Annotated in this window: 41 protein-coding genes and 1 pseudogene; 12 read left to right on the forward strand and 30 right to left on the reverse strand. The window is 74.2% G+C overall.

All coding sequences use genetic code 11. The features are described 5' to 3' along the window. Positions 1 to 169 precede the first annotated feature (169 nt). A complete protein-coding gene (locus ABT006_RS32145; protein ID WP_350712239.1) occupies positions 170 to 1,243 on the forward strand; it encodes a sugar phosphate isomerase/epimerase family protein in 1,074 nt (357 codons plus the stop codon). A 108-nt stretch (positions 1,244 to 1,351) separates the two neighbouring features. Then, entirely contained in the window at positions 1,352 to 2,536 is a 1,185-nt protein-coding gene (locus ABT006_RS32150) for an ROK family transcriptional regulator (RefSeq protein ID WP_350712240.1), read from the forward strand. A gap of 212 nt (positions 2,537 to 2,748) precedes the next feature. Here ABT006_RS32150 and ABT006_RS32155 read toward each other — a convergent pair whose 3' ends face one another. From ABT006_RS32155 to ABT006_RS32245, 19 genes are all read right to left on the reverse strand, one after another. After that, positions 2,749 to 3,756 (reverse strand): sugar phosphate isomerase/epimerase family protein, encoded by a 1,008-nt coding sequence (locus ABT006_RS32155; protein ID WP_350712241.1) that lies wholly within the window; start codon positions 3,754 to 3,756, stop codon positions 2,749 to 2,751. A gap of 318 nt (positions 3,757 to 4,074) precedes the next feature. Next, the gene (locus ABT006_RS32160; RefSeq protein WP_350712242.1) at positions 4,075 to 6,183 is read right to left on the reverse strand and encodes a ThuA domain-containing protein; all 2,109 of its coding nucleotides are present in this window, start codon (positions 6,181 to 6,183) and stop codon (positions 4,075 to 4,077) included. 74 nt (positions 6,184 to 6,257) lie between these two features. Continuing rightward, on the reverse strand, positions 6,258 to 9,122 hold the full coding sequence (locus ABT006_RS32165; RefSeq protein ID WP_350712243.1) for a PQQ-dependent sugar dehydrogenase: 2,865 nt from the start codon (positions 9,120 to 9,122) through the stop codon (positions 6,258 to 6,260). Between the two features lie 307 nt (positions 9,123 to 9,429). Beyond that, the gene (locus ABT006_RS32170; RefSeq protein ID WP_350712244.1) at positions 9,430 to 10,497 is read right to left on the reverse strand and encodes a polyprenyl synthetase family protein; all 1,068 of its coding nucleotides are present in this window, start codon (positions 10,495 to 10,497) and stop codon (positions 9,430 to 9,432) included. Beyond that, entirely contained in the window at positions 10,494 to 11,930 is a 1,437-nt protein-coding gene (locus tag ABT006_RS32175; RefSeq protein WP_350712245.1) for an alkaline phosphatase family protein, read from the reverse strand. The genes ABT006_RS32170 and ABT006_RS32175 overlap by 4 nt, the downstream gene beginning before the upstream one ends. A 76-nt stretch (positions 11,931 to 12,006) precedes the next feature. Beyond that, entirely contained in the window at positions 12,007 to 13,209 is a 1,203-nt protein-coding gene (eboE, locus tag ABT006_RS32180) for a metabolite traffic protein EboE (RefSeq protein ID WP_350712246.1), read from the reverse strand. Beyond that, positions 13,209 to 14,075 carry a TatD family hydrolase gene (locus ABT006_RS32185; protein ID WP_350712247.1) on the reverse strand — a complete coding sequence of 289 codons (867 nt, stop codon included), beginning with the start codon at positions 14,073 to 14,075 and terminating at the stop codon, positions 13,209 to 13,211. The genes eboE and ABT006_RS32185 overlap by 1 nt, the downstream gene beginning before the upstream one ends. After that, complete coding sequence (locus tag ABT006_RS32190; protein ID WP_350712248.1) at positions 14,075 to 14,698, reverse strand: EboA domain-containing protein; 624 nt, start codon at positions 14,696 to 14,698, stop codon at positions 14,075 to 14,077. Before ABT006_RS32190 ends, ABT006_RS32185 begins: the two co-directional genes overlap by 1 nt. Positions 14,699 to 14,735: 37 nt before the next feature. Further along, positions 14,736 to 15,656 (reverse strand): sugar phosphate isomerase/epimerase family protein, encoded by a 921-nt coding sequence (locus ABT006_RS32195; protein ID WP_350712249.1) that lies wholly within the window; start codon positions 15,654 to 15,656, stop codon positions 14,736 to 14,738. Continuing rightward, on the reverse strand, positions 15,653 to 16,555 hold the full coding sequence (locus ABT006_RS32200; RefSeq protein ID WP_350712250.1) for an SCO3242 family prenyltransferase: 903 nt from the start codon (positions 16,553 to 16,555) through the stop codon (positions 15,653 to 15,655). The genes ABT006_RS32195 and ABT006_RS32200 overlap by 4 nt, the downstream gene beginning before the upstream one ends. Then, positions 16,539 to 17,699 (reverse strand): inositol-3-phosphate synthase, encoded by a 1,161-nt coding sequence (locus ABT006_RS32205; RefSeq protein WP_350712251.1) that lies wholly within the window; start codon positions 17,697 to 17,699, stop codon positions 16,539 to 16,541. The genes ABT006_RS32200 and ABT006_RS32205 overlap by 17 nt, the downstream gene beginning before the upstream one ends. A gap of 483 nt (positions 17,700 to 18,182) precedes the next feature. Then, positions 18,183 to 19,388, reverse strand: a complete 1,206-nt coding sequence (locus tag ABT006_RS32210; RefSeq protein ID WP_466024974.1) for a Gfo/Idh/MocA family protein — start codon at positions 19,386 to 19,388, stop codon at positions 18,183 to 18,185. A 53-nt stretch (positions 19,389 to 19,441) separates the two neighbouring features. Further along, the gene (locus tag ABT006_RS32215) at positions 19,442 to 20,497 is read right to left on the reverse strand and encodes a substrate-binding domain-containing protein (protein WP_350712253.1); all 1,056 of its coding nucleotides are present in this window, start codon (positions 20,495 to 20,497) and stop codon (positions 19,442 to 19,444) included. A 139-nt stretch (positions 20,498 to 20,636) separates the two neighbouring features. Next, positions 20,637 to 21,749: an ABC transporter permease gene (locus ABT006_RS32220; protein WP_350712254.1), complete on the reverse strand. Its 1,113-nt coding sequence runs from the start codon at positions 21,747 to 21,749 to the stop codon at positions 20,637 to 20,639. After that, positions 21,746 to 23,257, reverse strand: a complete 1,512-nt coding sequence (locus ABT006_RS32225; protein WP_350712276.1) for a sugar ABC transporter ATP-binding protein — start codon at positions 23,255 to 23,257, stop codon at positions 21,746 to 21,748. The genes ABT006_RS32220 and ABT006_RS32225 overlap by 4 nt, the downstream gene beginning before the upstream one ends. A gap of 119 nt (positions 23,258 to 23,376) precedes the next feature. Further along, positions 23,377 to 24,555 carry an ROK family protein gene (locus tag ABT006_RS32230; protein ID WP_350712255.1) on the reverse strand — a complete coding sequence of 393 codons (1,179 nt, stop codon included), beginning with the start codon at positions 24,553 to 24,555 and terminating at the stop codon, positions 23,377 to 23,379. A gap of 350 nt (positions 24,556 to 24,905) precedes the next feature. After that, complete coding sequence (locus tag ABT006_RS32235) at positions 24,906 to 26,021, reverse strand: YihY/virulence factor BrkB family protein (protein WP_350712256.1); 1,116 nt, start codon at positions 26,019 to 26,021, stop codon at positions 24,906 to 24,908. Between the two features lie 64 nt (positions 26,022 to 26,085). Continuing rightward, positions 26,086 to 26,895, reverse strand: a complete 810-nt coding sequence (locus ABT006_RS32240) for an ABC transporter permease (RefSeq protein ID WP_350712257.1) — start codon at positions 26,893 to 26,895, stop codon at positions 26,086 to 26,088. An 8-nt stretch (positions 26,896 to 26,903) separates the two neighbouring features. Continuing rightward, entirely contained in the window at positions 26,904 to 27,704 is an 801-nt protein-coding gene (locus tag ABT006_RS32245; RefSeq protein WP_350712277.1) for an ABC transporter permease, read from the reverse strand. 164 nt (positions 27,705 to 27,868) lie between these two features. Between ABT006_RS32245 and ABT006_RS32250 the strand changes: the two genes are divergently transcribed. Next, on the forward strand, positions 27,869 to 28,186 hold the full coding sequence (locus tag ABT006_RS32250; protein ID WP_350712258.1) for a PadR family transcriptional regulator: 318 nt from the start codon (positions 27,869 to 27,871) through the stop codon (positions 28,184 to 28,186). After that, the gene (locus tag ABT006_RS32255; RefSeq protein ID WP_350712259.1) at positions 28,183 to 28,521 is read left to right on the forward strand and encodes a hypothetical protein; all 339 of its coding nucleotides are present in this window, start codon (positions 28,183 to 28,185) and stop codon (positions 28,519 to 28,521) included. The genes ABT006_RS32250 and ABT006_RS32255 overlap by 4 nt, the downstream gene beginning before the upstream one ends. A 125-nt stretch (positions 28,522 to 28,646) precedes the next feature. On the opposite strand, the gene ABT006_RS32260 is transcribed toward ABT006_RS32255, so the two are convergent. Together ABT006_RS32260 and ABT006_RS32265 are read right to left on the reverse strand one after the other, a co-directional pair. Further along, complete coding sequence (locus tag ABT006_RS32260; RefSeq protein WP_350712260.1) at positions 28,647 to 28,835, reverse strand: DUF397 domain-containing protein; 189 nt, start codon at positions 28,833 to 28,835, stop codon at positions 28,647 to 28,649. Then, a complete protein-coding gene (locus ABT006_RS32265) occupies positions 28,826 to 29,629 on the reverse strand; it encodes a helix-turn-helix domain-containing protein (RefSeq protein ID WP_350712261.1) in 804 nt (267 codons plus the stop codon). Before ABT006_RS32265 ends, ABT006_RS32260 begins: the two co-directional genes overlap by 10 nt. 431 nt (positions 29,630 to 30,060) lie before the next feature. Between ABT006_RS32265 and ABT006_RS32270 the strand changes: the two genes are divergently transcribed. Beyond that, positions 30,061 to 30,306: a flavin reductase gene (locus tag ABT006_RS32270; protein WP_350712262.1), complete on the forward strand. Its 246-nt coding sequence runs from the start codon at positions 30,061 to 30,063 to the stop codon at positions 30,304 to 30,306. Positions 30,307 to 30,362: 56 nt separating this feature from the next. Here the strand turns inward: ABT006_RS32270 and ABT006_RS32275 are convergent, their stop codons facing one another. Both ABT006_RS32275 and ABT006_RS32280 read right to left on the reverse strand, forming a co-directional pair. Next, positions 30,363 to 30,902, reverse strand: a complete 540-nt coding sequence (locus tag ABT006_RS32275; RefSeq protein ID WP_350712263.1) for a hypothetical protein — start codon at positions 30,900 to 30,902, stop codon at positions 30,363 to 30,365. 110 nt (positions 30,903 to 31,012) lie between these two features. Continuing rightward, positions 31,013 to 31,946, reverse strand: a pseudogene (locus tag ABT006_RS32280) (ABC transporter ATP-binding protein). 566 nt (positions 31,947 to 32,512) lie between these two features. On the opposite strand from ABT006_RS32280, the gene ABT006_RS32285 reads away from it, so the two are divergent. The 5 genes from ABT006_RS32285 to ABT006_RS32305 all read left to right on the forward strand — a co-directional run bounded on the left by ABT006_RS32285 (position 32,513) and on the right by ABT006_RS32305 (position 39,498). After that, the gene (locus ABT006_RS32285; RefSeq protein WP_350712278.1) at positions 32,513 to 34,648 is read left to right on the forward strand and encodes a TRAP transporter permease; all 2,136 of its coding nucleotides are present in this window, start codon (positions 32,513 to 32,515) and stop codon (positions 34,646 to 34,648) included. Continuing rightward, positions 34,645 to 35,664 (forward strand): TAXI family TRAP transporter solute-binding subunit, encoded by a 1,020-nt coding sequence (locus ABT006_RS32290; RefSeq protein WP_350712264.1) that lies wholly within the window; start codon positions 34,645 to 34,647, stop codon positions 35,662 to 35,664. The genes ABT006_RS32285 and ABT006_RS32290 overlap by 4 nt, the downstream gene beginning before the upstream one ends. A 71-nt stretch (positions 35,665 to 35,735) precedes the next feature. Next, positions 35,736 to 38,144 (forward strand): sensor histidine kinase, encoded by a 2,409-nt coding sequence (locus tag ABT006_RS32295; protein WP_350712265.1) that lies wholly within the window; start codon positions 35,736 to 35,738, stop codon positions 38,142 to 38,144. Beyond that, positions 38,141 to 38,533: a roadblock/LC7 domain-containing protein gene (locus ABT006_RS32300; RefSeq protein ID WP_350712266.1), complete on the forward strand. Its 393-nt coding sequence runs from the start codon at positions 38,141 to 38,143 to the stop codon at positions 38,531 to 38,533. The genes ABT006_RS32295 and ABT006_RS32300 overlap by 4 nt, the downstream gene beginning before the upstream one ends. Continuing rightward, positions 38,530 to 39,498: a TAXI family TRAP transporter solute-binding subunit gene (locus ABT006_RS32305; RefSeq protein ID WP_350712267.1), complete on the forward strand. Its 969-nt coding sequence runs from the start codon at positions 38,530 to 38,532 to the stop codon at positions 39,496 to 39,498. The genes ABT006_RS32300 and ABT006_RS32305 overlap by 4 nt, the downstream gene beginning before the upstream one ends. Positions 39,499 to 39,507: 9 nt before the next feature. Here ABT006_RS32305 and ABT006_RS32310 read toward each other — a convergent pair whose 3' ends face one another. The 6 genes from ABT006_RS32310 to ABT006_RS32335 all read right to left on the reverse strand — a co-directional run bounded on the left by ABT006_RS32310 (position 39,508) and on the right by ABT006_RS32335 (position 46,315). Further along, positions 39,508 to 40,044 carry a hypothetical protein gene (locus ABT006_RS32310; RefSeq protein ID WP_350712268.1) on the reverse strand — a complete coding sequence of 179 codons (537 nt, stop codon included), beginning with the start codon at positions 40,042 to 40,044 and terminating at the stop codon, positions 39,508 to 39,510. Then, positions 40,045 to 41,937, reverse strand: coding sequence for a DNA primase (dnaG, locus tag ABT006_RS32315; RefSeq protein ID WP_350712269.1), 1,893 nt, complete (start codon positions 41,935 to 41,937; stop codon positions 40,045 to 40,047). Between the two features lie 114 nt (positions 41,938 to 42,051). Continuing rightward, positions 42,052 to 43,689: a BCCT family transporter gene (locus tag ABT006_RS32320; protein ID WP_350712270.1), complete on the reverse strand. Its 1,638-nt coding sequence runs from the start codon at positions 43,687 to 43,689 to the stop codon at positions 42,052 to 42,054. Between the two features lie 86 nt (positions 43,690 to 43,775). Next, positions 43,776 to 44,612 carry a siderophore-interacting protein gene (locus ABT006_RS32325; protein ID WP_350712271.1) on the reverse strand — a complete coding sequence of 279 codons (837 nt, stop codon included), beginning with the start codon at positions 44,610 to 44,612 and terminating at the stop codon, positions 43,776 to 43,778. A 10-nt stretch (positions 44,613 to 44,622) separates the two neighbouring features. Then, positions 44,623 to 45,972: a deoxyguanosinetriphosphate triphosphohydrolase gene (locus ABT006_RS32330; protein WP_350712272.1), complete on the reverse strand. Its 1,350-nt coding sequence runs from the start codon at positions 45,970 to 45,972 to the stop codon at positions 44,623 to 44,625. Next, complete coding sequence (locus ABT006_RS32335; protein ID WP_350712273.1) at positions 45,962 to 46,315, reverse strand: VOC family protein; 354 nt, start codon at positions 46,313 to 46,315, stop codon at positions 45,962 to 45,964. Before ABT006_RS32335 ends, ABT006_RS32330 begins: the two co-directional genes overlap by 11 nt. A 194-nt stretch (positions 46,316 to 46,509) precedes the next feature. On the opposite strand from ABT006_RS32335, the gene ABT006_RS32340 reads away from it, so the two are divergent. Then, the gene (locus ABT006_RS32340) at positions 46,510 to 46,995 is read left to right on the forward strand and encodes a roadblock/LC7 domain-containing protein (protein WP_350712274.1); all 486 of its coding nucleotides are present in this window, start codon (positions 46,510 to 46,512) and stop codon (positions 46,993 to 46,995) included. A gap of 99 nt (positions 46,996 to 47,094) precedes the next feature. Here the strand turns inward: ABT006_RS32340 and ppdK are convergent, their stop codons facing one another. Then, positions 47,095 to 49,803, reverse strand: coding sequence for a pyruvate, phosphate dikinase (ppdK, locus tag ABT006_RS32345; protein WP_350712275.1), 2,709 nt, complete (start codon positions 49,801 to 49,803; stop codon positions 47,095 to 47,097). Between the two features lie 359 nt (positions 49,804 to 50,162). Here ppdK and ABT006_RS32350 point away from each other — a divergent pair, with 359 nt between their 5' ends. Further along, complete coding sequence (locus ABT006_RS32350) at positions 50,163 to 51,845, forward strand: beta-N-acetylhexosaminidase (RefSeq protein WP_350712279.1); 1,683 nt, start codon at positions 50,163 to 50,165, stop codon at positions 51,843 to 51,845. The last annotated feature ends 559 nt before the right edge of the window (positions 51,846 to 52,404 follow it).

Below are 52,404 nucleotides of genomic sequence, written 5' to 3' on the forward strand. Positions count from 1 at the left end.
GTCGGCCTCGAACCGCGCCCGGCGCTCGCGGATCGGGTCTAGGAACCGGTTGAGCGCGACGGCGAGCTTCTCCTTGACCTCCACGTCGCCGACCCACCGACGTGCCCGGGTCACCGCTGGTGGCCCCGGCCCGGATCCACCCTCCCCGCACCGAGAAAGGCAGCAGCACATGAACGACAGTCAGCACGGGATGAGCCGTCGCCGCATGCTCGGCGCCCTCGCCGGCGTGGCCGGCGCGGCGGCCGTCGGCGCGACCGGACTCGCCTCCGCCGCCGGCGCCAACGGCAACGGCGTCCTCGTCCCGCCCGGCAAGCGGGGCATCATCCTCTACAGCGTCCGGGACCGCATCGGCGCCGCCCCGGACACCAGCGGAGTGCCGTACGGCTTCGAGCGGGTGCTCGCGCGGCTCGCCGAGATCGGCTACAAGGAGGTGGAGTTCGCCGGCTACAACCAGCACACCTCCATCCTCGGCCGGCAGATCACCGCCGCGGAGATCCGCACGATCCTGGACGACAACGGGCTGCGCGCCAACGGCTCGCACGCCTCGATCCCCGGCACGGTCACCCCGGACACCATCGCCGCGTTCGAGCGGACGCTGGACACCGCCGAGATCCTCGGCATGACCCACATCGGCACCGGCAGCGACCCGACCGGCAGCAACTACAAGGCCGACTGGGACGCCGCCGTCGACCGGTGGAACACCTTCGGCGAGATGGCCGCCGCCCGCGGGCTGAAGCTGTACACGCACAACCACGACGCGGCGTACAACTTCCTGCTCGACAGCGGCCCGCTGGACACCCTGGGCCGGCCGACCCGCTCCTCCGGCGTGCGGAAGCTGGAGTACTTCATCGCGCGCACCAACCCGGAGTGGGTCTGGTTCGAGATGGACATCTACTGGGCGCACGTGGCCCAGCACCGGTTCCGCAGCTACACCGACCCGGACGGGGTGGTGCAGACCAGCATCTTCGACCCGCTGGCGACCGTGGCGGCCCAGCCGATCCGGTTCCCGCTGTTCCACGCCAAGGACGGCGCGTTCAACCCGGCCAGCAGCGCCGGGTACGACATGGTGCCGCTCGGCCAGGGCGACATCGACTACGGCGGGTTCTTCGCCAACATGGGCGCCAAGGGCTACCACAACCCGATGTGGGAGCAGGACAACGCACCGGGCGGCGCCACCGATCCGGGCCGGTCGCTGCGCTACGCGGAGCTCAGTTTCCAGCACATGTCGGGTCTGCGGGGCTGACGGACCCGACACGCACGTGGGGCCGCGTCCGGGACGACCGGGCGCGGCCCCGCGCGCCACACGCCGGTAACAGCGCCGTGGAAGACTTCAGGCCGGGAGGTGATGGCGATGGTCCTCGTCCGGCCTGAGAACGCGTACCAGGCACGGCTGGTCCGGCTGCTGCGCGACGACGGTCCCCGCTCGCGGGTGGAGCTCGGCGACGCGGTGGGCCTGTCCCGGTCCAAGCTGGCCGCGGAGGTGGACCGGCTGGTCGAGCGGGGCCTGGTCGAGACCGCGGGGCCGGCGGCGTCGCGCGGCGGTCGCCGGTCCTCGATGCTGCGCGTCGCCGGCGGCGTGCGCTTCGCCGGCGTCGTCGTCGGCGCGGACCGGATCACCGTCACGGTGACCGACGGCGAGTTGACCGTGCTCGCCGGGATCGCCGAGCCGATCGACGTCCGGGTGGGGCCGGAGCCGGTGCTCGGCCGGGCCGTCGAACTGGTCGGAAAGGTGCGGGCCGAGCTGGGTCTGGCCCAGCTCACCGGGGTCGGCGTCGGCCTGCCGGGGCCGGTCGACTTCCCCGAGGGCACGCCGGCCTCACCGGCGGCCATGCCGGGCTGGCACCGGTTCCCGGTGCGCGAGGCGTTCGCCGCCGAGCTGGGCTGCCCGGCCCTGGTCGACAACGACGCGAACGTGATGGCGCTCGGCGAGAAGCACGCCGGGGTCGGGCGCACCTTCGACGACTTCCTCTACGTCAAGCTCGGCACCGCGATCGGCTGCGGGCTGGTGCTCGGCGGCACGCCCTACCGGGGCGCGACGAGCAGCGCCGGGGACATCGCCCACCTGCCGCTCACCGAGGACGGACCGAGCTGCGCCTGCGGCGAGACCGGCTGCCTGGAGGCGTACTGCGGCGACCGCGGGCTGGTCGGCGCGGCGCTCGCCGCGGCCCGCGCGGGCCGGTCCACGGCGCTGGCGGCCCGGCTGGCCGAGGCGGGCACCCTCTCCGTGGCCGACGTCGTCGCGGCGGCGGGCGCGGGCGACGCGGCCGTGCAGGCCCTGGCCCGGGACGCGGCCCGCCGCCTGGGTCAGGTGCTGGTCGGCCTCGTGAGCTTCTTCAACCCGGGCATCGTCATCATCGGGGGCGCGCCGGCCGGGCTGGGTCACACGCTGCTGGCCGAGATCCGTGGGGTGGTCTACCGCCGGTCCGCGCCGCTGGCCACCGGCACCATGCCGATCGTGCTCTCCGACCTCGACGACCGCGCCGGAGCGGTGGGCGCGGCGCGGCTGGTCAGCGACCACCTCTTCTCGACCGGCTGACGGGGGCCGACCGGCGGCCGGCCCCCGAGCGCGGGCCGAGTCCCCGCTGCCGCACACGGCCGTGACCGCTGCCGGGCCGAGTCCCGCTGCCGCACACGGCCGTGACCGCTGCCGGGCCCTCGGTCCGTGCCGCCGAACGCGGTGTCGACCGGCAGCCGGGGGACTCGGTCCGTGCCGCTGACGGGTGCTCCGTCCTTGTTGCCGACGGGTGCTCAGTCCTTGCTGCTGAACGCGGCGTCGAAGGCCGCGGCCGGGGCGTCGAAGGCGAGCCGCCGGACGAACTGCAGGGCTTCGGGAGCGCCGACGAGGCGGTCCATGCCGGCGTCCTCCCACTCGATCGAGATCGGGCCGGCGTAGCCGATCGCGTTCAGCGCCCGGAAGCAGTCCTCCCAGGGCACGTCGCCGTGACCGGTCGAGACGAAGTCCCAGCCGCGCCGCATGTCCGCCCACGGCAGGTGCGAGGCGAGCCGGCCCCGCCGCCCGTCCCCCGTACGCACCTTCGCGTCCTTGCAGTCGACGTGGTAGATCCGGTCGGCGAAGTCGAAGATGAAGTTGACCGGGTCCAGCTCCTGCCAGACGAAGTGCGACGGGTCCCAGTTCAGCCCGAACGCGGGCCGGTGCCCGACGGCCTCCAGTGCCCGTTTCGTCGTCCAGTAGTCGTACGCGATCTCGCTCGGGTGCACCTCGTGGGCGAAGCGGACCCCGACGGAGTCGAAGACGTCGAGGATGGGGTTCCAGCGGTCGGCGAAGTCCTGGTAGCCCCGCTCGATCATCTCCGGCGGCACCGGCGGGAACATCGCCAGGGTGTGCCAGATCGACGACCCGGTGAAGCCCACGACGGTGTCGACCCCGAGCCTCGCCGCCGCCCGGGCGGTGTCCTTGATCTCCTCGGCGGCCCGTCGGCGTACGCCCTCGGGCTCGCCGTCGCCCCAGATCCGGGCCGGCAGGATGCCCTGGTGCCGCTCGTCGATGGGGTGGTCGCAGACCGCCTGGCCGACCAGGTGGTTGGAGATCGCGTACACCTTCAGGTTGTGCTTCGCGAGGGTCTCCCGCTTCCGGTCGACGTACGAGTCGTCGGCGAGGGCCCTGTCGACCTCGAAGTGGTCGCCCCAGCAGGCGATCTCCAGCCCGTCGTAGCCCCACTCGGAGGCGAGCCGGCAGACCTCGTCGAACGGAAGGTCGGCCCACTGGCCGGTGAAGAGCGTGATGGGTCGCGCCATTGTCCTTCTCCCCTGTCGTGATGGGGGATTCCGTCCGGGCGGGCCGGGGCGAGGGTGACCGGCCGGTACCGGTGAACGGCGGGGCCGCGGGGCGTGCCGGTGGGTGCGGGACGCACCGAGGCCCGCCGGGTTGCGCCTCCCGCCGGGTCACCGGCCACCAGAACGGTCGCCGCCCCCACTCTAGGCACCCCGGCGGCCCGAGGAAACCCCCCGCGGCCTGCCCGCCCTCCCGCCCCGCGATCGTGCAGTCCCGGCCCGTGTTTCCCGGCGTCCGCCGGAGACGCCGGGGCACCACCTGCAAGATCGCGGGGACCCGGGTCAGGGCAGGGTCCACTTCTGGTTGGCGCCGGTGTGGCAGGTCCACAGGTGCACCGCCGTGCCGTCGGCGGGGTTGTTGCCGGAGACGTCCAGGCACTTGCCGGACTGCGGGTTACGCACCGTCCCGTCCGGCTGCGCCGACCAGTTCTGCGCGCCCGTGCCGTTGCACGTCCAGAGCTGGATCTTCGTGCCGTCCGCCGAACCGCCACCCGAGACGTCCAGACACTTGCCCAACGCCCGCACCGTCGAGTTCGGCGTCACCGTCCAGGTCTGCGCGGCGCTGCCGTTGCAGGTCCAGATCTGGATCTGGGTGCCGTCGGCCGTGGCGGCGTTGCGCACGTCCAGGCACTTGCCGGCCAGGCCCCGGATCGGGCCCACGCCGCCGCTGCCGCCGGGCCTGACCAGGGTGAAGTCGTCCACGTCGAAGAGCCCCGAGCCCGACCCGGTGAAGGTCAGGTAGAGGTTGTGGGTGCCGGACGGGACCCCGCCGAGGGTGGTGGTGACGTCGGCGAAGGTGGTCCAGCTTCCGGTGTTCGGCACCGCGACCGCGCCGAGCACGGTGCCGGTCGTGGATCCGGTGCGCACCTGGAGGGTGCCGCCGGGCCCGCCCGAGACGACCCGTGCCCGGAACGACGTGACGCCGGTCAGGTCCACCCCGTCGTACGCGGCCCAGTCGCCCGGGTCGATGTGGCCGAGCGTCTGGCCACCGTTCGCCCCGGCCTTGGTGAACGGGGCGACGCCGCCGGCCGAGCTGAACGCCTCCGCCTGGATGGTGGTGTCGCCGGTCGGCGGGGTGGTGCCCAACTCCTTGATCCGGATGTTGCGGAACGAGACGTCGTCGCCGGTGCCGTGGTTCTGGAGCCCGATGTGGCCGGCGAGCGACCGGGCGGGGTCGGTGTTGGTGAAGTCGTTGATCTTCACGCCGTTGAGGAGGACCTGGAGGCGCTCGCCCTCGACGAGCAGCTCGTACGTGTTCCACTCCCCCGGCGGGTTGAGCGCCGCGTCCCGGGCGCCGAGGTCGGCGGACTTGAAGGTGTAGACCGCGCCGGTGGTACGGTCGGCCGCGTCGGTGGCGTCGATCTGCACCTCGTAGCCGTTGTTCACCGCCGACCAGGGGTCGCTCGACGGCGGGAAGCCGATGAAGACGCCGGAGTTGTCGTCGCCGGCGAGCCGCCAGTCCAGCTTGAGCGAGTAGTTGGTGAACTGCTTCGCGCTGTACCAGTAGAGCCCCATCCCACCGACCGAGGTGAGGGTGGCGTCGGCGTTGCCGAAGCCGCCCGGCCCGGCCTGGGACCAGCCGGTGGTCGAGCCGTCGTAGAGCGTGGTGTAGCCGGTCTCGGGGCGGCAGTCGGCCCTGGTGCGGCCGGCCGCGTACCGGATGCCGCCGAGCAGGTGGGCCCGGAAGGCCGGCTCGGCGTACGACGCCTGGGTGTGCCCGCCGCCGGTGTAGAAGGCTCGGCCGCCGCTGTGGGTCTTGCACCAGGAGTGCGGGTGGTCGGCGCCCATCGAGCCGCCCGAGTAGGACGACTCGTCGAGGGTGGCCAGCACGCGGGCCGTGGAGCGGGCGTTGGTCCGGTAGTTGTACCACTCGTCGGTGCGGGTCCACGTCTGCGGCAGGTGCGCGGTGGCCGCGTGCGCCCGGTTCTCCGCCTTCACGTTCGCCTGCTGGATGTGCGGGTGCGAGGCGAAGTACGCGCCGACCAGGTTGCCGTAGAACGACCAGCCGTACTCGGTATCGGCTGCGGCGTGCACGCCGACGAAGCCGCCGCCGGAGCCGATGTACGCCTCGAAGGCACCCTGCTGGGCGGCGTCGAGCACGTCGCCGGTGGTGTTGAGGAAGACGACCGCCTCGTACCGGGCCAGGTTGGCGGTGGTGAACTGGGCGGCGTCCTCGGTGGCGGTGACGGTGAAGTTGTTGGCCGCGCCGAGGTCGCGGATGGCCTGGGTGCCGACCGCGATGGAGTCGTGCCGGAAGCCGGCTGTCTTCGAGAAGACCAGCACGTCGTACGGGGCGTCGGCGGCGCTGGCCGGGCCGGCCGGGGTGGTGCAGGCGAGGACGGCGAGGACGGCGGTGGCCGCGCCGAGGACGGTTCGCAGGAGTTTGCGCATGTCGCTCTCCCAACGGGTGTGCGGAAGGGCCCCTGCCTCTGCACCAGGCGGTGGTAGGAGCCCTTCCTCTCGGGTCAGGGCAGGGTCCACTTCTGGTTGGCGCCGGTGTGGCAGGTCCACAGGTGCACCGCCGTGCCGTCGGCGGGGTTGTTGCCCGAGACGTCCAGGCACTTGCCGGACTGCGGGTTACGCACCGTCCCGTCCGGCTGCGCCGACCAGTTCTGCGCGCCCGTGCCGTTGCACGTCCAGAGCTGGATCTTCGTGCCGTCCGCCGAACCGCCACCCGAGACGTCCAGACACTTGCCCAACGCCCGCACCATCGAGTTCGGCGTCACCGTCCAACTCTGCGCCGCCGTGCCGTTGCAGCCGTAGATCTGGACCTGGGTGCCGTCGGCCGTGGCCGCGTTGCGCACGTCCAGGCACTTGCCGCCGAGCCCGACGACCGGGCCGGTGCGGACCGTCGCGCCGGTGGTGAAGGTGAACGAGTCGACGTCGTAGAGCGCGCCGGTGCCCGCGCCGGCGAAGGTCAGGTAGAGCGTGGTGGTGCCGGCCGGCGCCCCCGACAGGCTGCCGCTGACCGTGGTGAACGTGTCCCAGGCGCCGGTGACGGGGACCGTCGCGGTGCCGAGCACGGCGCCGGTGGCCGAGCCGGCCCGCACCTGGAGGGTGCCGCCGGAGCCGGCCGAGGAGACCCGGGCGCTGAACGCGGTCGCGTCGTCGAGCTTGTACGGCTCGAACGCGATCCAGTCGCCGTTGTGGATGTCGCCGACGGTCTTGCCGCCCTCGGCCGTGGCCTTGTCGAAGGTGTTGACGCCGGAGGAGGTCCTGAAGTGCTCCGCCTGGCGCTTGCGGGGCTGGAGGGTGTGCTGCTTGTGCGTGGTCAGCCCGCCCGCGTCGGTGTACTCCGCGTCGAAGATGGCGAAGATGTTCGCCGCGTCGTCGTGCTCGCCGTCGACGGGGATGGTGATCGAGCCCGAGCAGCCGGTCCTGGAGGTGATCTGGTGGCCGTGGCTGTCGTGGCCGAGCACGTAGGTCATCCTGACCTTGGTGCAGTCGATCGCGCCGTCCTCCGGGTCGGTCACGGTGATGCTGAACGGCACGGTGTCGCCGTAGCTGAACAGTTGGCCGTTGGCCGGGCTGTTGATGGTGACCGTGGGCGCGGTGTTGCCGACCCCGATCTGCACGTTCGCCGTGCCGGTGGCGTCCTGCGGGTCGCGGACGGTCAGCGTGACCTGGTAGGTGCCGTTGGCGGTGTAGGTCTTGCTGGGGTTGGCCGTCGTCGACGTGGTGCCGTCGCCGAAGTTCCAGGAGTACGTCAGCGCGCCGCCCTCCGGGTCCGACGACCCGGCCGAGGAGAAGTTCACGGTCAACGGCGCCGTGCCGGAGGTCCTGTCGGCCGAGGCGACCGCGGTCGGCGCGCGGTTGCCGCCGGCGATGTGGTCGTAGCGGTACAGCGCCGAGTTGGCGTCGCCGTTGAAGTAGCCGGTGCCGTAGTCAAGCACGTAGAGCGCCCCCTCCGGCCCGAACGCCATGTCCATGACCTGCTTGCCGTTCCACGGGAACGTGTCGATGGTGCCCGGAGCGCCGCCGGCGTCGAGGTGGATCGGCTTGACCCAGCCCCGGCCGAGTTCCCCGGCGAGGAACTGCCCGTCGAAGGACGGCGGGAACTTGGTGGTGGAGTTCAGCGCGGCGTCGTACCGGTAGACCGGGCCGGCCATCGGCGACTCGGAGCCGCCGCCGAACTCCGGCGGACTGCCGGCGTCGCCGGCGTACCGGATCCAGGCGGGCTTCGCCCCGGGCAGGGTCGGCAGGCCGGTGTTGCGGAAGGAGTTGTTGGTCGGCCCGCCGGCGCAGTTGTACTTGGCCCCGGCGGTCCCGGTGGCGAAGTCCCACTCGGCGTACGTCTCGGCGGCGGTGTTGGTGCCCGTGCAGTACGGCCAGCCGTAGTTGCCGGGGCCGGTGACCCGGTCGAACTCGACCTGTCCGCTGGGGCCCCGGGCGCTGGTGGTGCCGGCGTCCGGCCCGTAGTCGCCGACATAAACGATGCCGGTGGCCCGGTCGACGCTCATCCGGAACGGGTTGCGGAAGCCCATCGCGTAGATCTCGGGGCGCGTCCTCGGGTCCGAGTCGACGAACATGTTCCCGGCCGGGATCGCGTACGTGCCGTCGGCGTTCACCCTGATCCGCAGGATCTTGCCGCGCAGGTCGTTGGTGTTGGCCGCGCTGCGCTGCGCGTCGTACGCGGGGTTGCGGTTGGTGCGCTCGTCGATCGGCGCGTACCCGGCCGAGTCGAACGGGTTGGTGTCGTCGCCGGTGGAGAGGTAGAGGTTGCCGGCGGCGTCGAAGTCGATGTCGCCGCCGACGTGGCAGCACATGCCCCGGTCGGCGGGCACGTCGAGGATGTCGACCCTGCTGCCGGTGTTGATGGTGAAGTCGGCGTTGAGGGTGAACCGGGAGAGCCGGTTGACGCCCTGCCAGGCGGAGAAGTCGGTGCCGGTCGCCGGCGCGTCGCCGGCGGGGGTGGACAGCGGCGGGGCGTAGTAGAGGTAGATGTGCCGGTTGCTGGCGAAGTTCGGGTCGGCCCCGATGCCCTGCAACCCCTCCTCGTCGTGGGTGTAGACCGGCAGCGTACCGATCACCGAGGTGGTGCCGGCGGAGTCCGTACGCCGGACGGTGCCGTTGCGGGCGGTGTGCAGGACCGACCGGTCCGGCAGCACCGCGATCGTCATGGGCTCGCCGACCTCGGCGACGCCCTTGGCGAGGGTGACCTGCTGGAAGTCGGTGCCGACGATGGGGTGGGCCTGGGCCGGAGTGGGGCCGCCCAACGCGGCGGGGCCGGCGCCGAGGGCGACCGTGGCGGCGGCGGCCAGCAGCAGCGCCGCGCCGGCGGCGGCGGACCGTCGACCGGTCCCGTGGGTGGAAGCGTCCTTCGTGGACATCGATGTGCCGTCCCTTCCTGACCAGTGACTGCCAGGGCGGGCGCGCGCCGTCGCGCCGGATGCCGTAGCGGGGATGGGTCGGCCGCCGGGTGGTGTCCCGGCCGGCCGTGGCCTGCGAGGGTGGGGTGTGCCACCGCTCGGAGGTCACCAGTCGATGGGTTCCCGCGCCGCCGGTTCACCTCGACGAAACATCTTCGCGATGGCCCGACCCTAAATGACACACGTCTATGTGTCCACATGTTCCGACCGATCGGTGCGAACTTTCGTCGATCCCGCGAAAAGTCCCCGAGGCGCCCGGCGGCGCCGATCAGAGCGGACGGTCGACGGCCTGGGCGGCGAGGGCGGCGAGGGCGGCACGGGCCTCGGGGGTCACGGGGGCCTCCGCCAGGGCCGCCAGGGCGGCATCGGCGCGCACCCGGATCATCCGCTCGATCCGCTCGCGCGCGCCGGTACGCTCGATGATGCCCCGCAGCTCGGCGGCCCCGTCGGCGTCCAGCGCCGGGTTGCCGAACAGCTCCCGCAGCCTGGCGGCCTGCGCCCGGTCGGCGGCGCCACGGGCCAGCGCCATCATCACCGTCGGCTTGCCCTCCCGCAGGTCGTCCAGGACCGACTTGCCCGTGACGGCCGGATCGCCGAAGACCCCCAGCACGTCGTCACGCAGCTGGAACGCGTCGCCCAGCGGGTCGCCGAACGCGGCCAGCTCGGCGACGGGCCCCGGGCCCGCCCCGGCCAGCGTCGCCCCGATCTGCAGCGGCCGGGTGACCGTGTAGCGGGCAGCCTTCATCCGGATCACGGTCAGCGCGCTGGCCACCGAGCCGTCGCCCACCCCGGAGACCAGGTCCAGGTACTCGCCCGCGATCACCTCGGTGCGCATCAGCGCGAATACCGCGCACCCCCGGTGCACCCGCGCGGCGTCCAGCCCGCACTCGTGGAACATCTGGTCGGACCAGGCGGCGCACAGGTCGCCGCAGAGCAGGGCCGTGTTGCGCCCGTACGCCTCGGGGTCGCCCCGCCAGGACGAGCGGGCGTGCAGGTCGGCGAAGAGCCGGTGCACCGACGGCTCGCCCCGGCGGCGGTCGCTGCCGTCGAGGATGTCGTCGTGGATCAGCGCGAACGCGTGGAACAGCTCCAGCGCGGCGGCGGCCACCACGATCGGGGCGCCGTCGGGGGCGCCGGCGCCCCGCCAGCCCCAGTAGCAGAAGAGCGGGCGCAGCCGCTTCCCGCCGGCCAGCACGAACCGGTGCAGCGCGGTGAAGACGCCCCGGGGCGCGCCGTCCGGCCAGTCCCGGCCCTGCCGGTCGAGGAACGCGGCCAGCTCGGCGTCGACACGGGCCCGCAGTTCGCCGGTGTCGGGGGGCGCGACGGTGACGGTCACGACGCTCCCCCCGGTCGTCCGGCCGCTCCGGGAGGCGGCGGCGCGGCCGGCGGGACCAGTCCCGCCAGCTCCAGCAGCAGGGCCTTCACCTCGGTCGCGGCGACCCGGTCCCGGGCGGCGGACGGGTCGGAGCAGAGCAGCACCGGCCCGTCGGCCGGGTCGGCGGGGAGCCGCCCGTGCGACCCGCGCACCGCCCGGGCGCCGGCGTCCATCCCGACCACGCTCATCAGGTAGCGCAGCCCGAGCTTCTTGCGCGCCAGCGCCACGGCGGCGCGGCGCTTGGCGGCACCGGGGGCGGCGGGGTCGAAGAACAGCTCCGCGGGGTCGTAGCCGGGTTTGCGGTGGATCTCCACGAGGCGGGCGAAGTCCGGCGCGCGGGTGTCGTCGAGCCAGTAGTAGTACGTGAACCAGGCGTCCGGCTCGGCGACGAGGACGAGTTCTCCGGCGCGCGGATGGTCCAGCCCGTACGCGGCCTTGCCGTCGGCGTCGAGCACCTCGGCCACCCCGGGCAGCGCGGCGCAGAGCTTCGCCACCGCCGGCACGTCGGCCGGGTCACGGACGTAGACGTGCGCGACCTGGTGGTCGGCGACCGCGAAGGCCCGCGAGGTCCACGGGTCGAGGTACTCCATGCCGGCCTGGTTGTGCACCCGCAGCAGCCCCTCGGCGCGCAGCAGCCGGTTGACGTCGACCGGGCGGGAGGCGTCGGTGATGCCGTACTCGGAGAGCACCACCACGGTGGCGTCCCGGGCCCGGGCGGCGTCCAGCAGCGGCCCGAGCACCCCGTCCAGCTCGGCCGCCGCTGCGGCGGCCTGCGGGGAGGACGGGCCGAAGCGCTGCAGGTCGTAGTCGAGGTGCGGGACGTACACCAGGGTCAGGTCCGGGGACTGCTCGGCGAGGATCCGCTCGGCGGCCCGGCAGATCCACGCCGACGACGCCAGCCCCGCGCCCGGCCCCCAGTAGCTGAACAGCGGGAAGGTGCCGAGCCGGCCGGTGAGCGCGTCGTGCAGCTCCGGCGGGTCGGTGTAGCAGTCCGGCTCCTTGCGCCCGTCGGCGTGATAGACGGGGCGCGGGGTGACCGTCCAGTCCACGTCCGCGCCCATCGCGTACCACCAGCAGACGTTGGCGACGGTGTAGCCGGGCTCGGCCCGGCGGGCCGCCTGCCAGAGCCGCTCCCCGCCGACCAGCGCGTTGTGCTGGCGCCAGAGCAGCACCTCGCCGAGATCCCGGAAGTACCAGCCGTTCCCGACGATCCCGTGCCCGGCCGGGGGCAGCCCGGTGAGGAAGGTGGACTGCACCGAGCAGGTCACCGCGGGCAGCACCGTGCCGAGTTCGGCGCGGAAGCCGGTGTCGGCGACCGCGCGCAGCCGGGGCATGTGCGCCAGCAGGCGCGGGGTCAGCCCCACCACGTCCAGCACCACCAGCCGCCGGCTCATGTCGGCACCTCGCTCCGCTCGGCGCCGCCATGAGGCACCCCGGCGCTGTGTCGATGATTCACTCGCAGACGCTCGCTCATGTCGGCACCTCCGCCGTCACCGGTGCCGGACGGGCCGCCGGAGCCAGGCCGAGGGCGACCAGCTCGGCGTGGGCGAAGGCCAGCTCCGCGGCGATCCCGGCGGCCAGCTCCGCGTCGGTGCCCGGCCGCCGCGCCGCCGGCAGCACCCCCCAGGTGTACGTCTCGACGTCGAGGTGGTCGCAGCCCGCCTCGGGCCCGGCGTAGAGCGCGGCCAGCGCGGCGCGCAGCACCGGCAGGGTGGAGTCGAGCGGCGGTTCGGGTGGGGCGTGCAGCGGCACGTGGTAGTGCACCCGCCACGGCCCGGGCGGCCGCGCGGCCAGGGCGGCGTCCAGGTCGTCGGCGGCGTGGGCCGGGTCCGCCGGGTCCGCCGCCCCCGCGCAGCCGGCCGCGCGGGTCTGGTGCAGGAAGCGCGGCTCCACCCAGCGGTGCAACGCCGCCGTCGCCTCGGCCGGCGCCTCGATGGCGGCCGAGACCTGCACCTTCACCACCGGCAGGCCGGCGGCCCGCAGCCGGCGCAGCGCGTCGGCCGGCTCCTCCCAGGCGCAGGCGAGGTGGGCGAGATCCAGGCAGACGCCGAGGCGGTCGGTGTCCACGCCGGAGAGTGCCGCGACGGCCTGCCCGGTGCTCTCCACCACGCAGCCCGGCTCCGGCTCGAAGCCGACCCGGACCGGTCGGCCGGTGTCCCGCTCGACGGCCGCGAGACCGGCCGCGAGCTGGTCGAGCCGGCGGCGCGCGGCGTCCGCCCGGCCGGCGTCCCAGGGCCGCCGCCAGGCCAGCGGCAGGGTGGAGACCGAGCCCCGGGCCGCGCCGTCCGGCAGCAGGTCGGCGAGCACCCGGGCCAGGTCCAGGGTGTACGCGAGCCGCCCGCCCGTGGTCCAGTCCGGGTGGTAGACGTCGCCCTTGACCACCGGCGCCTGGAAGGCCGCGTACGGGAAGCCGTTGAGCGTGACCACCTCCAGCCCCCGAACGGTCAGCTCGGTACGCAGCCGGCGGCGGGCCGCCGGGTCGGCGGCCAGCTCGGCGGCGACCGGGGCGGCCAGCCACAGCCCGAGGCCGAGCAGGTCCGCGCCGACCGCCTCGCGGACGGGCACGGCGTAGGTGTCCAACTGGCGGAGAATGCCGGCGAGGTCCTCGGCGGGATGCACGTTGGTGCAGTAGCCGAGGTGGACGGTGTCGCCGCCGGCGTGCCGCAGCCGCATCAGCTGCCGCCGCGCAGGATCGAGTTGCCGGCCCAGGTGCCGGTCGGCGGGTCGACGTCGGCGCGGTCCAGGTCGGCCAGGTCCAGCCGCCCGGACTGGCCGTAGAACTCGACCGGGTTGCGCCACAGCACCCGGTCGACGTCGTCGTCGGTGAAGCCGGCCAGCAGCATCGCCTCCCCCGTGGCCCGGGTGAGCAGCGGGTCCGAGCGCCCCCAGTCGGCCGCCGAGTTGACCAGCACCCGCTCGGTCCCGTACGCCCGCAGCAGCTCCACCATGCGCGGCGGCGACATCTTGGTGTCGGGGTAGATGGAGAAGCCCAGCCAGCAGCCGGTGTCCCGGACCAGCTTCACCGTCACCTCGTTGAGGTGGTCGAGCACCACCCGGCCCGGCTCGATGCCGGACTCGGCCACGACGGCGAGGCTGCGTTCGACGCCCCGGGCCTTGTCCCGGTGCGGGGTGTGCACCAGCGCCGGCAGGTCGTGCGCCACGGCCAGGGCCAGTTGGGCGGCGAACGCGTCGTCCTCCTCCGGCGTCATCGAGTCGTAGCCGATCTCGCCCACCGCCACCACGCCGTCCTTGTCGAGGTAGCGCGGCAGCAGGTCGAGCACCGGGCGGCAGCGGGGGTCGTTGGCCTCCTTCGGGTTCAGCGCGACCGTGGCGTGGTGGCGGATCCCGAACTGCCCGGCCCGGAACGGCTCCCAGCCGATCAGCGAGTCGAAGTAGTCGGCGAAGGAGGCGGCGCTGGTGCGGGGCTGGCCGAGCCAGAACGCCGGCTCCACCACCGCCCGGACGCCGGCCGCGGCCATCCGCTCGTAGTCGTCGGTGGTCCGCGAGGTCATGTGGATGTGCGGGTCGAAGATGCGCATCACGCCTCCCTGGCGGTGATCGGGACGGGGCCGGTGGTGAGCCGGCCGAGCAGCGCGGTGGCGTCGGCGGGCATCGTGCGGCCGGCGGCCTGCCGCTCGGCGGCCAGCCCGGCGAGCATCGCGGCGAGTTCCGTGTCGGCGCGGGCGTCGAGGTCGTGCACCACGGCCAGCGGCACGCCCGTGAACACGCACTTGAGCACCGCCTGCCGCCAGGCGGCCGGGTCGAGGTGCCGGGCGTACGGGCCGAGGGCGGCGGCGACCAGCCGGGTGTCGTTGGTGCGGATCGCGTCGTGCAGCAGCGGCACCCCGGCCGCGCCGATCGGCAGCAGCGGCAGGGCCTTGAGCACGGCCCGCTTCTCGGCGGCGTCGCCGTGGCGGTAGAGCGACTCGGCGTGCGGGGCGTGGTCGGCGGGCAGTGCGGTCAGCAGCAGCGCCCGGGCCGCCTCGTCGGCGCTCCAGCCGGCCGGCTCCGTCAGCGGGGCCCGGCCGCAGCGCCGGCCGGCAGCCGCGAAGAGCCCGCCGATCGCCGCCGGTTCCGCCGCCACCCGCCGCACCGCCGCGTCGAGCCAGTCAGGCTCGGGGGATACCCCCCGCAGCGCGGCCCGCAGTGAATCCGGTGTCATCCCGTCTCCTCTCTCGTGCTGCCCTGCGCGTGCCCCGTCACCGATCCCGTTGCGCGGCTTCCTTCGTGGCGTTCCGCAGGAAGTCGAGCGAGCGGGCGGCGACGGCGGGTGCCGCGTGCGAATGCCGGGGCAGCTCCACGGCGACCAGCCCCCGGTAGCCGGCGTCGGCCAGGGCCCGCAGCACCGGCGGGAAGTCGATCTCGCCGGCACCGAACTCCAGGTGCTCGTGCACGCCCCGGCGCATGTCGTCGATCTGCACGTTGACCAGGTGCTCGGCCACCTCGTGCACGCACGCCGGGACCGACCGCGGCTCCAGGCAGCGGCAGTGTCCGATGTCGAGCGTGATGCCGAAGTGGGCCGGGTCGCCGAGCGTGCCGCGCAGCCGGCGCCAGCCGGCGATGTCCTCGACCAGCATTCCCGGCTCCGGTTCGAAGCCGAGGGTCACCCCGGCCACGTCGGCGGCGTCGACCACCGTCGCGCAGCCGGTGACCAGCCGGTCCCAGGCCGTCGGCGGCGGGACGGCGTCGGGGCGTACGCCGGCCCAGAAGGAGACGGCCTCCGCGCCCAGGTCGGCGCCGATCCGCACGGCCCGGCGCAGGAACTCGACGCGCCGCGTCGGGTCGTCGTGCAGCAGCGTCGGGGCGTGCTTGTGCCACGGGTCGAGCAGGTACCGCGCGCCGGTCTCGACGACCACGGCGAGGCCGAGCGCCGCCAGCCGGCGGGCGACGGCGGCCACCCGCCGCGCCAACGCGGGCGCGAACGGGTCGAGGTGGTCGTGGTCCAGGGTGAGCGCGACGCCCTGATAGCCCAGGTCGGCGATGACCGCCAGCGCGTCGGCCAGCCGGTGGTTGGCGAACCCGTTGGTCCCGTAGCCGAACCGCAGCCCGCCGTCGCCGCTGCCGGCCGCCCCGGTGCTCCCGGGTTCCCGGGCCGCGTGTCGGGGGCGCGGGGCGGTCATGTCGGGGAGACCTTCCGGGCCAGCCGGCGGCCCAGGGGCGCGGCCGCCGCCACCGCCAGTCCGAGCAGCCCGGCCCCGGCGCGCGCGGCCAGGGCGCCCTGTAACGCGGGCAGCCCGGTGATCCCGGCCCCCACCGCCGCACGCACCCGGGCGGCGGAGGGATCGGCCACCACCCGGGCCTGGGCCGCGCCGTAGCGGGCCGCGTACGAGCCGGCCAGCAGGGCCGGCAGCACCTCGACGCCGGCCGGGCCACGCCGCCGGCGGGGCATCGCGCGACCGGCGGGCCGGGCACGACCCGTCGGGACGGTGGCGGCGGCGGCGACCAGGGCGGTGCCGGCGAGGGTACGCAGCGGCAGCGCCGCGTCGGCGCCGGTGACCTCCCGGCGGGAGAGGGCCGTGACCGTCCACGTGTGGGCGGCCACGGTGACCGCCGCCGGCACCGCCCGCAGCACCCGTCCACCCGTGGCGCCGAGCAGCACGTCCAGCCCCCGGCACGCGGCCATCACGGCCGGTCCGGCGGGGGTGTCCTTCGCCGCCAGGTCGTACCCCCAGACGGCGGCGGCGAGCGGGACGGCGACGCTCGCGGCGCGCCGGCCCCCGGCGGTGGCGGCCAGCGCGACCCCGGCGGCGGTGAGCCCGGCGGCGAGGCCGAGCGCGGTCCCGGGGGCGACCCGGCCGCTGGGGATGGGCCGCTCGGGGCGTTCGACGGCGTCCAGCCGCCGGTCGGCCCAGTCGTTGGCGGCCATTCCCGCCCAGTAGAGCAGCACGGACGCGGCGGCCAGGGCGGGCGTACGCCGGTCGAGCGCGCCGGCCGCGGCCGCACCGGCGACGACGTCGCCGGGCACCGAGAGCGCGGCCGGGGCCCGGACCAGCTCGACGAGGTCAGTCGCGCGGGGCATCGGCACCTCCCGCGTGCAACCGGCGGGCGAAGCCGCACAGCCGGGTCCACTGGTCGGCCAGCGAGTGGGTGGACGCGCCGAGCGGATCCTTGAAGAAGAAGGCCAGGTCGTGCAGGGGGCCGGTGTGGCCGGCGGCGTGCGCGGCGGCGACGAGCCGGGCCAGGTCGAGCACCAGGGGCGCGGCCAGCGCGGAGTCGCAGCCGTGCCAGGTGAACTCCATCCGCATCCCGGTGCCGAGGAAGCCCGCGAAGGTGACCAGGTCCCACGCGGTCTTGAAGTCGCCCAGCTCCTCGACGTACTCGATCCTGGTGCCGCCCTGCGGGAGGTAACCGAGCGTCTCGCCGAGCACCCGTTGCTTGCTCTCCACCTTGGCGGCGTTGGCGGCCGGGTCGGCGAGGGTGGCGCCGTCGCCGCCGCCGAGCAGGTTCATCCCGGACCAGGAGCGCACCGCCAGGTGCCGCATCGCGAACATCGGCGCGAGCACCGACTTGACCAGGGTCTCCCCCGTCTTGCCGTCGTGCCCGGCGTACGGGATCCCGCGTTGCGCCGCCAGCGTGGCCAGGGCCGGCAGCCGCAGCCCGGTGGACGGGGTGAAGTCGACGTACGAACAGCCCGCATGCACCGCCGCGTACGCGTAGAGAGAACTGGGCGGCAGCACCTCGTCGGGACCGGCGAGCGCGGCCCGCAGCGTGTCCGGGTCGGCGTGCGCCGGGTGCGGTCGGGCGACCGGTTCGGTGGCCGAGACGTTGACCACGACCACCCGGTCCAGCTCGTGCCGGTCCCGGAAGTCGGTGAGGTCGCGTACGGTCGCGGCGGCCCGGTCCGCCTGGGTGCCGGCGGTGGGGGCCGCGCGCAGCTCGCGCTCGACGGCGGCCAGTTCGTCGGGGAGGGCGGCGACCAGCCGGCCGGGCAGCACGCCGGCGGCGGCGAGGGCCTCGGCGCGTTTGGCCAGCGGGACGGTGGCGACGTCGTGCCCGCCGAAGACCAGGTCGGTGAAGGCCGGCAGGGCGGGCCCACGCACGTCGGGCAGCTCGGTGACGCAGCCGGTCGGGCCGGTGAGCCCGGCTCGCAGGGCGAGCGCCCCGACGATGCTGGTGGTCGCGACCGAGCCGCGCGCCCCCACCAGCCAGACACCCGTACGCATGGTGCTCCTTCCCGTCAGGAGGAACCAGCCGTGCATTGGCTTACATGGATATCAGAAGTTTGTTCGGAAAGATATGGATCTGTGCGGATGGGCCCCGTCCGCCGGCCGCACCGGGGGAGCCGACCGGCCCGGTGTCGACGTCGGCGGCGACGACGCCGGACCGGCTCCCGGTGCGGGCGCGGACGGACGGGGCTGGCAGGCAGGGTCGGTCGGCGTCTCGCCCCTGCCTCCCCCGCATCCGCCGGTCGGGACGACGGCGCGCCCCGACCGGACGTCGTGGGGTGACGCGGCCCGGCGGGATCGCCGGGTGGTGGCGGTCCTCCGGTGCGACTGGGGAATCCCGGTCCGGCCGCACCGGACGACCGTCCTGCTCGTGCGCCACCGGGCCGTGGCGGCCCGGCTGCACGTCCTCCGGTGCCGACCTCGTCCCGGCCGCGGGGCGCAACCGCGGCCGGTCCCTCGCCGGTCGGCGCCGGAGGTGGCTCAGACGGCCACCGAGGCCAGCGCGGGCTCCACCTCCGTCCACGAGGAGCCCAGTTCCGCCGACCGGGCGACCGCGTCCAGCACGAGCTGGACCTGGAGCCCGTCGGCGAAGGAGGGGGCCGGGTCGACGCCGGTGGCGACCGCCTCGACGAAGTCCCGCATCTGGTGCGTGAAGGAGTGCTCGTAGCCGATGATGTGGCCGGGCGGCCACCACGCCGACATGTACGGGTGCTCCCCCTCGGTCACCAGGATGCGGCTGAAGCCCTGCTCGGCGGCCGGTCGCGTCGCGTCGAAGAACTCCAGCTCGTTGAGGCGTTCCAGGTCGAAGGCCACGGTCCCGAGGGAGCCGTTGATCTCCACCCGGAGCGCGTTCTTGCGGCCGGTGGCGAACCGGCTCGCCTCGTACGTGGCCAGCGCGCCGCCGTCGAGCCGGGCCACGAAGACCGCCGCGTCGTCGACGGTGACCGTGCCGGTGGCCGGGCGGTGCCCGTCGGCGCCGGTGCCGTCGACCGCGCCCCCGTCCACCGTGGCCGCCAGCCCGCTCGACCCGCCCGGCAGCGGGCGCTCCTTGACGAAGGTCTCCGTCACGGCGCTGACCCCGCTGATCCGCTGCCCGGTGACGTACTGGGTCAGGTCGATGATGTGCGCGCCGATGTCGCCGAGCGCGCCGGAGCCCGCCCGGTCCCGCTGCAACCGCCAGACCAGGGGGAACTGCGGGTCCACGATCCAGTCCTGCAGGTACGTCGCCCGGACGTGCCGGATCACCCCGAGCCGCCCGTCGGCGACGAGCTGGCGCATCATCGTGACCGCGGGCACCCGGCGGTAGTTGAACCCGCACATCGACCGCACGCCGGACGCCCGCGCCGTGGCCGCCGCGGCGGCCATCGCCCGGGCCTCGGCGACCGTGTTCGCCAGCGGCTTCTCGCACAGCACGTGCTTGCCGGCGGCCAGCGCGGCGAGGGCGATCTCGGCGTGGCTGTCCCCGGGTGTGCAGACGTCGACCACGTCGATGTCGTCCCGGGCGACGAGGTCGCGCCAGTCGGTCGTGTACGCCTCCCAGCCGAGCCGGTCGGCGGCGTCGGCCACCTTCCCGGCGTCCCGGCCGCAGATGAGCGCCATCCGGGCCCGTGTCGGCAGGTCGTACACCCGGTTCACGGTGCGCCACGCCTGCGAGTGCGCGGCGCCCATGAACGCGTAGCCGACCATGCCGACCCGCAGTTGCCTGTCTGTCGTGGACAAGGTGGGTCTCCCCCCGTGTGTCAGAACCCGAGCTTCAGGTAGTTGCCCGCGTTCTCCTTGGTGATCGTCTCGGAGGCGAGGACGATCTCCTTGGGCACCTGGAGTTCCACCAGGTCGGACATGCCCCGGCCCTGGGCGATCAGCCGGGCCAGGGAGATCGCCGAGGAGGCCATCGACGGGCTGTAGGTCACGGTCGCCTTGAGCACCGTGTTGTCGGCCTGGATGTCCTCCATCGCCTTCTTCGAGCCGGCGCCGCCGACCATGAAGAACTCCTTGCGGTTGGCCTGGTTGATCGCGGCCAGCACGCCGATGCCCTGGTCGTCGTCGTGGTTCCAGAGGGCGTCCATCTTCGGCAGGGCCTGGAGCAGCTGCGCCGCCTCCTGCTGCCCGGAGTCGGCCGTGAAGCGGGCCGCGCGCCGGTTGGCGATCTTCAGGCCGTTCGCCGTCAGGGTGTCGACGAAGCCCTTCGACCGCTCCTGCGTCAGCTCCAGCTCGTCCATGCCGGCGATCTCGCCGATGACCGGGTTGCTGACGCCCTTGGCCTTGAACTGCTCGACCATGTAGGTGGCGGCGGCCACGCCCATGCCGTAGTTGTCGCCCTTGATCTGGAGCCGGTAGGCGCGCGCGTCGGGGAACGCGCGGTCCAGGTTGACCACCGGGATGCCGGCCTTCATCGCCTCCAGGCCGAAGGCGTTGAGCTCCTTGCCGTCGTGCGGCAGCAGCACGATCACGTCGGGCTTCTGCGAGATGAGGGTGGACAGCGCCGCCCGCTGGGCCGCGGCGTCGGCGCCGGCCTCGACCGTCTTGAACTCCACGTCGGAGTACGTGCCGGCCTGCGCCTTGGCGTTGTTGGTGATGGCGGCGATCCAACCGTGGTCCGCGGCCGGCGCGGAGAAGCCGATCGTCACCCGCTTGCCGGGCTCGCTGTTGCCGCCGGGGGCGCCCGCCGCCTTGGTCTGCGCCTCGGTGGGCTGGGTCTCGTTGCTGGTGCAGCCGGCGAGCAGCACGCCGGCGCCGACGGCGGCCCCGCCGAAGAGCATCCGGCGGCGCGACACGTCGCGACTGTGCTGGGTCATGACGACCTCCTGGGTTCGCGGTGGTGGAGGAAACTCGCGGATCTGGACGGGACGAGGGCGTGCGGGGCCCGGCCACCGTCGCTCGGGTGGCCTGGACACTGCGCGGATCGGGTGCGGTTGCCGGTGGTGCGGGTACGGGTCAGGTGGTGGTGAGCCGGTTACGGCCGAGGAACTGGGTGAGGCTGCGGAACTGGACCTGCTGGACCAGGACGGCCGCGACGATGATGCCGCCCTTGACCATGTTCTGGGCCTCGGTGGAGAGACCGTTGATGGCGAAGAGGTTGGTGATGGTGGCGAAGATGACCACCCCGAGCAGGGAACCGATGATGGTGCCCCGCCCGCCGCTGAGCAGCGTGCCGCCGATGATCGCGGCGGCGATCGCGTCCAGCTCGTAGAGGTTCGCCATCGCCGCCTGGGCCGAGTTGGCCTGGGCGGTGAGCATGATGGCGGCGATGCCGCAGCAGAGGCCGGAGAGCGCGTAGAGCAGCAGGGTGTGCCGCTTGACGTTGATGCCGGCGAGCCGGGCCGCCTCCGGGTTGCCGCCGACGGCGACCGTACGCCGGCCGAAGGTGGTGCGGTTGAGCAGCACCCAGCCGGCGGCCACCACGGCGGCGAGGATGTAGACCAGCAGCGGGATGCCGAGCAGGTCGTTGCTGGCGAGGCCGTTGATGAAACCGTTGTCCGAGACCTGGGTCTGCTTGTCGGAGATCTCGGCGGCCAGGCCCCGGGCGGCCACCAGCATGGCCAGGGTCGCGATGAACGGCACCAGCCGGCCGTACGAGATGAGCAGCCCGTTGACGAGGCCGACCGCCATCCCGACGGTGAGCGCGCTGAAGATCATGCCGCCGGCCCCGTAGCTCTGGGTCGCCACGGTCGTGCACCAGACCCCGGCCAGCGCGACGATCGCGCCGACGGAGAGGTCGATGCCGCCGCCGATGATCACGAAGGTCATCCCGACGGTGACCACGCCGACCACGGCGGCCAGCTTGAGGATGCTGAGGATGTTGTCCCACACCCAGTCCGGATTCGAGTACAGGTCGGATCGGGTGAGGGCGCCGATGACGACGAGCACCGCCAGCACGCCGAGCAGGGCGAGGTTGCGCCGGGCGCCCTCGCCGCCGTCGCCCCGCCACCAGGAGAGGCGCCCGGCGGTGGAGACCTTGTCGACGGTCGCCGGGGCCACCGGCGGGGACTGCGCCGGCAACTGCGCCGCCCGCTCCGGCGCTTCGGTGGAAGTAGGACCATCGGTCATGCCGGTGCGCCTTCCATCAGGGACCCCGCCATGACGAGGTCGAGCACGGTGTTCTCGTCGAGTTCGCCGGCCGGGGCCTCGCGGACGACCCGCCCCTCCCGCATCACCAGCACCCGGTCGGCCAGGCCGAGCACCTCGGGGACCTCGCTGGAGACCAGCAGCACCCCGACGCCGCGGGCGGCCAGCCCCCGGACGACCTGGTATAGCTCGGCCCGGGCGCCGACGTCGACGCCCCGGGTGGGCTCGTCGAGCAGCAGCAGCCGGGTGTCGCCGAGCAGCCAGCGCCCGACCACCACCTTCTGCTGGTTGCCGCCGGAGAGGGTGCGCACCGGCCGGCGTACGTCGCGGGGGCGCAACTCCAGGCTCTCGGCGATCCGGTTCGCCTCGGCCCGCTCCCGCCCGGCGTCGGTGAAGCCGGCGCGGGCGTAGCGGGCGAAGGTGGCCAGGGTGACGTTGCGGTAGACGGGCTCGCCCAGCAGCAGCGCCTGGCTCTTGCGCTCCTCGGGGGCCATCCCCATGCCGGCCCGCACCGCCGCGCCGACGCTGCCCGGGCGCAGCGGCCGGCCGGCCATCCGCACCGTGCCGGCGTCGGGACGGCGCGCGCCGTAGATCGTCTCCAGCAGTTCCGACCGGCCGGAGCCGACCAGCCCGGCGATGCCGACGATCTCGCCGGCCCGGACGCCGAGCGAGACGTCGGCGAACTCGCCGGCCCGGGTCAGCCCCTCGACCGTGAGCAGGTCCGCCCCGCCGGCCGGGTCCGCCGGGCGGTCCGGGAAGACGTACTCGATGGTGCGGCCGGTCATCCGGCTGACCAGGTCGCGGGTCGGGGTGCCGCGGGCCGGCAGGTTCGCCGCGGTGGTCCGGCCGTCCTTGAGTACGGTCACCCGGTCGCCGATCTCGCGGATCTCCTCGAGGCGGTGCGAGATGTAGATGACGGCGATGCCCTGCGCGGTCAGCTCCCGGATGATCCGGAACAGGTTGCCCACCTCGTCGTGGGCCAGCACGGCGCTCGGCTCGTCCATGATGATCAGCCGGGCCTCGTGGGAGAGCGCGCGGGCCATGCTGACCACCTGCTTGCCGGCGGCGGGCAGCGCGCGGACCATCCGTCCGGGCGGGATCTCGGCGTGCCCCAGCCGCCCGAGGATCTGCCGCGTACGCCGGGCCATGTGTCCCCGGCGGACGAAGCCGAACCGGCGCGGCTCGTGGCCGAGGAACGCGTTCTCCGCGACCGAGAGGTCCTCGACCAGGTCGAGTTCCTGGTAGATCGTGGCGATGCCGGCGCGCATGGCGGCCTGCGGGTTGGCGAAGCCGACCGGCTGGCCGCGCCACTCGACCTGCCCCGAGTCGGGGCGGTGCACCCCGGCCAGCACCTTGATCAGGGTGGACTTGCCGGCGCCGTTCTGCCCGAGCAGGCAGTGCACCTCGCCGGCGCGCACCTCCAACTGCACCCCGTCCAGCGCGCGTACGCCCGGGAAGGTCTTGACCACGTCGGTGAGGCGCAGGACCACCTCGCCCGCGACGGCGTCGGCGGGCGCCTCGACCAGCGGAGCGTCGGCGGGGACGACATCCGCCGGCGCGGCGGAGGCGGTCCTCTCGGGCTGGGCCACGTTCTCCTCCTCGCGCTCGTTCACGACGCCTCCGCGAAGGCCACGTCGCTGGCCAGGACGGCGGCGCCGGCCACGCCGGCGCGGGGCCCCAGCTCGGACAGGACGACCGGGAGATTGCCGGTGGCCAGGGGCAGCGACCGGCGGTAGACCACGCTGCGGATCTCGGCCAGCAGGATGTGCCCGAGCTGGGCGAGCCCGCCGCCGATCACGATCATCGACGGGTTGGTGAAGCTGACCAGCCCGGCCAGGACCCCACCGACCCGCCGACCCCCGTCGCGGATGAGCTGGATGCAGGTGACGTCGCCCTCGCCGGCGCCCTCCGCGACGTCCCGGGCCGTCACCGCGCCCCGCGCGGCGAGCCGCTCGGCCAGCGCGGGCGAGGCGCCGGCGCGCGCCGCAGCGGTCGCGTCCTTGGCCAGCGCGGCGCCGCTGAACAGGGCCTCCAGGCAGCCGAGGTTGCCGCAGGAGCACATCGGGCCGTGCGAGTCGACCTGGATGTGGCCGATGTCGCCGGCGCAGCCGTCGGTGCCCCGGTAGACCTCGCCGCTGAGGTAGATGCCGCACCCGATTCCGGTGCCGATCTTCACGAAGAGGAAGTCGTCCACGGAGTGGGCGACCCCGCCGTGCCGCTCCCCGATCGCCATGATGTTGACGTCGTTGTCGACCACCGCCGGGCAGCCGTGCTCGCGGGTGAGCAGCTCCCGGACCGGGAACCGGTCCCAGCCCGGCATGATCGGCGGGGAGACCGGCACGCCGTCGCGGAAGCTGACCGGGCCGGGCACGCCGATGCCGACGGCGTCGAGCCGCTCGTAGGCGCCGTCCACCCGGGCCTTGTGCAGCAGCTCGTTGACGCGCTGGAGGGTCACCTTCGGACCGTTGCGGATGTCGGCCGGCTCGGCGTACGCGGCGACCGGCTCCAGCCGGCCGTTCACCACCTCGACGTCGATCGAGCTGGCACCCAGGTCGACGGCGGCGAACCGCAGGTGGGGGCTCAGCTCGACGAGGGTGGAGCGCCGGCCGCCCCGGGAGGCCGCGAGCCCCGCCTCGGCGACGTAGCCGAGCCCGACGAGCCGTTCCAGCTCGGCCAGCAGCCGGGGGCGGGGCATCTGCAACCGGTCGCCCAGCTCGGCCCGGGACACCGCCCCCTCGTCGCGGAGCAACCGCAGCAGCCGGACGTGCAGGGGGTCGACCGTCCGCACCGGACTCACCTCTTCCCGCGCCTCGTTCACATCGACGTGCCACCGATGTGTTGTGTCCGACACAGTAGGAGCCTTCTGCGCTGACTGTCCATACCTTCAGCACATCCAACGCCAACTTTTGTCAGATCGAGCAAAAGTCCCCCGCGACTCCGCACGCCCCGCACCCGCCCGCACACCCTCGGCGATCTGGCAGTTCGCGCCCGGCGAAATGCGACGCACCGGGGCGAGATCCGGGTCGAAAGTGCAAGATCGCGGGGTGTGCGGGCGCGGGGGTGCCGGTGGGGGCAGAGGGGCGCCCCGCCGCCCGGGGTGGGCGGCGGGGCGTGGTGGGGCTGGGGATGGGGGTCGGGTCAGCGGCGGTTGGCGGCGTTCCGCTTCTTCCTGAGCTTGCGGTCGTCGCGCAGCTCGACGTAGGGCTCCTCGTCGGGCGAGTGGCCCGCCTCGATGGCGCGGCTACGCTCCAGCTCGGCGTCGAACTCCGCGCCGAGGAGGATCGCGATGTTGCTCAGCCACAGCCAGACCAGGAAGATGATCACACCCGCGAGCGCCCCGTACGTCTTGTTGTACGAGCCGAAGTTGCTGACGTAGAGGGCGAACAGCCCGGAGATCACCAGCCAGATCACCACAGCCAGCACGCCGCCCGGGCTCACCCAGCGGAACCCGCCGTGCCTCGCGTTCGGGGAGGCCCAGTAGAGGATCGCGAACATCAGGCTGACCAGGAGCAGCAGCACGGGCCACTTCACGATGTTCCACACGGTCACCGCGGTGGAGCCCAGCCCGATCGCCTCGCCGACCTGCGCGGCGAGGCCGCCCGTGAAGACCACGATCACCGCGCTGACCAGCAGCATCACGCCGATCACCGCGGTCACCCCGATCCGGATCGGCAGCGTCTTCCAGATCGGCCGTCCCTCCGGAACGTCGTAGATCGTGTTGGAGGCGCGCATGAAGGCGGCGATGTAGCCGGATGCCGACCAGAAGGCGGCCAGCAGACCGAGGACCGCGGCGAGCCCGGCGAAGCCCCCGCTCTGCTGCGCCTGGTTGATCGCCCCCTCGACGATCTGCCGGATGTTCTCCTGCGGAACGGCCTGGTTGACGGTGTCCTTGACGCCCTGCGTCGCGCGCGGGCCGAGCAGACCCAGGATCGAGACCAGCACCAGCAGGCCGGGGAAGATCGAGAGCACCCCGTAGTAGGTCAGGGCCGCCGCCCAGTCGGTGAGGCTGTCGTCCTGGAACTCCCGCAGCGTGCGCCGCAGCGCCGCCTTCCACCCGGTGCCCGGCAGCGCCGTCGGGCTTTCGGGGCCCTCGTCGGGCCCGACCGGGCCGCGCCCGGGGCGGTGCCGCCGCGCCGGATCCGGGCTGCGGTCGGCGCGGCCCGTCCGGCGGTCACCGCCCGCCCCGCCGGCGGCCACGGCGCCGGAATCGTCGCGGTCGCGCCCGCCGCGGGCGGAAGACTCGTCGGAGGCCATCGCCCCTCCCTCTGCTCGGCTCATGTCCCCCCGACATGCCCCGGCAGCGGCGACGACTAACCACCTACCGGTAGAGCAACCTGCCCATCCGGCGCGAAGCGACCAGCAGGCCGACAACCAGCACCGCGAGCAGGTAGAGCACGTCGAGCACCCACGCCCAGCCGGCCGTGCCCACGGTGACGCCGCGGATCAGGTGCACCGCGCGGTAGAGCGGGGTCACCTCGACCACCCAGCGCAGCAGGGACGGGTACGCCTCGGCGGGGACGAACGTGCCGGAGAAGAGGAAGAGGGTGAACTGGGCCGAGCCCATCAGGTCGAAGTCCTGCCAACTGCGCATGAAGGTGGAGATCGTCATGCCGAGGGCGCCGAAGGCGAAGCCGACCAGCACCGCCGCCGGGAAGGCGACCAGGGCCCGGGCCACGGTGGTCAGGTCCATCCCCACCATCACCACGAGAAACGCGGCCGAGTAGGACCCGCCCCGCAGCATCGCCCAGCCCAACTCTCCGAGGGCGATCTCGAACGGCTGCACCGGGGTGGCGATCACCCCGTCGTACAGCTTCATGTACTTCATCTTGCCGAAGAAGTTGAACGTCGTCTCCGACAGCGCCCCGGTCATCGCCGACGAGGCGAGCATGGCCGGCGCGACGAACGCCGCGTACGTGACGACCTGGCCGCCGGGCAGCGTGAGGTCGCCGACCAGCGCGCCCACCCCGACGCCGATGGAGAGCAGGTAGAGCAGCGGCTCCACGAAGCCGGAGACGAGCAGCAGCCAGTAGACGGACTTCAGGGCCGCGACGTTGCGCTCGGCCACCGACGTCGACCGGCGGGTCGCGGCGGCGACGTCGACCAGCCGGGGCAGGACGAGACTGAGCACAACCCCTCCTAGACGACGAGCCGGCGACGGAAGGCGCGGCGGGCCAGCAACCAGCCGCCGACCGCCCAGGCCGCGAGGTAGAGCAGGTGGCCGGCGACCGACCACTGCGGAGCGACGCCGAGCGTCGCCGCCCGGCACAGGTCGACGCCGTGCCACAGCGGCGTCGCGTACGCCAGCCAGCGCAGCGCCGTGGGCAGCGACTCGACGGGGAAGAACACCCCGGCGAACAGCGTCATCGGGATCACCGCGAAGCGGAGCAGCATCGCCAGCCAACTGTCGGTGGACACCACCGACGCGTACGCGAAGGTCGGCGCGGCGACGGCGAGGCCGAGCAGCGCCACCACCGGCAGCGTGGCCACCGCCCACGGCGAGCGCAGCGCCCCGAACAGCGTCGTCACCAGCAGGAACGCCGCGATGGTGGTGACCACCCGGAACAGCACGAACGCCAGGTGCCCGCTGAGGATGTCGCCCACCCGCAGCGGCGCGGCGCTCTGCGCGAAGTAGGTCTTGATCCACTGGAAGTTGCTGAACACCGGCCACGTCGACTCGCCGATCGCCGTCTGGAGGGCGGTCGACGCGATCAGGCCGGGCACGATCCACTCGAGGTAACGCACCCCGCCGACGCCCTGGTCGATGTAGGCCCCGACGCCGACCCCGAACCCCAGCACGGTCAGCACCGGCAGCAGGAACGACGAGAAGACGCCGGCCCGCCAGGTGCGCCGGTAGCCGACCAGGTAGTGCGCCAGCACCGCCAGCGCCGGCACGCGTGGCAGCGACGGCCGCGCCCGCTCCCGCGCCTGTTGCGCCACGCTCACGCGACCACCCCCGTCCACCACGGCCTTCCTACCCCCGGGGTACGACAGGCCGCAGCCACCCTACGACCGGCGCACTCACCTGTCGTGGCAGTTTCCGCCCCGAGCGGGGTCCTTCCATTCCCTGGACGGGCTTAATCTACATAGGTAGCCTTGGCCTCGTGGAGCCACTCGGACGCATCGGCGCGGCGACGGTCGACGTCCTGCGGGTGCTGGTCGACAGCGACCGGCCACGCTGGGGGCTGGAGATCATCAAGGTCACCGGGCGCCCGTCCGGCAGCGTCTACCCGCTGTTGGAACGGTTGGAGCGCAACGGCTGGGTGACCTCGCACTGGGAGGACGAGACCGACCGCCGCGGCCCACGGCGGCGGATGTACCAGCTCACCGCCGACGGAGCGGTGGCCGCCCGGCGGGTCTGCGCCCGGGCCGACACCCGGGCGACTCACCACCGCCCGGCCCGGCTGCGGGAGGCGCGATGACGCCCGTCCGGGCCGCGCTCCTCCTCGTGCGCTGCGCCGCGGCGCTGCTCCCCGGCCCCTCCCGCGCCCGTCATCTCGAACAGTGGCAGGCCGACGTGCACGGCGCCGCCGAACTCGGCATGTCACCCCTCCGGCTCGCCGCGGGCACCCTCGGCGCCGCCGTCCGGATCGCCGCCACCAGCCCGAAAGGACCTCACGCCATGCAACCTGTCGGCCCGCTCGCCCTCGCCCTGAAGCTGATCGGCGGCACGCACGCCCGCCGTCGCGCCGCCACCCTCGCCGCCGTGTTCACCGCGACCCTGCTGGCCGGCGTCGGGCTGCTCATCGCCGGCTGACCGGCGGCGCTCCGCCGCGGAACGCCCGGACCAGCGCCCGCAGTACGGGGTAAGCGCGGCGACGTGCGGGAACACGTCGTCCAGGCTGGCGGCGCGGGGACCGACAGGTGGCCGTGGTGGGCGAGCTACCGCCGGGCGACGCCTGAGACGAACGCCCGCCAGGCGGCTGGGTCGAAGGCCAACACCGGACCGGCCGGGTCCTTGGAATCGCGTACGGCAACCACGCCGGGCAGGTTGTCGGCCACCTCCACGCAGTTGCCGCCATCGGGGCCGCTACGGGTGGTCTTGCGCCACCGGGCGCCGGTCAAATCCATGTCTCCGCCACTTCCGCCATCAGATCGAGGGACTGCTGCTGCGATAGTGCCTCACCACGGATCGACTCCCACACCTCGACCACCTGCCGCACGTACTCGGCGCGGTCGATCACCTGCCCGTGGCGCTGTCCGGCGAGGTAGACAAGATCCTCCCCCTGCGGCGAGGTAGCAATCACGAAGGGACCGCCGAGCCCAGCGTAGGCACCGGCGGAGAGCGGCACGACCTGTATCCGGACCCGGGGAAACGCCGAGCCGAGCTTCACCAGGTGCTCCAGTTGCTCGCGCATCACTCCCGGCCCGCCGACGCGCCGGCGCAGCACGTACTCGTCGATGACGGCAGTGAGCAGCGGAGGGCGGTCGCGGGTGAGCAGCGCTTGGCGGTCGAGCCGAGTCGTCACCTGCTGCTCGATCTCGTCCGGCGCGAACAGCCCGCCGCCGGCCAGCAGCCCCCGGGCGTAGCCCTCAGTCTGCAACAGGCCGGGCACGCACAACGGCTCGAACGTGCGCAGTGCCGTGGCCTCCTGCTCGATGCCGGCCCAGTCGCGGAACCACGGCACCACGGTCTCCCGGCTGATCCGCCGTTGGATGCGCTCGAAGCGCCCGTCCGCACCGAACACGGTGTCGCAGCGGCGGGCGAAGTCGAGGCTCGGCCGGCGCTCGCACGTCTCCACCTTGGCGACCAGGGCACCCGAATAGCTCAGCGCCTCGGCCAGCGTGGTCTGGGACATGCCACTGGTGGCCCGTGCGAGCCGCAACTCCTCCGCGAAGTGGTCCAGCATGGACGAGCGTTCCACGGACAGCCTCCGTACATCCTCGTACCGCCAGGGAACGGCCGCCGTACGCCCTGGTCGTCGGCGCGTGGGACCTCCCACCGTAGTCGACTCCTCACCAGACTGTCACGCAGCGGAACCGCTCACGGGATCGGACGGCGGGCGGAACCAGGCCGGGGGCGCCCGGAGACAACGAGGTCCAGGGCGCCCCCTCCCACCTCGACGGAGGCTCACCGCATGCGACTCAGGTTCTGGCGTTGCCGGCGCTCGACGCCACCCGCCACGCTCCCCCGGCGTACGCCCAACGACCGACCGGCGTGGGCGACCGCGCCGACGGGGGTCTTCCCGACCGATGGCCCGGGACGCCCGGGGCGGCTGACCCGGGCGCAGGAATGGCGGGCGAACGGCGGCCACTGGCTACCGTCGCCGCGCCGGGCCGAGGAGGGCCCGCGCTGATGCCGCGCTACCGCCCGCACGTCGCGGCGCGCCCGTCCTGGCGCTGCCGCGTGTGCGGCGCCGCGTGGCCCTGCTCCCCGGCCCGGCTGGCGCTGCTCGGCGAGTACCGCGAGAACCGGACGGGCCTGCTGATCTACCTCGGCACGCTGATGTACGAGGCGACGGGCGACCTGGCCGACCTGAACGGGCAGGTCGTGCCGGACGGGCTGGCCGACCGCTTCCTGAGCTGGGCGAGGGCGCGATGACCAGCACGACCGACCGGCTCGGCTCTGGTGGCACCGCAAGGCCGGGCGCGGGCCGGTCAGCCGCGGACCGCCCGCAGCAGCGACAGCACCGCGGAGCCGAGCAGCAGCAGCCCGGCGCCGGTGCCGACGACCAGGCCCGCCGACACCCCCGAGGTGAGCGCGGTGACCAGCCCGGCCAGCGCGACGGCGCACATGGCGACGCCGAGGGGCCGCAGCAGCGGGTCGCGCAGCACCGGCACGAGGGGGAAGAAGTGCAGCCCCACCACGGCGCAGACCAGCACCGGGATGTACTCCGACCAGCCGGCGAGACCGAGCACGGCGGCACCCAGCCCGGCGGCGGCGAACTCGGCGACGACGATCAGCAGGTAACGGCGTTCGGCGGCGCGGTCCCGACCGACGGCGGCGACCCGCCGGCTCCGGGCCACCACGACCGCTCCGGCCACCGCGGTGAGCAGCGCCGCGCCGCTGGCGACGACGAGCAGGGCCCGCAACGGCTGGTCGGCGGCCGGCACGCTGAACCAGATGGTGGCGAAGACCCCCAGGTAGAGCGCGCCCAGCCCGGCCTGGTGGCGGGACTGGAACTTTAACCTCGACATGAGACCCCCGTGCTCGTCGCCCGGCCGGCGACGTGCCGCCGGCCCGCCGATGCTACGGAACGAGTCGCAGGAGGCTGATGCCCCCCGCGCCGCCGGTGGACGTGTGCGACTCAGTCGACCAGGGTGCGGCCGGTGAGGTGGAGGAAGACGTCCTCCAGACTGCTGCGCCGGACCAGCACGTTGGCGGGGTGCAGGCCCAGCGCGCCGACCTCGGCCACGGCCGCGTCGCCGTCGGGGACGTAGAGCAGGATCCGGTCGGGCAGCACCTCGACCCGCTCCCCCAGGCCGTCGAGCTTGCCGGCGAACGCCTCCTGCGACTCGGCGGCGAACCGCAGCTCCACCACCTCCCGGGTGGAGTGCCGCTCGATCAGCGCGCGGGGCGAGCCCTCGGCGACGATCCGGCCGCCGTCCATCACGACCAGGCGGTCGCAGAGTTGCTCCGCCTCGTCCATGTAGTGCGTGGTGAGCACCAGCGTGACGCCCTGCTGCTTGAGCCGGAACAGCCGCTCCCCACACCAGGTGCCGGGCCTGCGGGTCGAGGCCGGTCGTCGGCTCGTCCAGCAGCACGATCTCGGGCTCGTTGACCAACGCGCGGGCGATGGTCAACCGCCGCTTCATGCCCCCGGAGAGCGGCTCGACCTTGCTGTCGGCCCGCTCGGTGAGCTGGACGAAGTCGAGCAGCTCGGCGGAACGGGCCCGGGCCACCCGGCGGGGGATGCCGAAGTAGCGCGCGTAGGTCGTGAGATTTTCCCGGACGGTCAGCTCCGGGTCGAGGTTGTCGAGCTGGGGGCAGACGCCGAGCCGAGCCCGGATGGCCGGCCCGTCGCGGACGGGATCCATGTCGAGGATGCGCAGCTCGCCGCCGCTGGGCGGGGAGATGCACCCGATCATCCGCATGGTGGAGGACTTGCCGGCGCCGTTGGGCCCGAGGAAGCCGAACGCCTCACCGGCGCGCACCTCGACGTCGATGCCGTTGACGGCGGTGAAGTCGCCGAACCGCTTCACCAGCCCCCGCGCCCGGATGAGTGGCTGAGGCGTGGTCACCGCCCGACCCTAACCGCCCGGTCCGACACGTCCCACCGGTTTGTCGGGCGGAACGCCCGACCCCGCCACCGGGACGCGCCGCGGGCCGACCGGGCCGGGTCCCGCCGCCCCTCGGACCGACAGGGGGCGGCGGCCCGACAGGGGCGGTGGCCAGGTAGGGGACCCCTCGGCCGCCGGATCGGCCGAGCGGGCGCACGGAGAGCGACGACACTACTCTCCGTCGCGGCACCGCCGGGGCGGGCGTGCCCGCGTCGCCCGGTGGGCAGGGCGGAAGATCCGGAGGGCGTTGTCGGGACCATAGTGGACAAGACGGATTCAATCGCCGCCGGACATTCCGTATTGTCGCCAGTTCCGGGTTACATTCCGATCAAAAGGCGACCACAACCGCAGTATCTCTGCGTAATTGTCCACCCGTCACCATTACCGGCTGCAATCATGGCCGGCAATATTCCCTAAGGTATGCAATTCGCGTATCGTGCCCCCTCGTGTCACCAGTACGTTCTTCCGGCGACCCCGCCCCACAGCCACCTTCCGTGGGCCCGGGATCCACCGTGGACGAAGACCCGATGCCGCTGCCGCCGGAACCGCCCGACAAGACGGATTCCGCCGGCACCGATCCGCGCGACCTCGCCGCCCAGTTCGAGGACGAGAAGCCGGGACGGGTCCTCTCCGGGCCGGTCGGCGTCCTGATCACCGGCACCACGCTCGCGATCGCGCTGCTCGCCCTCTGGCAGGTGTTCAGCCCGCTGTCGCAGGGCAGCAAGTTCTACCTCGTCATCTTCCTGGCCGGCGTCCTGCCGGTCGTCTTCCTGGCGTACCCGGCGGACCTGCGGCTGCCCGAGCGGCTGCGGCGCGGGGCCCGGCGAGCGGACGGGGAGAGCCGGCCCGACACCGGCGACCGCGACGAGGGCGGGGGCCCGACCGTGGTCGACTGGGTGCTGGCCGCCGCGGCGCTGGTGAGCTGCCTCTACCCGGTGCTGCCGGTCCCCCTCGGCGACGGCGGCGGCGGGTACGACGCCTTCCTCGACCGGCAGGGCCTGCTGGTCGGGGTCGACGTGGCCATGGGCACCGTGTTGCTGCTCCTGCTGCTGGAGGCGTGCCGGCGCACCACCGGGTGGATCCTGCCGGCCGTCTGCCTGGTCTTCCTCGGCTACGGCTACTACGGCGGGCTGCTGCCCCAGTCCTGGCCGGTGGCCCACGCCGGCCTCGACTTCGGGCAGCTCGTCGACGCCTTCTACAACTCCGACAGCGGCTTCTACGGCACCCCGCTCGACGTCGCGGCGACGTACATCGTGCTGTTCACCATCTACGGCGCGGTGCTGGACCTTTCCGGAGCCGGGCGGTTCTTCGTGGAGCTCTCCGCCGCCGCCTTCCGGCGCTCCCGGACGGCGGCCGGCCGCACAGCCGTCGCCTCGGGCTTCCTGCTCGGCACCGTCTCCGGCTCGGGCGCGGCGACGACGGTCAGCATCGGCGCGGTCACCTGGCCCGTCCTGCGCCGGGCCGGCTACCCGCCGGAGCGCGCGGGCGGCATGCTCGCCGCGGCCGGCGTCGGGGCGATCCTGTCCCCGCCCACCCTCGGCGCGGCGGCCTTCATCATCGCCGAGTACCTGGGCGTGTCGTACCTCCAGGTGCTCGGCTGGGCCACCGTCCCGACGGTGCTGTACTACCTCGGCATCCTGCTCGCGGTCGAGATCGACGCCCGGCGCTCGGGGGTGCGCCCGGTGGTGCTCGACACCGCCTCCCCGTGGCGGCTGCTGGGCCGGTTCGGCTACCACTTCCTGTCGCTGCTCGCGATCGTCGTGCTGCTGGCCGTGGGCTTCTCCGCGACCCGGGCCGTCGTGGTGGCCACCGTCCTGGCCGCGGTGCTGTCCTTCCTGGACCGGCGGCACCGGCTCACCCCGGCCCGGCTGCTGGCCGCGCTGAGCGCCGGCGTACGCGGGGTGCTCGCGGTGAGCGCGGTCTGCGCCGCGGCGGGCATCATCACCGCCACCACCACCAAGACCGGCCTCGGTCCGCAGGCCGCGGCGCTGCTGGTCAGCGGGGCCAAGGCCGTCAGCTCGGATCCGGCCGTGGTGCTGGCGCTCACCGCGCTGCTCGCCGCCGTCGCCCTCACCCTGCTCGGGCTGGCCGTGCCGGTCACCGCGTCCTTCGTGATCGGCTGGGTGATCATCGGTCCGGCCCTGCTGGACCTGGGCGTCACCGCGCCGGCCGCGGCGATGTTCGTCTTCTACTTCGCGGTCCTCTCCGAGGCCTCCCCGCCGACCGCGCTCGCCGCCGTGGCCGCCGCCGCCGTGACCGGCGGCCGGCTGGTGCCGACCATGTGGCAGACCCTGCGGTACGCCCTGCCGGCCTACCTCATCCCGCTCGCCTTCGTGGTCACGCCGACGGGCCTCGGGCTGCTCGGTATCGGGGGCGCGCAGCGGATCGCCGTGGCGGGGGTGGTGGCCGCCCTCAGCGTCGCCGTGCTGGCGGTGGCGGCGGGCGGCTGGCTGCCCGGCGTCGGCCCGGCCGGCACGCCGGAGCGGATCCTCGGCGCGCTCGCCGGGCTGACGCTGCTCTGGCTCGAACCCGTACCCGTCGCCGTCGGCGCCGCCCTGGCTGCCGTCATGGTGGCGGGTGTGCTCGTCAGACGCGGCACCGCCGGCCCGACCGGCGTGCCGTCAGCAGGTGCAACGGTCATCCATGGGGAGGAGAAACAGTGAGACGGATCAACGTGCGGATCGCCGCGGGGGTGGGCACGCTGGCGCTCGTCGCGGCGGGCGCCGCCGGTTGCGGGGGGCGTCAGGACGGCGCCACCAAGGACGACGCCGCCAGCGAGATCACCTGCAAGGTCACCGAGAGCACCCGCGTCGGCATCGCCACCGGCAACGCCACCGGCGTCTACTACGTGGTCGGCAACGCCCTCGCCGGCCAGCTCTCCGGGGCGACCGACGGCAAGCTGAGCGGCACCGCCGCCGAGACCGGCGCGTCGGTGCAGAACATCGAGCAGCTCGTCGGCGGCCAGTACGACGTCGCCTTCTCGCTGTTCGACACGGCGGTCAACGCGGTGCAGGGCAAGGGCAGCTTCACCGCCCCGCAGCCGGTCGAGGCGCTCGCCCGCATCTACGACAACTACACGCAGGTCGTCGTCCGGGCCGACGCGGGGATCAACTCGGTCGCCGACATGAAGGGCAAGAAGATCTCGACGGGCTCCCCCAAGTCCGGCACCGAGGTCATCGCCAACCGCCTGCTGGAGGCCGCCGGCCTCGACCCGGCCAAGGACATCCAGGCGCAGCGGCTCGACCTGACCAAGACCGTCGAGGGCGTCAAGGACGGCAGCATCGACGGCTTCTTCTGGTCGGGCGGGGTGCCCACGGGCGGCGTGACCGACCTGTTCACCACGGCCGGCGACAAGGTGAAGTTCCTCGACATCACCCCGCTGCTGCCCAAGATGGCCGAGCTCAACCCGGCGTACCAGGCGGGGACCATCAAGGCGGACGTGTACAAGACGTCGGCGGACACCCCGACCATCGTGGTGCCGAACGTGCTGCTGGTCCGCAAGGACCTCAACGCGAACGTGGCCTGCGCGATCGCCCGGACGGTGTTCGACAGGAAGGACGCGCTGGCCCAGGCCAACCCGGCGGCCAAGGGCATCAGCCTCGACACCGCCCGCAAGACCGACCCCGTGCCGCTGCACCGCGGCGCGGCCAAGGCGTTGCAGGACCTCGGCGCGAGCTGACCCGTCGGTGCCGGGTCCGGGGCGTACCGCCCGGGGCCCGGCACCCTCCCGACCCACCCCGGAGAGCCCGCGTGTCGCTTCCCGACCCCGCCCGCGTGCGCCGGCACCACCGGCCCACCGACCACACCGACCGGCTGTGGTCGGTACGCACCCAGTTGCTCGCGCCGATCCTGGTGGCCACGGTCGGTCTGGTGGTGCTGGGGACCACCCAGACCGCCACCGCGCTGGACGCCTCCGCCGACGCGGACCGCGCCCGGGTACTCGCCGGCACCGCGACGGCCACCGTGCGCCTGGTGCACGAGCTGGAGCGGGAACTCGGCGAGACGGCGGCCCTGCGCCAGCGGGGCGGCTCGACCGGCCGTCCCCTCGTCGAGGCGCAGCGGCGGCGGGTCGACACCTCCGTGGAGCGTTACCGCGGTGCCAGCCGGGACGCCCGCCGGGCCGCCCCGGACCTCGGCCAGGTGCTCGACGGCGCCGACGCGCAGCTCGGCCAGCTCGCCCCGGCCCGCCAGGCCGCGCTCAACGCCACCACCGCCGACCCGACCTACCTGGCGCTGGTCGAGTCGCTGCTCGCCGTCGCCGACGCGCTGCCGGCCCAGGTCCGCGACCGGGACCTGGCCAACGGGGCCCGGGAGGTGGCGGCGGTGGCCGCCCAGGAACACCTCGCCGCCCTGGAACGCGACCTGCTCCGCACCGTCTTCGTGCGGGGCGCGCTGGCGGACGGGGAACTGGTCCGCCTCGGCCAGTTGCGCGGCGCGCAGGAGCAGCGCCAGGCCGAGTTCTCCCGGATCGCCGGCGGGCGGTCGACGGCCGCGTACGCCCGGCTGGTGACCGGCACCGACGTCTCCACGGCGCGGCGGATGCGGGACAGCGCGCTCAACGCGGAGACCGAACCGGGCGGGCTGCGGACCGACGGCGACGCCTGGTACGTGGCCCAGAGCGGCGCCATCCGCCGGTACAACCTGCTCGGCCGGGAACTGTCCGAGGAACTCGACCGCCAGGCCGCCGGCCTGGCCCGGGACGCGCGGCGGCGGGCCCTGGTCACCGGCGGCGCGACCACCGCCGTCGCGCTGGCGTCGCTGACCGCCGCCGCGCTGCTCGCCGTGCGGACCAGCCGCCGGCTGCGCCGGCTGCGGGTCGCGGCGCTCACCATGGCCCACCGCGAGCTGCCGGAGCGGATCACCGCGATCGCGGCCGGCGACGGTACGCAGACCGAGGGCGCGGCCACCCGGCTCACGGCCGGCATCCGGCAGGGCCGGGACGAGGTCGCCCAGGTCGCCCAGGCGTTCGACACGGTGAACCGGGCCGCGCTGCGGCTGGCCGGCGAGCAGGCCGAGCTGCGGATGGACGTGACCCGGATGGTCGAGGCGCTGGCCCGGCGGATCCGCACCCTGATCACCCGGCAGCTGCGCCTGCTCGACGAGTTCGAACGCGAGGAGACCGATCCCGACGCCCTGGCCCGGCTCTTCGCGCTGGACCACCTCGCCGCCCGGATGCGGCGCAACGGGGAGAACCTGCTGGTCCTCGCCGGCGGCGAGCCCGGCCGCGCGCACGAGGGCGCCCACCTGCTGGCCGACGTGATCCGGGCGGCGGCCTCGGAGATCGAGGAGTATCCCCGGGTCGAGGTCGACGTGCCCACCGTCGCGGTGCACGGCGACGCCGTCGGCAACCTCGTCCACCTCCTCGCCGAGCTGCTGGAGAACGCCACCGTCTACTCGCCGCCGGACGCGCCGGTGCACGTCGACGGCCGACGCACCATCGACGGGCTCACGCTGCGCGTGCACGACCGGGGCATCGGGATCAGCGACAGCCGGCTCGCCGCGATCAACGAGCGGCTGCGCGTCCCCGCGATGCTCTCCAGCGCCGCCGCCGGCAGCATGGGCCTGCACGTGGTGTCCCACCTGGCGGCCCGGCACGGCGTGCGGGTGCACCTGTACGCCACCGGCGCGGGCACCGTCGCGCAGGTGGACATCCCGGAGTCGGCGCTGACCCGGGTCGAGTCGGTCGCCCCGCGGCCCGCCCCGCAACGGCGTACGCCGGAGCCCGCCGCCGCGGCCCCCTGGTTCCGGCCACCGTCCACCCGGGCCGTCCCGCCCGTGTCGACCGGCGCCCGCCCGGGCGAGTCGGGTGACCCGGCCGCCCTGCCCGACATGGCCGGCCTCCACGGCGCGCCGACGGTCACGCTCCCGGTGTTCAAGGCGGGGCCGGCCGGCTCCGCCACCGTGCCGCCCCCGCCGTTCTCCGTCCCCGCGCCGCCCCCGCCGGGCCCGGCGCCGGCCTCCGCCACCGGGGTCGGGCTGCCCCGCCGCACCCGGGGCGGCCAACTCCCGGCCGCGCTGCACGACGCCCCCGCGCCGCCGCCGAAGGACGACCTGCTCGACCCCGAGCTGGTGCGCTCCCGGCTCTCCGCGCTCGCCGAGGGCGTCGCCGCCGCGACGCGACGTACCCAGCAGACGACACCCCCCAGGAGAACCCCATGACCCCATCCGCGAGCGCCGGCCTCGACTGGCTGCTGGCCAACTTCGCCGAGCAGGTGCCGGACGTGTCGCATGCCCTCGCCGTCTCCGGCGACGGGCTGCGGCTGGCGGCCTCCCCCGACCTCGCGCCGGACCAGGTGGACCAGCTCTCCGCCGTGATCAGCGGCCTGGCCAGCCTGACCGTCGGCGCCGCGCGGCTGATGTCCGCCGGCCGGGTACGCCAGCAGATCGTCGACATGGACGGCGGGGTGATGCTGGTGATGGCGGTGGGCGAGCGCGCGCTCGTCGGGGTGCTGGCCGCGCCCGGCTGCGACCTGGGCCAGATCGGCTACGAGACCGCCATGCTGGTCCAGCGGGTGGCGGAGGCGCTGGAGCCGGCGGTCCGGGCGTGACCGGACGGCCCCGACGGCTGCTGGCGGCCCTGCTGGCGGCCCTGCTCGCCGCCGGCTGCGGCACGTCCGAGGCCGGGCCGCAGCCCTGGCACGGCGGTCGCATCTTCCTCGCCACCGGCAACACCACCGGCGTCTACTACCAGCTCGGCGGCGGCTACGCGGACGTGATCAGCCGCCACCTGCCCGGCTACGAGGCCCGGGCCGAGCCGACCGGGGCGTCGGTGGAGAACATCAACCGGCTGGCCAGCGGCGACATGGAGATCGCGTTCAGCCTCGCCGACACGGCCGCGGACGCGGTGCAGGGGCGCGGGGCCTTCGAGGGCCAGCCCCAGCCCGTCCGGGCGCTGGCCCGGGTCTACAGCAACTACACCCACGTGATCGTCCGGGCCGACGCGAAGATCACCGCCCTGTCGGGGCTGCGCGGCAAGCGGGTGTCCACCGGCTCCCCGAAGTCCGGCACCGACATCATCGCCGGGCGCCTGCTGACGGCGGCCGGCCTCGACCCGGACCGCGACGTCCGCCGGGCCACGCTGTCGCTGCCGGAGACGGTCAAGCGGATGCGGGCCGGCACGCTCGACGCGATGTTCTTCTCCGGCGGCCTGCCCACGCCGGGCATCGCCGACCTGCTCTCCAGCGCCCCGGGGACGTTCGCGCTGCTGCCGATCGCCGACCTCATCGAGCCGCTCGGCGCCCGGCACGGCTCGGTCTACACCACCGCCGAGCTGCCGAAGGAGGTCTACGGCACGACGAGCGCCACGCCGACCGTCACGGTGGCGAACGTGATCCTGGTCGGCGCCGACATGCCCGACCAGTTGGCGTACGACCTGACCCGGCTGCTCTTCACCTACCAGGCCGACCTGGTCGACGTACACCCGGAGGGCGGCAACTTCACCCGGCGCAGCGCCGCCGGCACCGACCCGATCCCGCTGCACCCCGGGGCGGCCCGCTTCTACCGGGGCGGGTGACCGCGCCGGTCAGGCGTCCGCCGGGGTGGTGGCGGCGCGGGCGGCGGCGACGAGGCGGTCGGTCTCGGCGAGCACGTCGGGGTCGTCCGCCGGGGTACCGGGGTCGAGGCGGACCGTCCAGGTGAGGCCGTCCACGCCCGGCGCCCGCCGCGCGGCGACCCGGCCGGCGCCGCCGGGCACCGGGTGGTGCCGGGTGTACGCCACCGAGCGCGTGACCCGCTCCCGCACCTGGTGCGGCAGCTCACCCGGGTCGAGCAGCAGGTAGGTCTCGGCCGGGCAGTCGGCCACCACCAGGTAGCCGTCGCGCTCGGCGACCCGCTCGGCCGGCGTGACGGTGAGTTCCCGGCCGGACCAGACCGCCTTGAGGATGTCGTGCCAGCCCAGCCCGTGCGGCCGGCCGGGCAGCCAGAGCCCGAGGTTGCTGGCCACCACCACGCCGTCGCCCTCGCCGTTGCCGGCCGCGGCCCAGGCGAGCACCCGCTCGTCGGGGGCCAGCGGCGGCCGGGCGGCCGTCGGCAGCTTCGGCCTGCGGCGGAACAGTCCCATCTACAGCCCTCCCGCGGCCTGCTCGCGCAATGCCCGGGCGTGCTGCTCCAGCGAGAGCAGCTCGCCGAAGGCGGCGAAGTACTCGTCCTTGTTGTTGACCGGGTTGATCCGCTGGATCCGGGACTTCAGATCCCTGATCCGGCCGGTCACCGAGCCCCACTGCAACCGGGCGATCGTGACCGACACGTAGCGCGGGTCGGGGTCGCCGTCGATGCGCAGCGGCTCCACGGCCAACTCGCCGACGAGCGCCCGGGCCGCGAGGTCCTCGCAGGCGTCGCGGACGGACTCGATCCAGACCGCGCCGCCGGTCGCCGTGGCGGCCCCGCCGACGGCCGCGACGGCCGCCCGCACCGCCACGTGCACGGGGTGGCGGTACTCCGACGCCTCGACCGCGTCGAACATCGGCCCGGCCAGCACCGGCTCCTGGAGCGCGAGCTTCAGCGCCTCCCGCTCGACCATCGACTGCGGGTTGTCGACGACCGGCTCGGCCGGGGCGGGGCGGGGCGGCGGCGGGGTGTCCCGACCGGGCGGGGCGGACGCGGCGGCCAGCACGGCCCGCTGCACCGGCTCGATCTCCATGCCGAGGTCGCCGGCGAGCTTGCGGACATACTCCGGGCGCTTCTCCCGGTCCTTGATCTTGGCCACCAGCGGCGCGGCCCGGCGCATCGCCTCCACCCGGCCGTCGACGGTGTCGAGGTCGTACCGGCTGATGACGTGCCGCAGCGCGAAGTCGACCAGCGGCTCGCGGCGGGCGACCAGGTCGCGGACCGCCATGTCGCCCTTGGCCAGACGCAGGTCGCACGGGTCCATGTTGTCGGGGCTGACCGCGATGAAGGTGCGCCCGACGAAACGCTGGTCGTCCTCGAAGGCCCGCAGCGCGGCCTTCTGGCCGGCGGCGTCCCCGTCGAAGGTGAAGATGACCTCGCCGGCTCGTTCGTCGCTGTCGAAGAGCACCCGGCGCAGCACGCCGATGTGGTCCGCGCCGAACGCCGTGCCGCAGGTCGCCACCGCTGTCGGGACGTCCGCCAGGTGGCACGCCATCACGTCGGTGTAGCCCTCGACCACGACCACCTTGCCCTGCTTGGCGATCTCCCGCTTGGCCTGGTCGATGCCGTAGAGGACGTGCGACTTCTTGTAGATCGGCGTCTCGGGGGTGTTCAGGTATTTCGGGCCGTCGTCGTCCTCGAAGAGCTTGCGGGCGCCGAAGCCGATGACGTCGCCGGTGATGTCGCGGATCGGCCACATCAGCCGCCGCCGGAACCGGTCGATCAGCGTGCCGGAGCGCGACGGCCGGGACAGCCCTCCGGTGACCAGCTCGTCGTGGGTGAAGCCCTGCTGGCGCAGGTGCTTGGTGAGCAGGTCCCAGGCGTCCGGGGCGAACCCGCAGCCGTAGCGCTCGGCGGCGGCCCGGTCGAAGCCGCGGCGGGCCAGGAACTCCCGGGCCGGGCGCGCGCCGGCCGTGGTGAGCTGGGCGCGGTAGAACTCCACGGCGGCGGCGTGCGCGGCGACGAGGCGCTGCCGCTGCCCCTGCTGGGGGCGGGGCCGCGGCGCGGCGGAGTCGCCCTCGACGTAGCGCAGCTGGATCCCGGCCCGGGCGGCCAGCCGCTCCACCGACTCGACGAAGCTGAGGTGCTCGGCGTCCATCAGGAACTTGATCGCGTCGCCGCCGGCGCCGCAGCCGAAGCAGTACCAGACGTTGCGGGCGGGCGAGACGTTGAACGAGGGGCTCTTCTCGTCGTGGAACGGGCACAGCCCCTTGAGGTTGCCGCCGCCGGCCGACTTCAGGGTCACCGTCTCCGAGATGACGTCGGCGATCGAGCTGCGCTCCCGGACCAGCGCGATGTCCTCGTCCCGGATCCGCCCAGCCATGTCCGCCACCCCCTCGCCGTACATCCTGCCCTGCCCGGCCGGCGTCGCGCCGCCGGGGGACGCCGGTTGTGGCGACCACCGCCGCCACCTCGGCGGTTCCGCCGGCGCGACCGGGTCACCCCCGGCGGGCCGCGCCGGTCACCGCGGCCGGCGCCGCAGGTAGCGCCGCACCGGCGGCGGGTCCTCCTCCTCGTACGACCGGGCGGCGCGGATCGCCGCGGCCAGGCCGTAGCGGCGGGCCCGGGGCGGCGGGTTGACCGCCGGGTCCCCGGCCATGTCCCGGACCAGCGCGACGGCCAGGCCGAGCATGACCACCACGAACGGCAGCGCGACCAGGATGGTCGCCTGTTGCAGCGCGTCCAGCCCGCCGACCAGCAGCAGCACCGCGGCCACCGCGCCGATCAGGACGCCCCAGACCACGACCAGCGCGCGGTGCGGGCGCAGCGCGCCCCGGGAGGTCAGCGAGCCGAGCACCAGCGCGGCGGAGTCGGCGCCGGTGACGAAGAAGAGCGCGACCAGCACCATCGCCAGCAGGGTGGTCAGGCCCGCCAGGGGCAGGGCCTCGAGCAGGCCGAAGAGCGCCCGCTCGGTGCCCGCGCCGACGTCGGCGACCAGGTCCCGGGTGCCGGTGGCCTGCACCCGCAGGGCGCTGCCGCCCATCACCGCGAACCAGACCACGCTGGCCCCGCTGGGCACCAGCAGCACGCCGACGACGAACTGCCGGACGGTGCGGCCCCGGGAGATCCGGGCGATGAAGATGCCGACGAACGGGGCCCAGGAGATCCACCACGCCCAGTAGAAGATCGTCCAGGAGCCCAGCCAGGCCGGGTCGGAGAACGCGCCGGTACGGGTGGACATGGTGATCAGGTGGCTGAGGTAGTCGCCGACCGACGCGGGCAGCACCTCCAGCGCGTAGATGGTCGGGCCGGCCACGAACACGAAGACCATCAGCGCGACGGCGAGCACCACGTTGGTGGTGGACAGCCACTTGATGCCCTTGTGCAGGCCGGAGAAGGCGGAGACGACGAAGGCCAGGGTGAGGGCGGCGATCACCACCAGCTCGACGGCCGTGCTGTCCGGCACGGGGGTGACCAGGTCCAGCCCGGCGGCGACCTGGAGGGCGCCGAGGCCGAGGCTGGTGGCCGAGCCGAAGACGGTGGCGAAGACGGCCAGCAGGTCGATCGCCCGGCCCACCGGGCCGTCCACCCGCGCGCCGAGCAGCGGCTGGAAGGCCGCCGAGATGCGGTTCTCCCGCCCCTTGCGGAACGTCGAGTACGCCAGCGCGAGCGCCACCACCGCGTAGATCGCCCACGGGTGCAGCGTCCAGTGGAAGAGCGTGTACTGCATCGCCACCGACCCGGCCGCCCCGGTGTTCGGCGCGACGCCGCTGGCCGGGGGCGGCGCGGCGTAGTGCTCGATCGGCTCGGCGACGGCGTAGAAGACCAGGCCGATCCCCATGCCGGTGCTGAACATCATCGAGACCCAGGCGAGGGTGCTGAACTCCGGTTCGTCGTCGTCGGCGCCGAGCCGGATCCGGCCGAACTTCGTCGCGGCGATGACCACCGAGAGCACCAGGAAGGCGTCGGCGGCCACCACGAAGAACCAGCCGAAGGTGCTGATCACCCAGCCCAGGCCGGACTCGCCGAAGCCGGCCAGGGACCCCCGGCCCAGCACGCCCCAGGCCACCACGGCAAGCACGCCGCCGACGCTGAGCGCCAGCACCACCGGGTCGACCCGGCCCACGGCCTGCGGCCGGTCCCGCACCTGCTCGCTCATGGTCACCCCCCGCCCATCCTGCTGGGCACGGGGGCGACACACGGCGATATCGGGCGAACGCCCGCTCCCGGGTGCCCGGGAGGGCCTCAGGCGGGGACAGCGGCGGACTCCTCGGCCTCGACCTGGCGGTTCCAGTCGGTCTTGCTGGCGCGCCAGCCCTCGTCGTCCATGCCCCGGCGCCAGTAGCCGGAGATGGAGAGCCGGTCGCGGGGGACGCCACGCTCCACGCGGAGCAGGCGGCGCAGCTCCTTCACGAAGGTCGTCTCGCCGTGCACGAAGGCGTGCACGTCGCCGGGCGGGAACTCCAGGTCGCGGACCGCCGCGACCAGGGCCTCCCCGACCGGGCGCCCGCCCCGGTGCAGCCAGGTCAGGCGCACCGCTCCCGGGCTGGCCAGCCGCTGCTCCTCGGCCGGGTCGGCGACCTCGACGAACGCGACGGCCGGGGCGCCTGCCGGCAGCCGCTCCAGGGCGGCGGCGATCGCCGGCAGCGCGCTCTCGTCGCCGACCAGCAGGTGCCAGTCGGCGTCCGGGCTCGGGGCGTACGCGCCGCCGGGGCCGACGAAGTGCACCGGGTCGCCGGGGCGCAGCGCGGCCGCCCACGGCCCGGCGAGCCCCTCGTCGCCGTGGTGCACGACGTCGACGGTCAGCTCTCCGGCCAGCGCGTCCCAGGCCCGCACCGTGTACGCGCGCAGCCGGGGCCACTGCTCCCGGGGCAGGTCACGGCGGATCGCGGCGAGGTCCATCGGGCTCGGGTGGTCGACCCCCGGCACCGGGAACACGATCTTGATGTAGTGGTCGGTGAACTCGCCCACCGGCAGGCCGGTCAACTCCTCCCCGCCGAGCACGAGCCGGATCAGGTGGGGGGTGGGCCGCTCGGTGCGCAGTACCCGGGCGGACGTGACCTTCTTCGGGCGCTCCGTCATGCTGGTTAGGCTAACCTAAGTACGTCGGGTCGCCCATTCCCGCCCCTCCGCCGGCCGCACCCCGGGCACGTCCGGGGCCGGACGCCAGCCGCGCGTGCCAGGCCACGGCCGCCGGATCGGTCAGCGAGGCGACCTGGTCGATCACCACCCGGAGCCGGGCGGCGTCGTCCGGCGCGGCCCGCCAGAGCGGGGCGAAGACCGGGTCCAGCGCGTCCGGCGCCCGGCCGGCCAGGGCGTGCACCAGGTCGGCCAGCACCTCCCGCTGCCGCCGGTAGCGGCCCTCGGCGCCGGGGCGGCGCATCACGTACCGCAGGGCGATGCCCTTGAGCAGCGCGCACCGCGCCCGGATCCGCCGGGGCACCACCAGGTCGGCCGCGTACCGGCGGTGCGGGCCGGGGCCGTACCGCTCCTCGGTGGCCGCCACGACGGTCGAGACGAACCGGCCGGTCAGCACGCTGGTGGTCGCCTTGAGCGCGGCCAGCGCGCGGTGGCTGCCGTCGTAGCCGGCCAGCGGGGCGAGCACCGGGTCGTCGAGCAGTTCCCGCAGCACCTCGTCGAGGTCGGCCGGGGACTCGCCGGAGTAGGTGGCCGCGACGTCGGCGCAGAGCGCGGCCCGCTCGTCGGGGTCGTCCAGCAGCGGGCGCAGCGTCACGTACCCGCCGTGGATGCCGTCCTCGACGTCGTGCACCGAGTACGCGACGTCGTCGGCCCAGTCCATCACCTGCGCCTCCAGGCAACGCCGCGCGTCGGCCGCCGCGGCGCCGCCGCCGGACGCGGGCGGGCCGGGCGGGGCGCCGGCCCGCAGCCAGGCGAAGACGGGCAGGTCGTCGGCGTACGCCCCGAACTTCCGCCGGCCCGGACGGCGGGGCCACGGGTACTTGCTGACCGCGTCGAGCGAGGCGCGGGTCAGGTTCAGGCCGGCGGACGTGCCGTCCGGGGCGACCACCTTCGCCTCCAGCCGGGTCAGCACCCGCAGCGTCTGCGCGTTGCCCTCGAAGCCGCCGCACCCGGCGGCCAGCACGTCCAGCGCGTCCTCGCCGTTGTGCCCGAACGGCGGGTGCCCCAGGTCGTGGGCGAGCCCGGCGGTGTCCACCACGTCCGGGTCGCAGCCCAGCCGGGCGCCCATCTCCCGGGCGATCTGCGCGACCTCCAGCGAGTGGGTCAGCCGGGTCCGCAGGAAGTCGTCGGTGCCGGCCGTGTGCACCTGGGTCTTCGCGGCGAGCCGCCGGAACGCCGCCGAGTGCAGCACCCGGGCCCGGTCCCGCTCGTACGCCGACCGCCCGTACCCGGTGTCCTTCGGCGGCTCGCCGACCCAGCGGGCCGTGTCCGGGTCGTCCGGCCCGGGATGCTCAGTCCGCACGCTGCCGCAGCACGCAGAACTCGTTGCCCTCCGGGTCGGCGAGCACGGTCCACCCGACGTCGCCCTGCCCGACGTCGACGTGCCGGGCGCCCATGTCGACCAGCCGCTCGACCTCGGCCTCCTGGTCGTCGGGGCGCAGGTCGAGGTGCAGCCGGTTCTTGGTCTCCTTCTCGTCGGCGGCCGGCACGAAGACGATGCCGGGCAGCCGGTCGGCGGACCGGCGGATCTCCACCTCGTCCGGCTTCTCGGCGACCACCTGGTAGCCGAGTGCCTCGGCCCACCAGCGGGCGAGCCGGGCCGGGTCCCGGGCGTCGACGGTCAGGCTCTCCCAGGCGCTGCTCATGCCGATCAGGTTACGCCCGGGCGGCCCGAACGGCTCGCCGCCGGCGCGCGCCGGACGGGCCCGCAACCTCCGTTCAGACGAGAGTTGTCGGCCGATCGCCGACCGTTACGGGACCCCGGTCCGGCATGGCCGGCGGTAGCGTGCCCGGAGCGGAACGTGACCAGACTGAGGGCCCGACGGTGGGAGTGACACCCGTGGACGCGGACACGATGATGGGAACGGAGTTGCAGGGGTTGCGCCTACGCCGCCCCGAGGTGGCGGGCACGGTGCTGGCGGGCACCGACGGCCTGCTGATCTCCAGCGACCTGCCGCCGACGGACGCCACACACCTGGCGGCGCTCGCGGCGGCGAGTTTCGGCCTCGGCCACCGGGTGGCCGACACCGTGCGGCAGGGGGAGTTCCGGGAATCGGTGCTCCGCACCGCGTCCGGCGCGGTGGTCACCTACCCGGCCGGGCGCAACGCCCTGCTGACGCTGGTCGCCGACGGCGCCGCCGACCTGGAGGCGCTGCACGCCGACGCCCGGGCGGTGGCCCGGCGCACCGGCTCGGTGCTCGACACCCGCCGGCCGGTCGCGGTGCCGCCGATGCCGGAAGCGCCCGCCCCGCTCGCGGCCCGCACCTCCAGGGGCGGCCTGCCCCGGCGCGTCACCCACCACACCTGGCGCCGCCCGCCGATCTGAGCCATGCGGGAGTCGACCGACGATGCGGTCGCGCCCGCACGGCAGCGGCGGCGGATCCGCTCCCCCGGTTCCGCCGCCGGTCTGCCGAACGTCCCCACGTCAGCGGCTGTCGGAGCCGTCCGTCTCCACCGCGGCGCGGCCGGCCTCCAGCCGGGCGACGGGCACCCGGAAGGGCGAGCAGGACACGTAGTCCAGGCCCACCTCGTGGAAGAAGTGCACCGAGTCCGGGTCGCCGCCGTGCTCGCCGCAGACGCCGAGCTTCAGCTCCGGCCGGGCCGCCCGGCCCTCCTCCGCGGCGATCCGGACCAGCCGGCCCACGCCGTCCCGGTCGATCGACTCGAACGGCGAGATGCCGAAGATGCCCAGCTCCAGGTAGCGCCAGAAGAACGCACCCTCCACGTCGTCCCGGGAGAAGCCCCAGCCCATCTGGGTCAGGTCGTTGGTGCCGAAGGAGAAGAACTGCGCCGCCTCGGCGATCTGGCCGGCGGTCAGCGCCGCCCGGGGCACCTCGATCATCGTGCCGATCAGCACCTCGACCGGCTGCTCCCGGGTCACCTCGGCGATGATCCGCTCGGCCTCGGCGCGGACGGTCTCCAGCTCCTGCACCGCCCCGACCAGCGGCACCATGATCTCCGGGCGCGGCGTCACGCCGCTCTTCGCGCACTCGACCGCGGCCTCCACGATCGCCCGGACCTGCATCGCGAACAGGCCGGGGATGACCAGCCCGAGGCGTACGCCGCGCAGGCCCAGCATCGGGTTCTGCTCGTGCATGCGGCGAACGGCGGCGAGCAGTGCCTCCTCCTGGGCCACGTCCTCGCCGCGCTCCTGGGCGACCGCCACGTTGACCGCGAGCTGCTCCAGCGGGGGCAGGAACTCGTGCAGCGGCGGGTCGATCAGCCGGACGGTGACCGGCAGCCCGTCCATCTCCCGGAAGATCTCCACGAAGTCGGCCCGCTGCAACGGCAGCAGCGCGCCCAGCGCGGCTTCCCGCTCCTTCTCGTCGCGGGCCAGGATCAGTCGCTCGACCAGCTCGCGCCGGTCGCCGAGGAACATGTGCTCCGTGCGGCACAGCCCGATGCCCTGCGCACCGAAGCGCCGGGCCCGGGCGGCGTCCGCGGCGGTGTCGGCGTTCGTCCGGACGGCCAGCCGGCGCGCGGCGTCGGCGTGCGACATGATCCGGTGGACGGCCTTGACCAGCGCGTCGTCGGTCTGTTCCGGGTCGAGCTCACCCTCGAAGTACTGCACCACCTCGGAGGGCATGACCGGCACCTCGCCGAGGTAGACCTTGCCGGTGGTGCCGTCGATGCTGACGACGTCGCCCTCGGTGACGGTCTGCCCGGCGACCGTGAACTTCCGCTGCGGGATGTTGATGTCCAGCTCGTCGGCGCCGGAGACGCAGGTCTTGCCCATGCCCCGGGCCACCACGGCGGCGTGGCTGGTCTTGCCGCCCCGCGAGGTGAGGATGCCCTTGGCGGCGATCATGCCGTTCAGGTCGTCCGGGTTGGTCTCCCGGCGGACCAGGATCACGTCCTCTCCCTCGGCGGCCAGCTCGACCGCGCGGGCGGAGGTGAAGACGACCTTGCCCACCGCCGCGCCCGGGGAGGCGCCGATGCCCTTGGCGACGGGCTGGAACTCGTGGTCGAGCTGGAAGCGCGGGAACATCAGCTGGGCGAGCTGCGCGCCGTTGACCCGGTGCAGCGCCTCGTCGAGGTCGATCAGGCCCTCGTCGACGAGCTGGCCGGCGATGACGAACGCCGCCGCGGCGGTGCGCTTGCCGACCCGGGTCTGGAGCATCCAGAGCTTGCCGCGCTCGATGGTGAACTCGATGTCGCAGAGGTCCTTGTAGTGGCCCTCCAGCCGGGCCATGTAACTGAGCAGCTCGTCGTACGACGTCTTGTCGAGCTTCTCCAGCTCCTGCAACGGCACGGTGTTGCGGATGCCGGCGACCACGTCCTCGCCCTGGGCGTTGGCCAGGTAGTCGCCGTAGATGCCCTGGGCGCCGCTGGCGGGGTCGCGGGTGAACGCGACGCCGGTGCCGGAGTCCGAGCCGAGGTTGCCGAAGACCATCGCCACCACGTTGACCGCGGTGCCGAGGTCGGCGGGGATCCGCTCCTGCCGGCGGTACACCACCGCCCGCTCGGCGTTCCACGACTCGAAGACCGCGCGGATGGCCAGGTCGAGCTGCTCGCGCGGCTCCTGCGGGAACTCCCGGCCGGTGTGCTTGAGGAAGATCCTCTTGTACGCGTCGACCAGCCCGCGCAGGTCGTCCGCGTCGAGGTCGAGGTCGTTCTGGGTGCCCTTGGCACGCTTGGCGTCGTCCAGCGCGTGCTCGAACTCCTCGCCCGGCACCTCGCAGACGGTCTTGCCGAACATCTGGATCAGTCGGCGGTACGAGTCCCAGGCGAACCGGTCGTTCCCGTCCGCCTGGGCGCTCAGCCCGACCACGCTGCGGTCGTTGAGGCCGACGTTGAGGACGGTCTCCATCATGCCCGGCATGGAGAACTTGGCCCCGGAGCGGACGGAGACGAGCAGCGGGTCCTGCGGGTCGCCGAGGCGCTTGCCCATCGCCTGCTCCAGCGACGCCAGGTGCGCGGCGATCTGGTCGGCCAGCCCGTCGGGCTCCTCACCGGTGGCGAGGTACGCCTTGCAGGCCTCGGTGGTGATGGTGAAGCCCGGCGGGACCGGCAGGCCGAGGTTGGTCATCTCGGCCAGGTTGGCCCCCTTGCCGCCGAGCAGGTCCTTCAGGTCCTTGTTGCCCTCGGCGAAGTCGTAGACGTACTTGTGTTCCACCGTCTCTTGCGCTGCCACCAGAGCCTCCCACGCGCGCCGGTCCGACACTTAACGAAGGTTCAGTTGCTCCATACCCCCGGGCGGACCACCGGTAATCCCGATGCCATGCCGGCTGGTGGGCGAAGGCTAAGCGAACATCGCGTGGCCCGGGGCCGTTCGGTGACAATAGGCACAGCCATCACGACTATCCGCGTTCGTACCGGTTTTTGGGAACGCTTCCACGTGCACGATCACGCAACTCCGGCCTCCCCCTCGTACTCTTGACGGCACGCATTTCGGTGAACCTCACCTTTGCCATAACAGCCGCGAATACACCCCCGGGAGCCATCGCCGTGCCATCCGTTCCCACCGCCTCGGAGCCGCTCGACCCGTCCGCCATCGGGCCGGACGACCGGGCGCCCGGGCACCTCGACCTGCCGGCCCACGCGCCCGCCGCCGCCGAGCTGGCCCGGGCGGCGGCCCGGACCGCCGGCGACCTGCTCGCCCCGCCCACCCCGGTCCGGCTGGGCGACGTGGTGCCCGCCCCCGAGCTGGTCGCGCCCGACCCGGCCGCCGACTTCGTCCTCACCGCCGAATCGGCCGTCCGGGTGAGCGCCGACGACGCCGTCCGGGCCGTCGGCGAGCAGCTCGCCGCCCTGCTCCGGCCGGCCACCGGCTTCCCGCTGCCGGTCGCCGACGCCACCCGGCCGGAGCCGGCCGGCGGCATCGCGCTGGCGCTGGTCGACGCCGCCGACCTCGGCGCGGAGGGCTACCGGCTCGACGTGGCACCCGACGGGGTACGCATCGAGGCCGCCACCCCGGCCGGGCTCTTCTTCGGCGCGCAGACGCTGCGGCAGCTCCTGCCGGCGGCGATCGAGAGCCCCACGCCGGTCGCCGAGCGCTGGACGCTGCCGGGCGGCTCGATCACCGACCGCCCCCGGTTCGCCTACCGGGGGGCGATGCTCGACGTGGCCCGGCACTTCTTCGGCGTGCCGGACGTGCTCCGGGTGATCGACCACCTGGCCCGCTACAAGCTCAACCACCTGCACCTGCACCTCACCGACGACCAGGGCTGGCGGATCGCGGTCGACTCGTGGCCCCGACTGGCCACGGTCGGCGGGGCGTTCGAGGTGGGCGACGGCCCCGGCGGGCACTACACGCGCGACGACTACCGCCGGATCGTGGCCTACGCGGCGCAGCGGCACATCACCGTGGTGCCGGAGATCGACCTGCCGGGGCACACCCACGCGGCACTGACCGCGTACGGGGAGCTGGCGCCGGACCGGGTCGCGCCGGCGCCGTACACCGGCGCCGAGGTCGGCTTCAGCTACGTCGACCCGGCCAGCGAGCGGACGTACGAGTTCGTCGCCGACGTGCTCGGCGAGATCGCCGCGCTCACCCCCGGGCCGTGGCTGCACATCGGCGGCGACGAGGCGTTCAAGGTGCTCCCCGACGCGTACGCCGCGTTCGTCGAGCGCGTCCAGCGGATCGTCGCCGACACCGGCAAGACGGTGGTCGGCTGGCACCAGATCGCGCCCGCCGGGCACGCCGACGGGCGGGTGCTCCAGTGGTGGGGGACGACGGGCGAGGACCCGGTCACCGCGGACGCCGTCCGCCGGGGCGCCCGGCTGATCCTCTCCCCCGGCAACCACGCCTACCTCGACATGAAGTACGCCCCCGACACCCCCATCGGGCACGACTGGGCGGGCCTGATCGACGTCCGCCGGGCGTACGACTGGGACCCCGCCGCCCACGTGGCCGGCGTTCCCGCCGACGCGGTGCTCGGGGTGGAGGCGCCGCTGTGGACCGAGTCGGTCACCTCGCGGGCCGAGGTCGAGTTCATGTTCTTCCCCCGGCTGCCCGCGATCGCCGAGCTGGGCTGGTCCCCGCGGGCGGCGCACGACTGGGCCGGGTTCCGCGACCGGCTGGCCGGGCACGGCCCGCGCTGGTCCACCGCCGGTATCGCCTTCCACCCCGCCCCGGAGGTGCCCTGGCCGGCGGAGCAGCCGGCTCCGGCCGCGTCCCCGGCGACGATCCCCACCCAGCGCGGCCCCGAAGGGGCGTCCGCCCCGTCCGCCTGACGTCGCACGCCCGGCGGGCCCGCCAACCGGATCGGTGGCGGACCCGCCGGCGCGGCGGCCCAGACTGCGCCCCCACGTCCTGTCGGGCGGCTGCCGACGACCGTTCGGCGACTCCGACGACCTGCGCCGCGTGTGCCGTATGTCCGGTTCACGCCGACCGATATGCCCCGGATGTCGCCGTCGTGTGCGGCCCCGTCCCGTGGCCGGCGCCACCCCGGCGGCGGAATCGTCGGCCGGCCGGGGTCGTTGAACATGGCATACCCGCGGCACTCCCCCGCGCCGCGGCGGCCCGAACGACCGGCGGAATGCGTCGCCGGCCCGGGTCGTTGAGACACCCCGGACGCCCGAGCAGGCCCCGCCGCCGGAGTGATCCGTTCTGACCTTTCCCCTTTCGCGGCACGCCGTTCCCCCGTGCGCGCCGCGCATCCCCCGATCGAAAGGTGCATACGATCATGCGTACCGCTCTGATCCGTAAGGCCGCCCTGACCGCTGCCGGCCTCGCCTTCACCGGCGGCGCCATCGCCGGCCCCGTCACCGCCGCCCACGCCGCCCCCGCCGA

The sequence above is a fragment of the Micromonospora sp. NPDC002717 genome, from assembly GCF_040295705.1.
GTDB lineage: Bacteria > Actinomycetota > Actinomycetes > Mycobacteriales > Micromonosporaceae > Micromonospora.

Bases quoted from the DNA above. Each gene is read 5' to 3' on its own strand.
- ABT006_RS32145 (WP_350712239.1), top strand. From the start codon at position 170: ATGAACGACAGTCAGCACGGGATGAGCCGTCGCCGCATGCTCGGCGCC.
- ABT006_RS32150 (WP_350712240.1), top strand. From the start codon at position 1,352: ATGGTCCTCGTCCGGCCTGAGAACGCGTACCAGGCACGGCTGGTCCGG.
- ABT006_RS32155 (WP_350712241.1), bottom strand. From the start codon at position 3,756: ATGGCGCGACCCATCACGCTCTTCACCGGCCAGTGGGCCGACCTTCCG.
- ABT006_RS32160 (WP_350712242.1), bottom strand. From the start codon at position 6,183: ATGCGCAAACTCCTGCGAACCGTCCTCGGCGCGGCCACCGCCGTCCTC.
- ABT006_RS32165 (WP_350712243.1), bottom strand. From the start codon at position 9,122: ATGTCCACGAAGGACGCTTCCACCCACGGGACCGGTCGACGGTCCGCC.
- ABT006_RS32175 (WP_350712245.1), bottom strand. From the start codon at position 11,930: ATGAGCCGGCGGCTGGTGGTGCTGGACGTGGTGGGGCTGACCCCGCGC.
- eboE (WP_350712246.1), bottom strand. From the start codon at position 13,209: ATGCGGCTGCGGCACGCCGGCGGCGACACCGTCCACCTCGGCTACTGC.
- ABT006_RS32185 (WP_350712247.1), bottom strand. From the start codon at position 14,075: ATGCGCATCTTCGACCCGCACATCCACATGACCTCGCGGACCACCGAC.
- ABT006_RS32190 (WP_350712248.1), bottom strand. From the start codon at position 14,698: ATGACACCGGATTCACTGCGGGCCGCGCTGCGGGGGGTATCCCCCGAG.
- ABT006_RS32195 (WP_350712249.1), bottom strand. From the start codon at position 15,656: ATGACCGCCCCGCGCCCCCGACACGCGGCCCGGGAACCCGGGAGCACC.
- ABT006_RS32200 (WP_350712250.1), bottom strand. From the start codon at position 16,555: ATGCCCCGCGCGACTGACCTCGTCGAGCTGGTCCGGGCCCCGGCCGCG.
- ABT006_RS32205 (WP_350712251.1), bottom strand. From the start codon at position 17,699: ATGCGTACGGGTGTCTGGCTGGTGGGGGCGCGCGGCTCGGTCGCGACC.
- ABT006_RS32210 (WP_466024974.1), bottom strand. From the start codon at position 19,388: ATGGTCGGCTACGCGTTCATGGGCGCCGCGCACTCGCAGGCGTGGCGC.
- ABT006_RS32215 (WP_350712253.1), bottom strand. From the start codon at position 20,497: ATGACCCAGCACAGTCGCGACGTGTCGCGCCGCCGGATGCTCTTCGGC.
- ABT006_RS32220 (WP_350712254.1), bottom strand. From the start codon at position 21,749: ATGACCGATGGTCCTACTTCCACCGAAGCGCCGGAGCGGGCGGCGCAG.
- ABT006_RS32235 (WP_350712256.1), bottom strand. From the start codon at position 26,021: ATGGCCTCCGACGAGTCTTCCGCCCGCGGCGGGCGCGACCGCGACGAT.
- ABT006_RS32255 (WP_350712259.1), top strand. From the start codon at position 28,183: ATGACGCCCGTCCGGGCCGCGCTCCTCCTCGTGCGCTGCGCCGCGGCG.
- ABT006_RS32260 (WP_350712260.1), bottom strand. From the start codon at position 28,835: ATGGATTTGACCGGCGCCCGGTGGCGCAAGACCACCCGTAGCGGCCCC.
- ABT006_RS32270 (WP_350712262.1), top strand. From the start codon at position 30,061: ATGCCGCGCTACCGCCCGCACGTCGCGGCGCGCCCGTCCTGGCGCTGC.
- ABT006_RS32275 (WP_350712263.1), bottom strand. From the start codon at position 30,902: ATGTCGAGGTTAAAGTTCCAGTCCCGCCACCAGGCCGGGCTGGGCGCG.
- ABT006_RS32285 (WP_350712278.1), top strand. From the start codon at position 32,513: ATGCCGCTGCCGCCGGAACCGCCCGACAAGACGGATTCCGCCGGCACC.
- ABT006_RS32300 (WP_350712266.1), top strand. From the start codon at position 38,141: ATGACCCCATCCGCGAGCGCCGGCCTCGACTGGCTGCTGGCCAACTTC.
- ABT006_RS32310 (WP_350712268.1), bottom strand. From the start codon at position 40,044: ATGGGACTGTTCCGCCGCAGGCCGAAGCTGCCGACGGCCGCCCGGCCG.
- dnaG (WP_350712269.1), bottom strand. From the start codon at position 41,937: ATGTACGGCGAGGGGGTGGCGGACATGGCTGGGCGGATCCGGGACGAG.
- ABT006_RS32320 (WP_350712270.1), bottom strand. From the start codon at position 43,689: ATGAGCGAGCAGGTGCGGGACCGGCCGCAGGCCGTGGGCCGGGTCGAC.
- ABT006_RS32325 (WP_350712271.1), bottom strand. From the start codon at position 44,612: ATGACGGAGCGCCCGAAGAAGGTCACGTCCGCCCGGGTACTGCGCACC.
- ABT006_RS32335 (WP_350712273.1), bottom strand. From the start codon at position 46,315: ATGAGCAGCGCCTGGGAGAGCCTGACCGTCGACGCCCGGGACCCGGCC.